The 56,533-nt window shown below is 62.7% G+C and carries 55 protein-coding genes (2 of these 55 cut by a window edge); 18 read left to right on the forward strand and 37 right to left on the reverse strand.

What is annotated here, in order from left to right; all coding sequences use genetic code 11:
* Both CVS48_RS06950 and clsB read left to right on the forward strand, forming a co-directional pair.
* A protein-coding gene (locus tag CVS48_RS06950) for an endonuclease/exonuclease/phosphatase family protein (RefSeq protein ID WP_100853806.1) crosses the window boundary here: on the forward strand, positions 1-254 show its 3' portion. 613 nt of this gene lie to the left of the window's left edge; 254 of the gene's 867 nt are visible here — the last part of the coding sequence; the start codon falls outside the window, past its left edge; its stop codon occupies positions 252-254.
* Positions 251-1,462: a cardiolipin synthase ClsB gene (gene clsB, locus CVS48_RS06955; RefSeq protein WP_100853807.1), complete on the forward strand. Its 1,212-nt coding sequence runs from the start codon at positions 251-253 to the stop codon at positions 1,460-1,462. Before CVS48_RS06950 ends, clsB begins: the two co-directional genes overlap by 4 nt.
* 9 nt (positions 1,463-1,471) lie before the next feature.
* Here clsB and CVS48_RS06960 read toward each other — a convergent pair whose 3' ends face one another.
* The 3 genes from CVS48_RS06960 to CVS48_RS06970 form a co-directional block, all read right to left on the reverse strand.
* Complete coding sequence (locus CVS48_RS06960; protein ID WP_100853808.1) at positions 1,472-2,341, reverse strand: DMT family transporter; 870 nt, start codon at positions 2,339-2,341, stop codon at positions 1,472-1,474.
* Between the two features lie 18 nt (positions 2,342-2,359).
* Complete coding sequence (locus CVS48_RS06965) at positions 2,360-3,712, reverse strand: MFS transporter (protein WP_167400957.1); 1,353 nt, start codon at positions 3,710-3,712, stop codon at positions 2,360-2,362.
* Positions 3,713-3,811: 99 nt separating this feature from the next.
* Positions 3,812-4,381: an SRPBCC family protein gene (locus CVS48_RS06970; protein ID WP_100853810.1), complete on the reverse strand. Its 570-nt coding sequence runs from the start codon at positions 4,379-4,381 to the stop codon at positions 3,812-3,814.
* A 179-nt stretch (positions 4,382-4,560) separates the two neighbouring features.
* On the opposite strand from CVS48_RS06970, the gene rfbB reads away from it, so the two are divergent.
* From rfbB to rfbC, 4 genes are read left to right on the forward strand one after another with little or no spacing between them, the layout of a single operon-like run.
* A complete protein-coding gene (gene rfbB, locus CVS48_RS06975; protein WP_100853811.1) occupies positions 4,561-5,622 on the forward strand; it encodes a dTDP-glucose 4,6-dehydratase in 1,062 nt (353 codons plus the stop codon).
* Positions 5,619-6,515, forward strand: coding sequence for a dTDP-4-dehydrorhamnose reductase (gene rfbD, locus CVS48_RS06980; protein WP_100853812.1), 897 nt, complete (start codon positions 5,619-5,621; stop codon positions 6,513-6,515). The genes rfbB and rfbD overlap by 4 nt, the downstream gene beginning before the upstream one ends.
* Positions 6,512-7,393 (forward strand): glucose-1-phosphate thymidylyltransferase RfbA, encoded by an 882-nt coding sequence (gene rfbA, locus CVS48_RS06985; protein ID WP_100853813.1) that lies wholly within the window; start codon positions 6,512-6,514, stop codon positions 7,391-7,393. Before rfbD ends, rfbA begins: the two co-directional genes overlap by 4 nt.
* Positions 7,393-7,938 carry a dTDP-4-dehydrorhamnose 3,5-epimerase gene (gene rfbC / locus CVS48_RS06990; protein ID WP_100853814.1) on the forward strand — a complete coding sequence of 182 codons (546 nt, stop codon included), beginning with the start codon at positions 7,393-7,395 and terminating at the stop codon, positions 7,936-7,938. Before rfbA ends, rfbC begins: the two co-directional genes overlap by 1 nt.
* Here rfbC and CVS48_RS06995 read toward each other — a convergent pair.
* From CVS48_RS06995 to CVS48_RS07140, 30 genes are all read right to left on the reverse strand, one after another.
* Positions 7,923-8,987, reverse strand: coding sequence for an MraY family glycosyltransferase (locus CVS48_RS06995; RefSeq protein WP_100853815.1), 1,065 nt, complete (start codon positions 8,985-8,987; stop codon positions 7,923-7,925). The genes rfbC and CVS48_RS06995 overlap by 16 nt on opposite strands.
* A complete protein-coding gene (locus CVS48_RS07000; RefSeq protein WP_208636255.1) occupies positions 8,984-9,871 on the reverse strand; it encodes an NAD-dependent epimerase/dehydratase family protein in 888 nt (295 codons plus the stop codon). Before CVS48_RS07000 ends, CVS48_RS06995 begins: the two co-directional genes overlap by 4 nt.
* Entirely contained in the window at positions 9,852-10,751 is a 900-nt protein-coding gene (locus tag CVS48_RS07005; protein WP_100853817.1) for a glycosyltransferase family 2 protein, read from the reverse strand. Before CVS48_RS07005 ends, CVS48_RS07000 begins: the two co-directional genes overlap by 20 nt.
* A gap of 23 nt (positions 10,752-10,774) precedes the next feature.
* Positions 10,775-11,776 carry a glycosyltransferase family 2 protein gene (locus CVS48_RS07010; protein ID WP_197723162.1) on the reverse strand — a complete coding sequence of 334 codons (1,002 nt, stop codon included), beginning with the start codon at positions 11,774-11,776 and terminating at the stop codon, positions 10,775-10,777.
* Positions 11,773-13,026: a glycosyltransferase family protein gene (locus tag CVS48_RS07015; protein WP_100853818.1), complete on the reverse strand. Its 1,254-nt coding sequence runs from the start codon at positions 13,024-13,026 to the stop codon at positions 11,773-11,775. The genes CVS48_RS07010 and CVS48_RS07015 overlap by 4 nt, the downstream gene beginning before the upstream one ends.
* A complete protein-coding gene (locus tag CVS48_RS07020) occupies positions 13,023-14,936 on the reverse strand; it encodes a hypothetical protein (protein WP_100853819.1) in 1,914 nt (637 codons plus the stop codon). The genes CVS48_RS07015 and CVS48_RS07020 overlap by 4 nt, the downstream gene beginning before the upstream one ends.
* A 17-nt stretch (positions 14,937-14,953) precedes the next feature.
* Complete coding sequence (locus tag CVS48_RS07025; RefSeq protein ID WP_126376227.1) at positions 14,954-16,915, reverse strand: hypothetical protein; 1,962 nt, start codon at positions 16,913-16,915, stop codon at positions 14,954-14,956.
* Positions 16,915-18,714, reverse strand: coding sequence for an ABC transporter ATP-binding protein (locus tag CVS48_RS07030; protein WP_100853821.1), 1,800 nt, complete (start codon positions 18,712-18,714; stop codon positions 16,915-16,917). Before CVS48_RS07030 ends, CVS48_RS07025 begins: the two co-directional genes overlap by 1 nt.
* A 15-nt stretch (positions 18,715-18,729) precedes the next feature.
* Entirely contained in the window at positions 18,730-19,608 is an 879-nt protein-coding gene (locus CVS48_RS07035) for an ABC transporter permease (RefSeq protein WP_100853822.1), read from the reverse strand.
* Between the two features lie 53 nt (positions 19,609-19,661).
* Positions 19,662-20,450 (reverse strand): SDR family oxidoreductase, encoded by a 789-nt coding sequence (locus CVS48_RS07040; RefSeq protein ID WP_279629473.1) that lies wholly within the window; start codon positions 20,448-20,450, stop codon positions 19,662-19,664.
* 225 nt (positions 20,451-20,675) lie between these two features.
* The gene (locus CVS48_RS07045; protein WP_100853823.1) at positions 20,676-21,986 is read right to left on the reverse strand and encodes a glutamate-1-semialdehyde 2,1-aminomutase; all 1,311 of its coding nucleotides are present in this window, start codon (positions 21,984-21,986) and stop codon (positions 20,676-20,678) included.
* Positions 21,987-22,006: 20 nt separating this feature from the next.
* Positions 22,007-23,011, reverse strand: a complete 1,005-nt coding sequence (locus CVS48_RS07050; protein WP_100853824.1) for a Gfo/Idh/MocA family protein — start codon at positions 23,009-23,011, stop codon at positions 22,007-22,009.
* A 15-nt stretch (positions 23,012-23,026) separates the two neighbouring features.
* Entirely contained in the window at positions 23,027-23,782 is a 756-nt protein-coding gene (locus CVS48_RS07055) for a cytidylyltransferase domain-containing protein (protein WP_100853825.1), read from the reverse strand.
* Positions 23,779-24,816, reverse strand: a complete 1,038-nt coding sequence (locus CVS48_RS07060) for an N-acetylneuraminate synthase family protein (protein ID WP_100853826.1) — start codon at positions 24,814-24,816, stop codon at positions 23,779-23,781. The genes CVS48_RS07055 and CVS48_RS07060 overlap by 4 nt, the downstream gene beginning before the upstream one ends.
* Before the next feature lie 60 nt (positions 24,817-24,876).
* Entirely contained in the window at positions 24,877-25,926 is a 1,050-nt protein-coding gene (locus CVS48_RS07065; RefSeq protein ID WP_100853827.1) for a nucleotidyltransferase family protein, read from the reverse strand.
* Entirely contained in the window at positions 25,923-26,567 is a 645-nt protein-coding gene (locus CVS48_RS07070) for an acetyltransferase (protein ID WP_100853828.1), read from the reverse strand. The genes CVS48_RS07065 and CVS48_RS07070 overlap by 4 nt, the downstream gene beginning before the upstream one ends.
* Positions 26,560-27,627: an N-acetylneuraminate synthase gene (gene neuB / locus CVS48_RS07075; protein WP_100853829.1), complete on the reverse strand. Its 1,068-nt coding sequence runs from the start codon at positions 27,625-27,627 to the stop codon at positions 26,560-26,562. Before neuB ends, CVS48_RS07070 begins: the two co-directional genes overlap by 8 nt.
* A gap of 1 nt (position 27,628) precedes the next feature.
* Positions 27,629-28,798, reverse strand: coding sequence for a UDP-N-acetylglucosamine 2-epimerase (neuC, locus tag CVS48_RS07080; RefSeq protein ID WP_100853830.1), 1,170 nt, complete (start codon positions 28,796-28,798; stop codon positions 27,629-27,631).
* Complete coding sequence (locus tag CVS48_RS07085; RefSeq protein ID WP_100853831.1) at positions 28,795-29,982, reverse strand: LegC family aminotransferase; 1,188 nt, start codon at positions 29,980-29,982, stop codon at positions 28,795-28,797. Before CVS48_RS07085 ends, neuC begins: the two co-directional genes overlap by 4 nt.
* Before the next feature lie 10 nt (positions 29,983-29,992).
* Positions 29,993-30,988 (reverse strand): NAD-dependent 4,6-dehydratase LegB, encoded by a 996-nt coding sequence (locus tag CVS48_RS07090; protein ID WP_167400958.1) that lies wholly within the window; start codon positions 30,986-30,988, stop codon positions 29,993-29,995.
* A 352-nt stretch (positions 30,989-31,340) separates the two neighbouring features.
* Positions 31,341-33,215 (reverse strand): polysaccharide biosynthesis protein, encoded by a 1,875-nt coding sequence (locus CVS48_RS07095; protein WP_100853833.1) that lies wholly within the window; start codon positions 33,213-33,215, stop codon positions 31,341-31,343.
* 60 nt (positions 33,216-33,275) lie between these two features.
* Positions 33,276-34,754 carry a hypothetical protein gene (locus tag CVS48_RS29465; protein ID WP_175121078.1) on the reverse strand — a complete coding sequence of 493 codons (1,479 nt, stop codon included), beginning with the start codon at positions 34,752-34,754 and terminating at the stop codon, positions 33,276-33,278.
* Entirely contained in the window at positions 34,741-35,442 is a 702-nt protein-coding gene (locus tag CVS48_RS07105) for a lipid II flippase family protein (protein ID WP_100853834.1), read from the reverse strand. The genes CVS48_RS29465 and CVS48_RS07105 overlap by 14 nt, the downstream gene beginning before the upstream one ends.
* Positions 35,439-36,554: a glycosyltransferase family 4 protein gene (locus CVS48_RS07110; RefSeq protein WP_100853835.1), complete on the reverse strand. Its 1,116-nt coding sequence runs from the start codon at positions 36,552-36,554 to the stop codon at positions 35,439-35,441. Before CVS48_RS07110 ends, CVS48_RS07105 begins: the two co-directional genes overlap by 4 nt.
* 22 nt (positions 36,555-36,576) lie before the next feature.
* Positions 36,577-37,170, reverse strand: coding sequence for a sugar transferase (locus CVS48_RS07115; RefSeq protein ID WP_100853836.1), 594 nt, complete (start codon positions 37,168-37,170; stop codon positions 36,577-36,579).
* Between the two features lie 8 nt (positions 37,171-37,178).
* Complete coding sequence (locus CVS48_RS07120; protein WP_100853837.1) at positions 37,179-38,351, reverse strand: DegT/DnrJ/EryC1/StrS family aminotransferase; 1,173 nt, start codon at positions 38,349-38,351, stop codon at positions 37,179-37,181.
* 170 nt (positions 38,352-38,521) lie between these two features.
* A complete protein-coding gene (locus CVS48_RS07125) occupies positions 38,522-39,763 on the reverse strand; it encodes a glycosyltransferase family 4 protein (protein WP_100853838.1) in 1,242 nt (413 codons plus the stop codon).
* Positions 39,764-39,838: 75 nt separating this feature from the next.
* Positions 39,839-40,930, reverse strand: a complete 1,092-nt coding sequence (locus CVS48_RS07130) for a DegT/DnrJ/EryC1/StrS family aminotransferase (protein ID WP_100853839.1) — start codon at positions 40,928-40,930, stop codon at positions 39,839-39,841.
* A gap of 5 nt (positions 40,931-40,935) precedes the next feature.
* Complete coding sequence (locus tag CVS48_RS07135) at positions 40,936-41,505, reverse strand: acyltransferase (protein WP_100853840.1); 570 nt, start codon at positions 41,503-41,505, stop codon at positions 40,936-40,938.
* A gap of 5 nt (positions 41,506-41,510) precedes the next feature.
* Positions 41,511-42,563 (reverse strand): Gfo/Idh/MocA family protein, encoded by a 1,053-nt coding sequence (locus CVS48_RS07140; protein ID WP_100853841.1) that lies wholly within the window; start codon positions 42,561-42,563, stop codon positions 41,511-41,513.
* A gap of 126 nt (positions 42,564-42,689) precedes the next feature.
* Here CVS48_RS07140 and waaC point away from each other — a divergent pair, with 126 nt between their 5' ends.
* Together waaC and CVS48_RS07150 are read left to right on the forward strand one after the other, a co-directional pair.
* A complete protein-coding gene (gene waaC, locus CVS48_RS07145; RefSeq protein ID WP_100853842.1) occupies positions 42,690-43,733 on the forward strand; it encodes a lipopolysaccharide heptosyltransferase I in 1,044 nt (347 codons plus the stop codon).
* A 1-nt stretch (position 43,734) separates the two neighbouring features.
* Complete coding sequence (locus tag CVS48_RS07150) at positions 43,735-45,105, forward strand: 3-deoxy-D-manno-octulosonic acid transferase (RefSeq protein ID WP_100853843.1); 1,371 nt, start codon at positions 43,735-43,737, stop codon at positions 45,103-45,105.
* A gap of 31 nt (positions 45,106-45,136) precedes the next feature.
* Here CVS48_RS07150 and CVS48_RS07155 read toward each other — a convergent pair whose 3' ends face one another.
* The 3 genes from CVS48_RS07155 to CVS48_RS07165 are packed head-to-tail and all read right to left on the reverse strand — an operon-like array spanning position 45,137 to position 47,007.
* Complete coding sequence (locus tag CVS48_RS07155; protein ID WP_100853844.1) at positions 45,137-45,337, reverse strand: hypothetical protein; 201 nt, start codon at positions 45,335-45,337, stop codon at positions 45,137-45,139.
* 15 nt (positions 45,338-45,352) lie between these two features.
* Positions 45,353-46,159, reverse strand: coding sequence for a type III pantothenate kinase (locus CVS48_RS07160; RefSeq protein WP_100853845.1), 807 nt, complete (start codon positions 46,157-46,159; stop codon positions 45,353-45,355).
* Positions 46,156-47,007 carry a biotin--[acetyl-CoA-carboxylase] ligase gene (locus CVS48_RS07165; protein WP_100853846.1) on the reverse strand — a complete coding sequence of 284 codons (852 nt, stop codon included), beginning with the start codon at positions 47,005-47,007 and terminating at the stop codon, positions 46,156-46,158. The genes CVS48_RS07160 and CVS48_RS07165 overlap by 4 nt, the downstream gene beginning before the upstream one ends.
* 95 nt (positions 47,008-47,102) lie before the next feature.
* Here CVS48_RS07165 and CVS48_RS07170 point away from each other — a divergent pair, with 95 nt between their 5' ends.
* From CVS48_RS07170 to CVS48_RS07215, 10 genes are all read left to right on the forward strand, one after another.
* A complete protein-coding gene (locus tag CVS48_RS07170) occupies positions 47,103-48,233 on the forward strand; it encodes an MlaE family ABC transporter permease (protein ID WP_100853847.1) in 1,131 nt (376 codons plus the stop codon).
* Positions 48,233-49,072, forward strand: a complete 840-nt coding sequence (locus tag CVS48_RS07175; RefSeq protein WP_100853848.1) for an ABC transporter ATP-binding protein — start codon at positions 48,233-48,235, stop codon at positions 49,070-49,072. Before CVS48_RS07170 ends, CVS48_RS07175 begins: the two co-directional genes overlap by 1 nt.
* Positions 49,059-50,015 carry an MlaD family protein gene (locus CVS48_RS07180; protein ID WP_172616206.1) on the forward strand — a complete coding sequence of 319 codons (957 nt, stop codon included), beginning with the start codon at positions 49,059-49,061 and terminating at the stop codon, positions 50,013-50,015. The genes CVS48_RS07175 and CVS48_RS07180 overlap by 14 nt, the downstream gene beginning before the upstream one ends.
* Positions 50,016-50,017: 2 nt before the next feature.
* On the forward strand, positions 50,018-50,674 hold the full coding sequence (locus tag CVS48_RS07185) for an ABC-type transport auxiliary lipoprotein family protein (protein WP_100857543.1): 657 nt from the start codon (positions 50,018-50,020) through the stop codon (positions 50,672-50,674).
* 55 nt (positions 50,675-50,729) lie between these two features.
* On the forward strand, positions 50,730-51,383 hold the full coding sequence (locus CVS48_RS07190) for an alpha/beta hydrolase (protein WP_100853850.1): 654 nt from the start codon (positions 50,730-50,732) through the stop codon (positions 51,381-51,383).
* A 145-nt stretch (positions 51,384-51,528) separates the two neighbouring features.
* Complete coding sequence (locus CVS48_RS07195; protein WP_100853851.1) at positions 51,529-52,791, forward strand: D-alanyl-D-alanine carboxypeptidase family protein; 1,263 nt, start codon at positions 51,529-51,531, stop codon at positions 52,789-52,791.
* A gap of 128 nt (positions 52,792-52,919) precedes the next feature.
* A complete protein-coding gene (locus CVS48_RS07200) occupies positions 52,920-53,786 on the forward strand; it encodes a D-amino acid aminotransferase (RefSeq protein WP_167400959.1) in 867 nt (288 codons plus the stop codon).
* Between the two features lie 113 nt (positions 53,787-53,899).
* Entirely contained in the window at positions 53,900-54,172 is a 273-nt protein-coding gene (locus CVS48_RS07205) for a YbeD family protein (RefSeq protein WP_006216435.1), read from the forward strand.
* A 12-nt stretch (positions 54,173-54,184) separates the two neighbouring features.
* On the forward strand, positions 54,185-54,835 hold the full coding sequence (lipB, locus tag CVS48_RS07210) for a lipoyl(octanoyl) transferase LipB (RefSeq protein ID WP_100853853.1): 651 nt from the start codon (positions 54,185-54,187) through the stop codon (positions 54,833-54,835).
* 20 nt (positions 54,836-54,855) lie between these two features.
* A complete protein-coding gene (locus CVS48_RS07215) occupies positions 54,856-55,578 on the forward strand; it encodes a tetratricopeptide repeat protein (protein WP_100857544.1) in 723 nt (240 codons plus the stop codon).
* Between the two features lie 284 nt (positions 55,579-55,862).
* Here CVS48_RS07215 and CVS48_RS07220 read toward each other — a convergent pair whose 3' ends face one another.
* A protein-coding gene (locus tag CVS48_RS07220) for a substrate-binding domain-containing protein (protein ID WP_100853854.1) crosses the window boundary here: on the reverse strand, positions 55,863-56,533 show its 3' portion. It continues 142 nt past the right edge of the window; the window shows 671 of its 813 coding nt (coding positions 143-813); its start codon lies off the right edge, out of view — the gene reads right to left on this strand; the stop codon is at positions 55,863-55,865.

The following is a 56,533-nucleotide window of genomic DNA, read 5'->3' on the forward strand; positions in this document are numbered from 1 at the left end:
TGAGCAACGCGCTGCGCGGGTTGCCCAATGGCGGCTTATCCGTCATGGAACGCACCAACCAACTTGGCATGGACGGCAGCGCGCGCATGCTGCAGCCGCCGCCCCGCACGTTTCCCGCCGTGTTCCCGTGGTTTCGCCTGGACCGCATTTACCAGCGCGGGTTTGCCGTGCGCAGCGCGCGCGTGTTGCGCGGCCGGGAGTGGGCGCGGCTGTCGGATCACTCCCCCTTGCTGGCGGAGCTGGAACTTCCGTGAAGACCGAGCAGGTCAAGCTGGAATGGACGGACGGCAACAACATCCGCTTGTTGCAGAACGGCGCCGACTTCTTCCCCGCGCTGTGTTCGGCTATCGACGCCGCGCAGGTCAGCGTGCATCTGGAAACCTATATTTTCATGGTGGATCGCACCGGCTCGCAGGTGCTGGAGTGCCTGACGGCGGCGGCGCGGCGCGGCGTCAAAGTGCGGGTGGTGCTGGACGGCTTCGGCAGCGCCATGAACGTCGAGCACGTGCGCGCGATGCTGCTGGACGCAGGCGCCCAATGCCGCATCTTCCGGCCTGAACCGCGCTGGTTCGCTCGCTTTATTCCGTCGCGCAGCCGGCTGCGACGGCTGCATCGCAAGGTCACCATTGTGGATGGACGCATTGCGTTCATCGGCGGCATCAACGTCATCGATGATTACGATGATTTGGATCCTACGGACGGCATCTCCGCGCCGCGCTTTGATTTCGCGGTGCAGGTAGAAGGCCCGCTCGTCACCGAAGCGGCCTACGCGCAGGACTTGCTGTGGGTGCGCTTGAATTGGGCGCGGTTGCGGCGCCATCCGCGCGACTGGAGCCGCATGCGGCTCACCAAGCCGCACCATGCGCCGGTTGAACCTTGCGGCACCTTGCGCGCGGCGCTGGTGCTGCGTGACAACCTGCGGTATCGCCAGACGTTCGAACGCGCGTATCTGTATGGCATCACTCAGGCGCGTCGCGACATTCTTATCGCCAACGCGTATTTCTTTCCCGGGCGCCAGTTCCGACGCGCACTGGCCAAAGCCGCCGCGCGTGGTGTGCGGGTACGGTTGCTGCTGCAAGGCAAGGTCGAATACCGCATGCAGTACCACGCCACCCGTTCCCTATACGACCAGTTGCTGCGCGACGGCATCGAGATCTTCGAGTACATGCCGGGATACCTGCATGCCAAGGTCGCCGTCATTGATAACGTGGCCACGGTGGGTTCGTCCAATCTGGATCCGTTCAGCCTGCTGCTGGCGCGCGAGGCCAACGTCGTCGTCGACAGCCAGCCCTTTGCGTGGGACCTGCAAGAACGCCTGGAAGCGGCCATACGCGAAGGCGGCCGCTTCATCCGGCCGTTGGATTACCAGCGCCGGGGATGGTTGCGGCGCTGGGTGGACGCGGTGTCCTATACGCTGCTGCGCATCGGCGTGGCGTTGACGGGGTCGTCGGATAAATACTGAAGCGCCGACTCAGGTACGGCGCTTGATCAGCCCCAAGGCCAGCGCGGTGCCAACCAGGATGATGGCGGCGCCCAGCGCGATGGACGGCGTGATGCTTTCGTCCAACAACCACGCGCCCCACACCACGCCGAAAATCGGCACCAGGAAGGTGACGCTGACGGCGGCGGTCGGCCCCACATTGGCGATCAGCCGGAAGAAAATGATGTAGGCCGCGCCGGTGCAGACGACAGCCAGCAAGATCGTGGAGATCCAGGCGGTCATCGACGCGGGCGTCTCCGGCCAAGCCGACACGGCCAGCGGCAGCAGCACGAGCGAGGCCGCGATCATGCTGCCCGTGGCGCTGGCCAAGGCGTCCACGCCGGTCAGGAAACGCTTGGTCCAGTTGGCGGCGATGCCGTAGAACACGGGCGCCGACACGGCGGCCAGCACGGCGGGCCCGGTGCCCCCGGCCTGGAAATTCAGCTTGTCCCACACCAGCACGATGATGCCCACGAACCCGATCAACAGGCCCAGCGACCGCATCCACGGCAACCTGTCTTTCAGCCACAGCCACCCGACGACCGCGCCCCATACCGGCGTCACCGCGTTGGCCACCGACAGGAACCCAGCGCCCAGCGATTGCGCCGCGTAGGCATACAGCAGGAAGGGCACGGCGGCGTTCAAGGTGCCCACCACCAGCAGCGCCTTCCAGTGCCGCGCAATCAAGGGCAGCTTGCCGCGCCAGATGGCCGCCGGCAGCAGGAACAGCGCCGCCAGGCCGACACGCAATTCGATCAGGGCGATGGGCCCGAAGTCCTGCACGGCAAGGCGCATGAACAGAAAAGAGCCGCCCCAGACCGCCGCCAGCAGCAGCAGGTCCAACAGATTGCGTTGACGCATGATGTGTCTCGGTTTGCCTTATTTCCGGCCAGTGACCAGATTCTTCATCTTGACTCGATGCGCAAGCAGCGCGCAGGCCAGGGACAGGACAATACACAAGACCAGGCCGGCCCGCACTCCGTTTAGTACCGTGCCGTGTGAAATCATGATGCCCACCAGCGCGGTACCCAAGGCGCTGCCGATCGCGCGCGTGGTCTGGACCAGCGCCGACGCCACGCCCACGTCGCGGCGTTCGCTCAGCATCTGCATGAAGAGCGTCAGATTGGGAAGTAGAAAGCCCAGCGCGCAGCCGTTGACGAAGAAAGCGGCAAGAATCCACCAGGCCGAGGTCCCGGGCGAGATCAACAGCACCATCAGCGTACCGCCCGCCAGGAGGAGGCCGCCGAACACCATCAGGCGTTGCGGTTCAGTCTGCTTGGGAAACATCCGGCCATTGATGATGCTGCCGACTGAAATCGCCGCGACCAGCGGGGTCAGCAGCAAACCCGCTTCGCTGGGCGAGTAGCCCAACACCTGCTGCAACAACAGCGGGCTATAGAAGATCAGCACAAACATGACCGCGCCCACCATCATGGCGGACAGGTTCAGCAGGCGGGATTCCTGCCCGGCCAGCACGCGTAGCGGAAAAATGGGGGACTTTACGCGGCGTTCGGTGGGGATAAGGATGGCGATGGCGGCCACGCCAATCACCGCCAACATGGCACCCAGCAAGGGATGGGCATGTTCGCCCCGGGCGAAGGCCAGTTCCAGCGCCGCCAGCGGGGCGCCCACGGCCAAGACCAGCAAGATGGCGCCTACCCAGTCGATCTTGCGGCTGCCATCGTGCATGGGGCGGATGCGCGGGAAGTAGCGCGCCAACAGAAAAAACGCGCCGGCGGCCGCGATAGGCGAAATGAAGAACGCCGCACGCCATCCCAGCGCCTGGGTCGCCGCGCCGCCCAGCACCGGGCCGATCCCGCTGGCCATGGCAAACGCGGCGGACACCAAGGCCATCCAGCGCACCCGCTGCTTGGCATCGGGAAACAGGTCGGCCGGCGCCGCGAACGCGGTGGCGATCATCATGCCGCCGCCGACCCCTTGAAGGGTGCGGAACACGATCAGTTGCGTCATGGACTGCGCCAGTCCACAGGCGATGGAGCCCAGCGCGATGATAAGCACGGACACCAGCATCAAGGGCTTGCGGCCGAACATGTCGCCCAGCCGGCCAAAGATCAGGATGGACGCCGCGGTGGCCAGCAGATAGCCGGTGCCCACCCAGGCGTAAAGCGCCATGCCGTTCAGGGCCTCGGCCACGCGAGGCAGGGTGGTGCTGATAATGGTGGAATCCAGCGCGGCCAGCACCACCGTCGCCGACACGCCCGCCATGGCCATCAGCAAGTCTCGTCGAGAGCGAGGGGATTCGGCGGCTGGCTGTGTCGGTGGCGGCGGCGGAGTCATGCTGCCTAGGATATCACCGGCCCACTAGGGTTTTCACTTGTAAAACGAGTGATACCCCCAGAAAACCGCGATAACCAGCACGACCAACAACCATGACCATCGGGAATTGGACAGGCCGCGGGGTTCGGGCTCGGGAGGAGGGGGCGGCGGCGCGACGCGCGGCTGGGCCGCCATGTGGTCGATGAAGGCGGCAAAGAACTTCTGGATGATCTTGTCGCCCGCTTTCAGCAGCAGGCCTTCCCCGCACTCGGCCAACTTGCCCCCGGCCATGCCCGCCACGGTGTAGGCGACGCGGGTGCCTTGGTCCTTGGTGCTGAGGTTGACCTGCGCGGTACCGATGGCCAGGCAGGCTGCGCGGCCCTTGCCTTCGAAGACCAGCGTGCAACTGTCAGGGGCGTTGACGTCCGAGAGCAGGATCTCGCCCTCGTAGTCGGTGTCGATCCCCGCGATGTTGGCCCGCAAGGTGACGGCGTATTCGGTAGGGGACCGTTGCGTCACGTTCACGCATCCCGGTATGCATCGCTGCAACACCGCCGGATCCGTGAGGGAATCCCAGGTTTGGTGCTGGGTGGAGGGAATCCATTGGGCATCGGCAATGCGCATGGCTGTCTCCTTGCTTGGCGTTGTTGTAAGTTCATTTTGGACTTAATCCACGGAAATGCCAACCATACGTCGGCAGGCGCTGAGTGGGGCCCGAGTATGCGCATGGCGTGGAGGTAAAATACCGAGTTCCGCTGGCCATACCCGAGGGGTGGCGGCAATCTACTCTGGCGCGCATTTCCATGAGCATTCTTGTTAGCGGTGGGGCCGGTTTCATTGGCTCGAATTTCGTGCTCGATTGGTTGGGCGATTCTGGCGAACCGGTGGTCACGCTGGATAAGCTGACCTATGCGGGCAATCCCGCCAATCTGGCGTCGTTGCATGGCGATCCGCGGCATGAGCTGGTGGTGGGCGACATCGGCGACACCAAGTTGGTTGAGTCCCTGCTTGCACAGCATCGTCCGAGGGCAGTGGTCAATTTCGCTGCGGAATCACATGTTGATCGATCCATTCTCGGGCCGGGTGAGTTCATTCAGACCAACATCGTCGGCACCTTCAATCTGCTAGAAGTGGTGCGGAACTACTGGGCCGCGCTACCGCCTCCGGAACGTGCGGCCTTTCGCTTCCTGCACATCTCCACCGACGAGGTGTATGGCTCGCTCGCACCCGGAGACGCAGCCTTCAGCGAGACGCACCGGTACGAACCCAACAGTCCGTATTCGGCCAGCAAGGCGGCAAGTGATCACCTGGTACGCGCTTACCACCATACCTACGGGCTACCGGTACTGACGACGAATTGCTCGAACAACTATGGCCCCTATCATTTCCCCGAGAAGCTGATTCCGCTGGTGATCCACAACGCGCTGGGCGATCGGCCGCTGCCGATCTACGGCGACGGTCAACAGATTCGCGACTGGCTGTACGTCAAGGATCATTGCAGCGCTATCCGCGCCGTGCTGGCGGGCGGCCGGACAGGGGAAACCTATAACGTGGGCGGCTGGAACGAAATGTCCAACCTTGACGTCGTCAAGACCATCTGCCGCCTGCTCGACGAGTTCAAGCCGCGTACTGACGGCCAGCCGTACGAGGCGCAGATCACCTTCGTCAAGGATCGCCCTGGCCACGACCGACGTTACGCCATTGACGCGCGTAAGCTGGAACGAGAGCTGGGATGGAAGCCGGCCGAGACCTTCGCGTCCGGAATCCGTAAGACAGTGCGGTGGTATCTGGATAATCCGCAGTGGGTGGCGGACGTGACCAGCGGTGCGTACCGCAACTGGATGAAGGTACAGTACGACGTATGAAGATTCTGCTGATCGGTGCCAATGGCCAAGTGGGGCAGGAATTGCGGCGGACGTTATTGCCGCTGGCGGAGGTGACGGCCTGGGGGCGGGAAGACGCCGACCTGGCCAGCCCCGACACCTTGCCGTCGATGCTGGCCGCCTGTGCGCCCGACCTGATTGTCAACGCGGCTGCCTATACGGCGGTGGACCAAGCCGAAAGCCAGCCGGATGCCGCCGACGCGGTCAATGCTGTCGCCGTCGCGGCGTTGGCGGCCTACGCCAGGCAGGCTGGCATTCTGCTGGTGCACTACTCCACGGACTATGTGTTCGATGGAACGCTGGATCGGCCATATCGCGAGACCGACACGCCCGCTCCCTTGAACGCGTATGGGCGTTCGAAACTGGCAGGCGAACGGGCTATCGCTCAGAGCGGCTGTCGGGCGCTGGTCTTTCGCATCAGCTGGGTGGTGTCAGCCACCGGGGCGAATTTCGTGAAGACGGTGCTGCGGCTCGCTGGCAGCCGTGATGCCCTGCGCATTGTGGATGACCAGTTCGGCGCCCCGACGGCCGCCGAGCTGGTGGCGGACACGACCGCGCTGGCGATCGCCGCCCACCAACGTGGCGCGCTGTCAGCCGGCGTGTACCATCTGACCGCATCCGGCATGACTTCCTGGTGCGGCCTGGCCCGGCACGTCGTGGCCCGCGCTCGCCACAACGGCGCGGTGTTGAAGGTCGACGAGCGCGGCATCACGGCCATCAGCACGGAGGATTATCCACTGCCCGCCGTCCGGCCGCGGAATTCCCTGATGGACTGCGGCCTCTTGTCCGAGGCGCTGGGGCTGCAATTGCCCCATTGGACGATTCACGTCGACCGCGTCGTGGATCAACTCACCAAACAGGAAAAACGATCATGAAGCGCAAGGGCATCATCCTGGCGGGCGGTTCAGGTACCCGACTGCATCCAGCGACGTTGGCGCTTAGCAAGCAGTTGCTGCCGGTCTACGACAAACCGATGATCTACTATCCCCTGACCACGCTGATGCTGGCTGGCATCAGGGAAATCCTGGTTATTTCCACGCCACAGGATATTCCCAGGTTTCAGCAGTTGCTGGGCACCGGAGAGCGCTGGGGGTTGGACCTCCAGTATGCGGTGCAGCCGTCTCCCGATGGCCTGGCGCAGGCATTCCTGATCGGCGAGTCGTTCATCGGCGACGACTTGTGCGCGTTGGTGCTGGGCGACAACATCTTCTATGGCCACGACTTTCCACAGCTACTGGGCAGCGCAATGCGGCGTGAGCAGGGCGCCAGCGTGTTTGCCTACCATGTGCTGGATCCGGAGCGCTATGGCGTGGCCGAGTTCAATCAAGCAGGAAAGGTGCTGTCTATCGAGGAAAAACCGGCGCAGCCGAAATCGAACTACGCGGTCACGGGCCTGTATTTTTATGATCGCCAGGTGGTCGAGCTGGCCAAGCGTATTCGTCCATCGGCGCGGGGCGAACTCGAGATCACGGATCTGAACCGTTTGTATCTGGAACAGAATCAACTCAACGTCGAGATCATGGGCCGCGGCTACGCCTGGCTGGATACGGGTACGCATGATTCCCTGCTGGACGCGAGCCAGTTTATCGCTACGCTGGAGAATCGCCAGGGCTTGAAAGTCGCCTGTCCCGAAGAAGTTGCCTACCGCAAGAAGTGGATCGACGGGCCGCAGCTCGAAGCGCTGGCGCAGCCTTTGGCCAAGAATGGTTATGGTCAGTACCTGTTGCGTATTCTGAACGAATCGGTGTTTTGATGAAGACCACTCCGCTTGCCATTCGTGACGTGCTGTTGATCGAACCCAGGGTGTTTGGCGACGCGCGCGGCTATTTCTACGAAAGTTTCAACCAGGCTGCGTTTGAGGCGGCGGTGGGTCGTAGGGTCGAGTTCGTGCAGGATAACCATTCGCGGTCGGCCCGCCACGTGTTGCGCGGGCTGCACTATCAAATCCAGTGCACGCAAGGCAAGCTGGTACGGGTGGTGGAAGGCGAAGTGTTTGACGTGGCCGTCGACCTGCGTAAGTCGTCGCCTACGTTCGGGAAATGGGTCGGCGCGGTCCTGTCCCAGGAAAACCGGCAGCAGCTATGGGTGCCGGAAGGCTTTGCGCACGGTTTTGTGGTGTTATCGGATTACGCCAGTTTTCTGTACAAGACCACGGACTATTACGCACCGGAGCACGAGCGCAGCCTCAAGTGGGATGACCCGTCGATTGGCATCGACTGGCCATTCGAGGGTGTGCCGGTTCTTTCGGCCAAGGATCAGGCCGGGGTGGGCTTGGCCGAAGCTCAGGTGTTCGACTGACTGTCCGCGGTCTCTGGACGTCCGGCGCCGAGGCGCACGGCCGCAGCCAGCAGCGGCAAATAGGCAAGCACCGCGAACGCCCACTGCCATTTAGGCCAGGCGACGCTGGCCGCTGCCAGGGGTGCCAACCACAATACATTCACGGCCAGCACAAGGCAGGTGACTCGGCGGTGGCCACGCTTGCGCGGCCCATGCCAACGGCGTGCAAGGTGCTGATAGGCATGGCTGCGATGGGCCTGCAACCATCGCTCGCCTGCCATCATCCGGCGCAATAGCGTCGACGTGGCATCCGATACGAATACGGCGGCAAGAATCAACCACGTCGTCAGCGGTAGCCAGCCTGCCGAGGCCGACAGCAGGGCAAGTGCGAACAAAGAGAAGGCCAGGAATGTGCTGCCCACGTCACCCATGAATATCTTTGCCGGCGGCCAATTGAATGGCAGAAAACCGGCGATCGCACCCACTAACGCCAAATTCCAGAGCCAGATGGGATGGCTGTCGGGAACGGCAGGCGCGACGACTGCGGTCAGTACGGCACCCCCCACTGCCATGAACAGCGCCTGGACACTGGCCAGGCCATCCACGCCGTCCATGAAGTTGAACAGGTTGACCCACCAGATACCGATAAACAGCAGCGGGGCCAGCAGCATAGCGCCACTCAGTGACCAACCGCCCGGCAGGACCAATGGTGGCAACGGGGGCAACACGATCAGGAGCGTGGCGCATACCCCAATCTGTACCAAGAAGCGCACACGTGCTGAAACAGGCGCGACATCATCGCGGAAGCCGACCAGGGCCAGGATGCCGCCGGCGCCAGCGAGCGCTAACCACGCTTGCGGCTGCGCGCTTTGCGTCGCGACCCACAATCCGGAGACGACACCGGCCACCGCCATACCCGCGCCGCCGCCGCCTGGTGTGGGCACCTCGTGCGACGAGCGCTGATTGGGTGCCTGGATCAGGCCCAGCCGGGCTGCGAAACGCAGCGTCAGCACGGTGACGAGACCGGAGAGCAGCAGCGCGGCGCTCAGGAGGATAAGGCCTGGATTCATGCCGGGATGTCGTTTGGTGAAAGATGGAAGGGGCGAGGGCGGAAACCAAGGTCCTGGCGGGCGGCGGTATGGTCGAACACCATATCGCGGTTCATCCGTTCCGCCATGGCGGGCGACCATTTCCGGAAGCGAGGTAGCACGCGCGCAAGGCCTACCGCGATTCGAAACATGAACAGCGGGATGGCGATCATTCGTACCGGTCGGCCCAGGGCCTCGAAGATTCGTGCCACCATCTGGCGGTAGGGCAAGGTCTCGCCACCGGACAGGTTGTAGGCTTGATCGGCGGCCGCAGGCGCGGTCAATGCCGCGACGCAGGCGCTGGCAATATCCAGAGCGTGGACGGGTTGGCGCAGCCCCTGAGCGTGTCCCAAGAGGGGAAACAGCGTAGTGCGCTGTATGAGGCGGGCAATCTCGGAGACGTTTTTGTCTTGGCCGAATCCGTAGATCAGCGTTGGTCGCAAGATCACCCATTCGATATTGCGGCGTTCAGCCCATTGCCGCACTTGTTCTTCCGCTTGCGTGAGCCGCTGTGCTACAGCGTTTTCCTCGTCGTCGCTGGAATCGATCTTGGTGAATCGGCTGGTCGAGGACAACGCCACGACCCGGCGCGCGCCACAGGCTTCCAGCGCCGCGAAATACTGAGGTAGTGTCCAGATGGGCGCCAGGCACAGCCACCAATGAATCGGCGCTTCGTCCGAGGCGAGCACGGGTGGCATCAGGCGCCACGAAATGCCTGTCACGTCCAGGCTCGACGGGCGTGGACGGCGGGAATACGCACACGCATGCCATCCGGACGCCGCCAGTAGCGGTAGCACGGCTTGCCCGACCAGGCTCGATCCGCCCAGAACGGCGACGCGGCGGCCATCAGCCATTCTTGCGTCCATGGATACCGAACCATCGGCACAGCGTGTGGTACAGCGAGACCAGCGAGAAACGTAGCCAGACCCCGGCGGTGACGAGCCACATCAGGGCGCCTGGATACTGGTGACCGAAGAATTTACGGTAGAACCGCATCATGCCGCGGTGCTTGTGCCATTCCACGAACACGGGTCGTGACCGGCTGCAGACTCCCTTATAGTGCAGTACCTTCGCGTCCGGCACGAATAGAATCTTCCAGTGCGCCCGCCAGAACCGCATGCACCAGTCCAGATCTTCGCAGTGCATGAAGTACTCCTCGTCCAGTAGGCCGACTTCGTCGAGTGCTTCACGACGGGTGAACATGCACGCACCTGAGATGGCCTCGACTTCGATCGGGGCGGGTGGCAATGGCTGCTTGTGCAGGTGGAAATCGGTGAAGAGTTTCGGCCAGCGCTTGGCAAGTCGCGCCAGGCCAAATGCCCGCACGAAGGAGCGCCACGGTGTGGGCACGGCCCGCCGGCCACCGGCCTGCTCGGTGCCGTCCGGATTGAGCAGCAGGCCGCCGACCATGCCCGCCCGGGGATTGGCTTCGCACACTGCCTGCAGGCGCGCGAGCGCGCCAGGCTGCAGTTCGCAATCCGGATTCAGGAAAAGCAGATACTTGCACTTGGCTGAGTGGGCTCCGCGATTGCACGCTTTGGCGAAGCCCTGGTTGTCGGGGTTGCGTAGGATGACTAGATTGTCGCGACCGGCGCAGCGTTGTTCGAGGATGGCCAGACTGTCATCCGCGGATGCGTTGTCGACCACGATGATTTCCTGCACGTCATCGATAGCTGACAAGACACAGGCCGCCAATCCTGGGCCGGCGTTGTAGTTCACGATGATGATCGAAGTAGGGCTTTTCATTTGTAGTGCGCGCTGTCTGCGCGCTAGTCTTTATACGGTTTCTTATTCAGTACGCGGAGCAGTTGCCAGGGCGCGATCGAGCGGTTGCGCTGCAGGACCCGGCGCTTGCGCCAGATTTTTGGTAAGCCGCGAATGGCATCCCATTTGGCGCGCATGACACCCCGAAAGTTGCCACGCCGGACATACCGCGCGATTCCAAGCATGTTGAGCGCGATATGCAGTGGCAGGAAGAGCCAGAACAGGTACCCCGGCATATTCTTGGCAAACGTCCAGACCAGATTGCGCTGTCCATGATAAATATAGAACTCGCTTTGTTTTCCGGTCACGGCCGAGCCAGCATGCAATACGGTCGAACCGGGTACGCCCAGGCAGCGATGGCCCGCTAGGCGCAGCCTGAAACCGAGGTCAACATCTTCCATATAGCAAAAAAAATCTTCGTCAAACCCGCCGGCGGCAAGAATAATATCTCGCCGGTATAGTGCGGCCGCCGCGCAGGGTGCAAATATCTCACCGTTATCCGTGGAATAGGCGGTGGCCGGCTGATTGATACCGCTACGCCACGCATAGCCGCTGACGTGATAGCAATCGCCATTGCCATCGAGCAAGGCCGGATTATCTGCTCGCAGCAGGCGTGAGCCAAAAAAGGCAAACTGCGGATAGTCGAGGGTAGCCTGCGCCAGCCGCGCCAACCACTCAGGATGCGGCACGGTGTCCGGATTCAGCAGTGCAATCCATTCGCAATCGCCCACGTGGGCGAATCCCAGGTTATTGCCAGCGGCAAAACCCAGGTTGCCAGCCGCTTTGACGTAGACCAGATTGGTGTGATGCGCCAGTCGCGCGACGTCGTCGGGAGATTCGTTGCCATTGTCGACGACAACGATGCGCATGGGCGGCATAGTCTGTGTCATCAGGGCTTCCAGACAAGGGTGCAGCAGGTCCCAGCAGTTGAAGGCGACGATTACGACGGAGCAGCGCGGCGCCCCGGGCATTCCGGTGGCGGCCCCGGCAAGAGCGAAGGTGTTCATGGCCGAGAAGATCCCGGGGCTGCTGGCGACGCCGTGCCAGCGGCGAGCAAGTCGATCAGCTCGGCAAGGCGTGCGGGCGCCAGGGCGTCCGGACGAAAGTCGAAATACATCCGGATCTCCTGTCGTTCGGTATCTAACATCGCATGGTACTGGGCTGGGTTTGCCAGTGTGTCCAGAAGCGTATCGAATTCTTCCCAAGTGGTGAATTTGGTGCCGGGCAGCGAGGAGAACAGACGCTGGTCATATGGCGAACGTACCGAAATTCCCGACATCAGGCAGATACGCCCACGTGCGATGTTCTCCACGGCGGCGGACGAAATATTGGTGACGCAAAGCCACACACGTTCGACCAGCGCGCTTAACTCGATGTCGACATGTAATTGCAGCCCAGGTACATCTTGCAGCCTTTTGTAGGCTGCCACGTCATCGGCGGGGTGCAATTTGATGTGCAGGATGGCTCCCTTGGGCAAGCGCCGGTCGAGCACACCGCGTAGCTGCAGGAGTTCCTCAATCTGCCTCTCATGGGCATGAGCATCTCCCATCCCACTTAGGAAGTTGGTGCAGAAATACAGCACGTCGCGTGTGTCGAACACGCCTGGTTCGGTATGGGAGATATCCAGGCTGGGATGACCGGTGATATGTACCGTGGTGCCCGGACTCGGCTGCCTGTCGGACAGAATTTTGGCCCATCTTTCGCCATGTGCGGCGATATGGTCGCATCCACCCATGCCATACGGAACACGGCCCAGTTGTGCTCCACCCAGAGCTAGCCATGCCTTGGTGCGTAGCAAATGCAGGCGGCCTCGCCAATCGAGCGAGAATTGGTCGGAGACGAAACCGTCCTGGACGAGTAGAGTCGGAATGCGCAAGGATTGCGCTGCGGCGATCGCGGCGCGTTCGAGATGGCCTGTATCGTTGCCCAGCACCAGGAGTCTTGCTTGGTTGCGAACCAGCATCTGCCTGAAATCTCGCATACCATCACGTCGCGCGGCCAAAGCGCGCTTCATCGTGCGGACCAGACGCGACCCATCGTCGGCACGAATGGTGGAGATCGGCTCCATCGGCAGATCCAGACGCTGGGCCGCGACGGCCGAGGCGACGTTTCCGTGAATGCCGCGATAGAAACTGTCCAGCGACACCATGACCGGCTGCAATTTTCCCTGTTCCAGCAAGGTGCGCAAGGTCGGCGTGAACAGTTTGACGTGCAGCGCACTGCTACAGGCAAAGAGGATATGGGGAAGCGGTTTCATAGCGGCCGCGCTTTCATTTGCTGCACAAGATAACGTGCCGCAGATGGGCCGTCGCCGGCGCACCATTGATTCGAAAACTCACGGCTTGCGGAGTGAAATTGATCAGGGGGGGCGTCTAGCAGGGCCTGTAATGCTCGCTCTATCTGATCGGGGCGGGTCACGTAAGGCAATGGCGGCGTGGCGATCGAGAAACCAGTGAACTCTGGGGTGCCCGCCAGATTGATGAGCAGGACAGGCCGGTTGGCGTTAGCCGCTTCCAGAAGTACGGTGCTGGCCTTGCCCACAATCACGGCGGCCTGGGCCAGCTCAGTAGCCAGTTCCGTTTGCGTGCCCGAAACCACGCGGACGTTCGGTAAGCCCTCGAGCATGCGCTCGTAGTCTTCGGGAACATGGCGCGGGTGGGTTCGCACCACCAGATCAGCCCCCCGTGGTAGATGTCGGGCGAGGGCGCGAAGTGTGAAGGCTTCCTCCTCCACGGTCATCAGGTACGGACAGACCAGCGCATTGGCGCCGGTCAAATACAGAATGCGCGGGGGGGAGGCTCTGTCCGTCTGCGGCAGGTCGGCCGACCGGTTAAATCCCATGATGTCCAAGCGTTGTGCGGGCAGCGCGTAGCGCAACAGCGTATCGCGGTACCCGGGGCCCCACACAAAGAAGCGATCCGGGATCAAGCGTGTATCGGATTCCAGGGCGGGCAGGTAAAAGCCGGCATTGGTGACGCGTTGCGGGGTAATGATGCCGCCTTGTACGCCCCAGAGCTCTCCGCCGGCCTGGTGTACCGCCAACGCCAGCGAACGGCCCAGGTTGGAAAAGGATTCCACGGCGAGGACGCGGCCGATGCGCTCGCGCGCAACGAAGCGCTGTGCGATCGCGGAATGCAGCGCACCCGCGGCCAGCAATGACGGCATCAGTTCGGCCAGCGCTGCGCGTACCAGGGGATAGAACTCCATGCCGTCGGTCGAGAACAACGCCTGGAACGCGGGCTCGGTGTCCCAGGTGGCAAAGCGGGCCTGGAAGTCGCGCCGGGCTCGCCAGATGGCTCGCATGTCGGCGAAGCGGGCGTACGTATACCAGGGACGGTATTGGCCTGTCAGGATGGCGCGCCAGGCATGCAACTGCTGAGCCAGCGCACCGCCGCCAGCGCGCGCCGGGTGCAGGCCCGTCTTTACGTAGTCGGGAAACTCGGCACGGATCTCCGCTTCGATATGATCGTAATAGACATCGCTGATGAACTGCTTTCCGTCCTTGCCAATGAACGTCTTGGTCATGTCACCAAGCGAGCAGAATAGCGCTAGCCGTCTTTTGTTCGGGCGGCGGCCTTCGATTATTCGGCGCAATGTCATCAGGCCTTTGGCGATGACTAGGGTGTCCAAGCGGCGCCAGATCCCTGCCAACTTGCCGGGTGGCCGCAATGGTTGCGGCGCAGCCTCGTGCGAGGTCCAGACCGGATTGAGCCGGACGCCGGGTAGCTGCGCGAGTGCGGCGGCGATCGCATGCCCCTGTGGCGCGAGAATATTGATCGTGGCGCCGGGATGATTCCGGCTTATCTGCCGCACCAGGAACAGGTGCAGAATTGACTCGAAAATGCCGCCGCGAATTTCAAACAGCGAGTCGTGGCACAGGTTCCAGAGGGATGGCGTGTCTGCGTCAAACAGCGTGGTGAATCCGCTGGCGCTGGCGCGTGCACGCTCAGGCAGTGTGGCCAGCCACGACAGCGCGGCGGTGGCTGCGCTGTCAAAGATGACGTCGCAATCGCGATATAGATACCGGGACGTCACGCCGGCCTGGGCCAGCGCCGCCTCTGTCTCGATGGAATCCGTGTAGAAGCACGACGTGTCAGCGAAGCCGTCGCGGGCGTCTCGCCACGGCGCAGGACCGAGGACGAAGGTAATAGAAGGGGTGGTCATCATGCGTCAGATCTTGCGGACTATAGATCCGCGCTGGCCGTACCCTGGCGGACGCCCGCTTCCTGCAGGATGAGTGCGGTGATCCGCGATGCCGCTTGTCCGTCGCAGGGGCCGAAAATACGCTGCGCGAGATTGCGCGCCGCCTCGACCGACTCACGCCGCACCGCCTCGTGCTCGAGCAAAGGCCGAAGGGCGGCCTCTAAATCCTGTGGCTGGTCGACAAAGGGCATCATGCCGCGATAGTTCTCGACATGGGGAAGGTCGAAGTAATAGCGGGACTCGGGGTAATTCAGAAGCACGCACGCATTGCCGGCTACCGTGGCCTCGCCAAGGATCGACGAGAAGGTACCGACAATCCAGTCGGTCACCGCCAACAGGTCGGCATTGCCCAACACTACATCCTGGGGTGCGATCCAGATGCGGTCGCGGTTCAGTGTGGCAATTTTCTCGATCAGCGGCATATCATCGCTGGTCCAGGGCTTCATAATGATGCGGAAGTTAAATTCCTGGCCGAGGCGGCACAGGGTCGAGATCGTGTCGATGAAGTGGTCATCGCGTAGCAGCAAGGTATCGAGCACCTTCGACTGGCCGGTGAACATCAGATAGCGGCAATCGGTTGGGAGCTTGAGTCGCTTGAGCCTCGCGTTACGGCTTTCCTCGCTGTGCGCGCGCAGTCGTGCGTGCTTGTCGACGCGAGCGTACCCGGTTACGACCAATTGGTCTTCGCGGTAGCCGAAATCCAGGAACTGTTCCTTATGCATGTCACCCCACAGTGCAATCTTGTGCGGGGTGGCGAAGCCTAGGGGGTTGGTGACGCTGTAGTAGCCGAAGCGCTTGTGATCCAGCGCATGCAGGTAGGGCCCAAGCGCCTGCTGCACGCCCACGACGCGGCATCCTGAGAGCAAGGCGGCGGTGGTCAAGGGGCGGAACACACCTTCCCAGTTATACATGAACAAGGCCTTCGGCTTTATCTTGCGCAGCACGCGCAGATAGGCGTCGAACTCCGCCAGGCGCACGGTCAGAATTTCCACCAGCACGGGCAGCGTCAGATAGCCGCCGATTACAGGCCGGCTGATCTCGAATACTTCGTGCAGCGCCCGCAGGAAGGGGGGCGGCAGCGACTTGAGAGTGAGCGGAGGCAGCGCTGAGCGTAGGAAGTCCCAGCCCTCGGTCGGTACGTCGACATCCCGCTTAGCATGCACTGAATAGCGGTCACCCAGAGCCTCGTGAGTCTGTTCGATGACGTCTTCTGCATACGGCAGCACCGCGGTAACGCCGTCGTCACCTATATCCACATGGCGCCGCAGGTTTTCGAGCTCTATGACGCTGAGTACATCGGCGCGCCGTTGCTGCGCCAACCAGAGGCCACGGTAGAGGTCACGCGCCGTGCGCTGCATCCAGTCTCGGAAATCCTTCAACGACTGCCGATTCGCGATCGAGCGGGCCGTCTTGATGTCGAAACGTAGGCGGGCGCGTTCGGATTTATTCAGGCCCTTGATGGGCGCCGCCATGACCGGTAGCCGGCTGTACAGGCTGCCACCCAGGGACACCCAGCCTTGGTCGCCGTGGGCGGCTGCGGCCTTGCGCAATGCTTCCTGGCGGCGTATGGCAAGGTAGGCTGGTTCCTGGAAGGCGATCTCCAGGAACCACCATGCGCTGATGCCTTGGTACGTGAAAGATTGATATATCGGCTTGCCGGTGGTCTTCAACACCGTTGCGGACAACTCTGCTACCCAGTCGCGCGCCTTAGCCCGTGCTGAATCGGCGGGATCGGTCGGACCGAACTCGGAGATGTGCCGGACGTCGGGATCGCCATGAAACCCCCCCATCGACCTTGCCTCGACGCAGATTGGCGCGTTTACGAAACCCTCGCAGGCTTCGCGGATCTGCGTGGCGGAAAGTACGCCCTGTACAAAAACCAATGGCTTGGGGCCGCTGCCAGGGGACAGGGGCGATTCTGGCTGGACCGTCGGTGCGTTCATTAGTGGCGCGCCGTGTCTGCAAACCCGCTGGTCTGCATTTGTTGCTGGATGGCCATGTCCAGGGGATTGAAATCCGTACCGGGGCTGGCATCGCCCATGTGCAACACATTGAGGTAATGCGAGATGACTTCCTGGGGGTCCCCGTAAGCCTTCATCTTGCCACCCGAGATCAGCACCGCCTTGTTGCAGCGCTGGGCAACGAACGGCATGCTGTGGGTGACGATGATCACGGCCTTGGCGCGGTCGATCAACTGACTCATGCGGTCGGCGGCCTTTTTCTGAAACTTGATGTCGCCCGCGCTGAGCAATTCATCCAGCATCAGCAAGTCTGGCGACACGCTGGTCGCCAGGGAGAACACCAGACGCCCCTTCATGCCGTCCGAGTAGTACTTGAAGGGCTTGTCGATGGCAGGACCCAGCTCGGAGAATTCCCAGATTTCATCGAACAGCTTGTCCAACTGCGCCTTGGACAAGCCCATGAAGGTGCCGGCCAGATAGATGTTCTCGCGGCCGGTGAGTTCGTTGCGCGCACCCAGTCCTGCGCTCAACAGCAGGTGGTGGGCACGCAGGATGATCTCGCCTTTGTGGATAGGCAGCAGGCCTGCCACCGCTTTCAGCAGGGTACTTTTGCCGGCGCCGTTGGCACCAACGATACCGACGATGTCGCCGGGAAAGACGTCGAAATTGACGTCATCAAGCACCAGGAACCGCTCCCTTCCCGATCGCTTGATCAGCGAACTCAGTGCAAAGCGCTTGTTCGGCGTCAGCATGAACTGTGCCGTGAGGTGATTGACGGAAAGAATGGGCGTGGGCAGCGAGCCTTCGTGTTCCTTGGTCCATTGCGCCGCCCGGTCGGGCGACACCCAGTTCAGCAGCGTGTCATAAATCCATTCCTGTACGCCGTGCTTGGTCAGCTGCGTTTCGAGCAGCGCCAGGATCTTGTCTTCGATGCCGGACAGCCACTTCTCATCCACACCTTTGAGCAGGTGATACACCTTGCTGGTATCGCCACTGTCAATCAGTTCGACGGCGCGGGTGGCGAACAGGGGTCGGTCTTCGCCGAACGGCTGCAGGACCGCGGAGGGCGTATGCTGGATCTCGATGCCATGGATATAGCCACCCAGATCGGGACCCGGGTCGCCCAGCAGCCGTATGGCCAAGCGGTCGAAATCGCGGTGTCCCGCGCGTTGCTTGCTCTTTTCGAGCACGCCATTGACGTACAGACGCGCCGAGGTGTCGTTAACTACCAGGGAGTACAGCTTTAGTACCCGCGCATTGCAGGCAAACACCACGCCATCGTGGATGAGGGAGACGTTGGAGTTACTGAAGCGGATGCTCTCGCTCCCATTGGCACCTTCCAGCGCGAGGTAGAAATTGTCGCCGATGTTGCTCGGGAAGCTGGCCAGGAAGTGAACAGCATAGCTGCCGCCGGCCGGCAGGTTCGAATACTCGAGCGAAATCCTCTGTGCGCCGAGCGTGACGAGTTCGACCCCCGGCCCTGGCCGCGCCGTGCCGTTACCTTCCTGGGTGAAATGCTCCAGCCATTCCTGCCCGCGAGACATCGCCCAAGTTCTGAAGATGCGGCTGGCGCCAGTCTGTGTAGCTTGCGCCTCCAGATAGGCGTCCAGCAGGGCAGGCGAAGTGTCGAAATCGCCAAGCGCGCGGAACAGGTCGGCGGGCAGCGCCTCGCCGTGCGCCACATTCGCGCAGGCTTGTGCGGCGGTTGTGAAAAAGCCGTTGTCCGCCGTTTCCAAGATGGCGTGCAGCGACGCAGGAAGAATTTTCGATTCGAGACTCATGATTCGCCTAGCGCCTTACAGGAACGCGAAGAAATAGTAGCGCGCCCAGTTAAAAACGCGGATTGCCAGCACACAGAGCACCGAGGACACGCCGAGGATCAACCACAGTGGGCCGGTGGCCGGCGCAATACCGTCTATTAAGATGTCGCGATAGGCGGGCAGGATGTGGGCGAACGGATTGAGCATGTAGATCCAGAGATACTGCTCGGGAATCTTGGATACCGGATAGATACCGGGAGACAGGTACCACCAGATGCCGGTCACGGCGTACAGCACACCGCTCAGGTCCTTGATGAAGGTGCCAATCACGGCGAATACGACCGTCAGGAAGAGCATTAGCGAGAATTGCGCCGCGACCACCAATGGCAGGTAGATATACGCAGTAGTCGGGAATGCTCCATGCCATCCGAGGAACACCGCCAGCACGATGAAGGACATCAGGAAGAAGAATGTCTCGGTGGCCATAAAGCCCAGCACCACCATGATGACCGGGAAGCGTGTCTGCTTGAGCACCGCGCCATAGCCGATGATACTGAGCGGCGCGCCGTCAATGGTGCGCGAGAACCACCGCCAGAACACCACTGAAGTCAGGATAAAAAGGAACTGACGCTGTTCTCCGCTGTACGTGAAGATAACCGTGGTGATGAAGAAGTAAAGCACGGCCATGACAATGGGCTCGAGCAGCAACCAAGCCTGGCCCAACGCCTTGTCGAAGATACGGGTGCGAGCTTCGGAACCCACGATGAAGCGGATCCGTTGCAGATCGATGCCGAGTTGGTGAAGGCGTTCCTTCCATGCGGGCTTGCGCTCGACGATACCTTGCGGCGTTACCTTGAGTACGAAACTGTCAGGTGCGGGCTGGGGACTCAGCGCGCGCCATTGCTTATTGATCATTGCTGTAAATCCTGTTGATGCTCATAGTGGAAGCAGGCTAAGCAGAGCTGCGTCTACCAGGCCGTCCAGCCACCGTCGACGACTAGGTTCTGTCCGTTGACGTAACTGGAGGCGTCGGCGGCCAGGTACATGACGGCACCGATCATTTCGTTAGCCTGTGCCATACGGCCCATCGGGACACGGGCGGAATAGCGCGTGTCGAATTCCTCGTTCTGGCCCGACGACACGCCGCCGGGAGTGATGCAGTTCACACGTACGCCCTTTGGTCCCCAGTATGTCGCCAGGTATTTCGTCATCGAGACGATGGCGCCCTTGGTGGCCGAGTAGATCATCGGGGTATTGATGGCGCCGCCCAGGTCGGCATACCAAGAACCTTCGTAGATGCGCTGGTCGGGGCCGACGAGCCCATAGATGGAAGAGACATTGATAATGCTGCCCGAACCCCGTGCGGCCATCGACGGTCCCAGTTCGCGAACTGTCAGGAACAGTGCATTGACGTTCACCGCCATTACCGCGTTCCAGGTCTCCAGCGAATAGGACTCCAGAGGTGCGAAGAAGCCTTCGGCCTTGGCCGCCGCATTATTCATCAGCACGTCGACATGGCCAAAAGTATCCAGGATACGCTTGGCCCAATCCTTGATCGAGGCTTCTGAGCTCAGGTCCACGGCCATGCCGACGACCCGCGAGCCAGTTTCGGCGGCAAGCGTCGTTGCCAGCTTGTCGCAGTCTTCCTGGCTGCGGTCGGCGATGATGACCGTAGCACCCAGTTCGGCCATGGCGCGGCAATAGCCACGGCCGAGAAGCCGACGCCGCCGGTAATCACGGCGATCTTGTCGTTCAATTTGAACAGTTCAGTGGCGGTAGTCATGTCGAAAGTTCGATCTGGCAAAGGAAAAGACGGCAGGGTCCGAGCTGGGCCACTGCCGGGGTGTCAATACGGATGCGTCGGACGACGGCCCGGGCGCCTTGTGGGCGCGGATTCGCGGTCTTGGGCCGGCGGTTCGTGTTCGCCAACCCCTATTTGGAGTTGGCGGGCACGTAGGGATGCCGTTCGATGGCTTGCGGTACTAGTTGTACTTGCGGAAGACCGGCTTGACTACGGGGCCGGTCAGCAGGCCTTCGACGCTGCCTTTGTCGATGGCGTTGGCGACGACCTTCAATGCTGCATCCATCGCTTCCAGCGTGCGGTCCACTTCTGCCTGGCGATGCGAGGCCGAGATGGCGATGTAAGGGATCAGCACACCCTGACGGATGGTCTCCTGCAGGAACAGCGTACGCAGGGCCATGTCCACCTTACCTGACGCATCGTAGAACGCGTACCAGGGGCTGATTTCCACTCCGGCCATCTTGGCGCGTTCGCCAATGCCATATTGCTGGGCCGAACGGTTGAAGCCAGCAGTCAGCTGTTTGCCGACATTCCAGTTCTCTTCGATGATCGACGTGTCACGCAGCAGCTTGATGGTGGTCAATGATGCGGCCAGCGAATGCGTTTCCGCACCGTTGGTGGTCGACAACAGGAATACGCGGGGATGTGGGTGATCCAGGCCGCCGCGTTCCATGATGTCGCGCCGTCCCACCAAGGCCGACAGCGAGAAGCCGTTGGCCATGGCCTTGCCGAAGGTGGCAAGGTCGGGCGTCACGCCATAGAAATGCTGGGCGCCACGCACATTCCAGCGGAAGCCGCTGATGATTTCGTCGAACACCAGCACTGCGCCATGCTGGGTAGCCAGCTCGCGCACGCGCTCCAAGAAACCCGGCACCGGCGCGGACGTGGCTGCTGCCTCCAGAATGATGCACGCGACCTTGCCATTGTTCTCTTCAAGCAAGCGCTCCAAAGCCTTGGCGTCATTGAACGGGAAATGGCGCGTCAGATCCTTCGAACTCTGGGGGATGCCGGCGTCCATGGCGGTATCGCCGATGAACCAGTCATCCACGCTGAAGAACGGGTGGTCGAGGCAGCGAATGATCATGTCGCGGCCGGTGAAGGCGCGCGCCAGGCGGACTGCGGCGGTGGTGACGTCGGAGCCGTTCTTGGCGAACTTGACCATCTCGGCGCAAGGAACCAAATCCACCAGCAGCTGGGCGAGTTCGGCTTCAAGCGGCGCGGGCCGCGTAAAATTGACTCCGTTCTCGAGTTGCTTGCGCACACTGTCGAGCACCGGCTCGTAAGCGTGGCCCAGGCAGACCGAGCGTAGGCCCATGCCCCAGTCGAGGAACTGGTTGCCATCCAGGTCCCACGCTTGAGATCCCTTGCCGCGCGTGATGAAGCCGGGCGACAGTTCAGGGAACTGGTCGTCGCCCTTGCTGTAGGTATGACCGCCGCCGGGAATCAGCTGGTTCGCGATCTTCCCATAAGCTTTGCTCTTTTCGAATTGCATGGCGTTTTCCTCGCTGGAGCCTAGGCGGCGACTCGCCGGCCTGTCTTTGCCGATTCCTCGGCGCGATACAGCAAATCCAGAATCTTGATGTCGTCCCGGAGGGTGTACGTCGGTGCTGTCTTGGACTGGATACAAGACAGATAGGTACGGATTTCCTCAATGTACGGTTCTTCGGGATTGATGTACTTCGATTCCACGGTGCCCAGTCCCACCGATTCTTCCGTCCATTGGCCAGTGGCGGCGCTGTAGACGCGGATGCGCTTAGCGCTGTCGTCCCACTCCAGCGTGCCTTCTGAGCCAGTGATGCGCAGGTGGCGTACCGCCGAGCGGCTGAGCACATCGACGATCAACTGGCCCAGCGCGCCGGACTCATGCCGAGTCTGCAGCATGTAGATGTCGTCAATGGCGGCTGGCATGTCCGAACGCTTGGCGTGGCGCCCGTCGATGTCGGTCACGGCGCCGAACAGGGGTTCCAGCCAGACCATCTCGAACGGGACGATTTCGCGGCAACCGCCAGTTTCCGGGTTCGAGACGTAGAAGTCGGTGATTGGCTCCCAAGGGTGCCAATCAGGCAGATACTGGCCGCTCTGGTACTGCCAGGCGAGCACCTTGCCGATGGCGTCGGACTGTACCAACTCACGTACGCGACGCGGGCCGGCGAAAAAGCGCATGGTGCACGATGGAAATGCGACCAGCTTCTTGCTGTCGACTTCCTGCGCCAGCTCTTCCAGGCCCTCGGCCAGCACGCTGGCTTCGATGAACATGTGCTTGCCCTGCGCGGCAGCCTTCTGCGCATAGGGCAGATGGTGGTCAGGCGGCGTCGAGATCACGAAGGCATTGGCGGCGTCGACGTCTTCATCCCGCAGCGTCGTGTGGGCCGTGATGCCGTATTTGGTGCGCGCCTCTTCAGCGCGATCCTCGCGCTTGTCTACGCCAACGATGTCGCTGGGCGAAATGCCATTGGCGAGCAAGTTGCGCACCCGGCGCTTGCCCATGGATCCAAGACCTACAACTAGAAGCTTCATTGATCTATCTCGCGATTACTTGAACTTTACGGGAGCTGCCTTTTGCAGGTGGTTCTCGTACTTCACTTGGGCACTGGCGTTGAGAGTGGCGAGGTCGGGCCTGCGGTTGACCAGTAGGTCCATCAACTCGAAGCTGGAGAAGTCCGTGCGGTTGTCGAAGGCTTTGACGACTTCGCACACCAGCGCATAGTCTTCCTCGTAGTCGAGCGTCAGTCGGATGCCGGGATGATTCAGCGCGGCGTCCTTGACGGCTATTTCCTTGGCGCGGAACTTGCCCGAGCCGATGAAATAGCCGCCCCAGACTTCCGTGTCCAGTTCATCTTTGAGTTCCAGCACGCGTGCCAGCGCGGTGGTGGTCAGGCCAGTCGAAGCGGCGCCTAGCGGCAGGCCGGACAGGTAGACGCAGTCTGCGTCGCCCTGACGCAGCGCTTCGGCGACCATCGTGATGGCCTCGGGGAAGCAGAAAGGATCGTCACCATCCACCACCACCACCGCGTCCAGACCGTATTGCTTGGCGGTCTGGTAGTAGCGGTCGAGCTTGTCTTCTTCGCTGCCACGGAAGGCCGCAAAGCCTTCCTTCTTGGCCAAGTCCGCCAGCACGGCATCGTCTTTGTGTGTCGACGTTGACAGGATGACGGCGTCAATTCCCTTGGCCATCGCCAACCGCTCCAGCAGGCGCGCCGTCAGCGGCTTGCCAGCCACGTCCAGCAAGACCTTCTTGGGCAGGCGGGTAGCCTTTTCCCGTACGGAAAGTAGGCAGCCGATCTTCACACCAAATCCTCCAGCGCGATGCCGTCATTCTCGACCAGGCTAGACTTGGTAGTGCGGCCGATGACGGCATTTAATTGGGCCGGGCTCATGCCGACGTCGCCGCGCTTGAAGGTGATGTCGGCGCGGGTCAGCACCGTGCCCGAGGCGATCGGACGCGCTGCTACCATGCGCTTGCGCGATACCGAGCGGTAGCGCTCGGCGGCAGGCGACAGGGCCGTCCAGTTTTCCTGGCCCAGGGCGATTTCACCGGCGCGCACGTAGGCGACGAATTCCTTGAAATCACTCGGGTTCAGGGCAGCCTCGAAATCCTCGCCCTTTTCCGCACGATCCCAGGTGATGTGCTTTTCCAGGCAGCTTGCGCCCAGCGCCAACGCCAGCATGGGGATGGCCTTGGCGATGGGGTCTGCGCCGTCGATGTGGTCGGCCAGACCGACCTTCACGCCGAACAGCTTGCCCATCGTCTGCATTTGCTGGACGTTGGTGTCCTCGAGCTTGGTCGGATAGTTCTGGAAGCCGTGCAGCACTGTCACTTCGCCGCCGCCATTGGCCTTGAAGATGTTGAGCGCGTTTTCGACTTCGCCAATGGTGGCGCCACCGGCGCGGAACAGCGTAGGGCGACCGGTCTTGGCCAGCGCGTGGATGAACTCCTCTTCCACAAAGGCGGCGGCCGTCAGCACGTAATACTCGGGCTGCAGTTGAGCTTCACAGAATGCCAGGCTGGCCTGGTCATTCGCCATGACGCACAGCGCGATGCCCGCGGCGCGCGCTTCCTTGGCGAAGCGGACCCAATCGTCGTTCGACGGATTGATGTCCTGCAGGTACTTGTAGACCTGCATGTGTTCCTTGCCAGCCGACACACGGCCCTCGCCGCTGCCATAGTGCGGAACCATGTACGTGGGCAGGTCGGTGATGTGGATGCCGATAGCGTCCGCGCCCGCGTCCTTGGCGGCCTTCATGATGCCGATGGCCTTATCGATCGAGCCGTCGTGAGCCCAGGCCATTTCCGCAACGATGAGAGTGTGTTGGTTTGCCATGATTCAATATCCAGGGGGAAAAGTGCTTCCGATGTCTAGTCGGGAAAATAAAGCTCGGTGTTACTGAAAAACCCGGCTGATATCCGAGTTCGCCTTTTGGTAGTCAGGCAGCCGCCCGATATCAAGCCAATAACCATGGACTTGATATACGCGCGACCGCATCTTGTGGTCGATCATTTGTTCGAACAGCGTGGGCATGTCGAAGAACTGGTCTTTCGGCACCAATTCGAGTGCGGCCGGCGACAGGACGTAGATGCCAGCGCTGATCAGCGACTTGTGGGCCGGCTTTTCCTCGATATGCGAAATATCACCACCCTGCTCGTGCACTACGCCATAGGGAATCTGGAATTCATATTCGCTGACGCCCATGGTCGCTACCGCTTCGGTGTCCACATGCATATCGAGCATGTGCGAATAATCGATATCGGCCAACAGGTCACCGTTGGCCACGATCAGCGGTTCGGTGGGCATCTCGGGGATCAGGCTGAGCGCGCCGGCGGTACCCAGGCGCTTGTTCTCGCGCAGGTAGCGAATCTGCGCACCGAACTTCTCGCCATCGCCGAAGTGGTCTTCAATGACTTCGGCCATGTAATTTACCGCGAAATAGAAGTTCTTGAAGCCCTGGTCCAGAAAGTTGCGGACGATGGTTTCCAGTAACGGCTTATCGCCCACCTTCAGCATCGGCTTGGGGGTGGATTTGGTCAGTTCGCCCAATCGCGTTCCCAGGCCGCCGGCCATCAATACCACCCAGTTCTCGCGGCAGGCAGGCAGCAGATAGTCGTCCAGCACCTCCAGGCCGACAACACGTTGGGCGTTGTCGACGATGGGCATCTGGTGCAGCTTCAGTCGGCGCATGAGCGCCACGCTGACGTCCCGGCTGTCAGCTGCGCTGACAGCGTGGGGTGTGCGGTTCATGCACTTGTCGACCGTGTCGGGCAGGGACAGACCCTTGAGAAAACCGCGGCGGATGTCGCCGTCCGAAAGGGTGCCCAGCAACTTGCCGTCGTCGTCCACGACAATGGCAAGTTGGGCGCCAGCCGCGTCGATCTTTAACATTGCTTCGCGGATCGGGGTGCTGGGTTGCACCAGCAGGGTCTTCCAGTTTTTCATGTCTTTTCCATTGGTCTTGCGGGCACGCCAGCTAGCCGGGACCGCGTAGCGGCATCGCGCACAACCACGGCGCCCGCGGCGACCAGGCAATGATCGCCCAGGGACACACCTTGAATGATGGTGGCACCAGCGCCGATATGGCAGTTTTCGCCGACTGTAACGCCGCCCGAGAGAGTCGCGCCGGTCGCCAGGTGGCTATGTACGCCGATCGTGCAGTCATGCTCGACAATCGTGCCCGTATTGATAATCGTATTGGCGGCGACGGTCGCGCCCACCTGGACCACCGCGCGTGCCATGACCTGGCAGCCTTCACCGATCGAGGCGTGTTCGGAGACGGTGGCGCTGGGGTGCACGATAGTGGCGAAGCGATAGCCTTGCGCCTTGAATTTCAGGAATACGTCGCGCCGCAGCGTCGAGACGCGGGTCGTGCCCAGGCCGTTTGCCAGCAGCACGGATTGCGGTTCATGCCTTTTCAGCACGTCATCATTGCCTAGAACCGGAGCTCCGCAGCGCGTCGTGCCCCAGGCGGCAGGATCGTTATCGGTGAAGCCGAGCACCGGTCGTCCCGCAGCCTGCAGCGCGTCCGCGACCACGCGGCCGTGTCCACCTGCGCCAACAATGATGATGGGCAACTCACGCATCCAGGATTTCGTCCGCGGCATATTGGCGGTTAGCAGGAGTACCGGACAACTGCCAGTAGAGATACGGCGACACCCCGTTGCCGGGGCGCTTGCAGGCCAGCGCCAGCGGTTCTCCAACTGCCACGTCCCGGGCCAGTACCAAGCTCTTGCGTGCAACGATCTTATTGCGGGATTCGGAAGCCGTAGGACGCTTGATGCCGTCGCCCAGACAGACTTCGATATCCCGGATGGCCGAAACCATCGCGGTCAGCTCAGTCGGTTCTAGCGACGCCTTGTGGTCGGGGCCCGGTAACTCGCGATTGAGTGTGAAGTGTTTTTCTATGATGGTCGACCCACGCGCCACGGCGGCGATCGGGATGTGGATGCCGACGGTGTGGTCGGAATAGCCGGTCTCCAGGCCGAATGCAGCCGTGAGTGTTTCGACGGCGCGCAGATTCACTTCGGCAATGGGCGCGGGATATTCGGTGGTGCAATGCAGGACCGCGACGCGTGCCTTCAGGGCGGCTTGGCCGGCGTCGGAGGCGTATGCCGCGTCGAAAGCCGCCGGTCCGGGCGGGGCATCGGCTGCCGCGACGAAGCCGAACGCCAGCACGCCCAACGCGGCTTCGACCTCGGACAAGGCGCACATACCCGTCGAGAGGATGACGCGTTGCGAGGCGCGGGCGATTTCCAGAAGGAAGGGCGCGTTGGTGATATCGCCGGACGAAACCTTAATGGTGGTCAGGCCTAAGCGACCGGTCAGGAGATCAAGGGTGGTGCTGTCGAACGGCGTCGAGAGGAACTCGATGCCGCGGGTCTTGGCGTGGGCAATCAGTTTCAGGTGTGCGGCTTCGTCAAGTTCGAGCTTCTTAAGCATGTCGAACTGGCTTTCCGCGCTGGATGTGGTGCGTGTCTGATAGTGCGCCTTGGGAGCCACCTTCGAGGCCAGTTGCGCGGCGCGGAAGGTCTGGAACTTGACTGCGTCGGCGCCGGCCGACGCGGCGGCGTCGATTAGCTGTATTGCCATATCGAGCGAACCATTGTGGTTCACTCCCGCTTCGGCAATGATAAATGTCTTCATGTCAGTTTCCGTGCGTAATATCGAAAAAACGCTTCCGGATGTCGGGCAGCGATTGTTTGAGTTGAGCCACAATCGCCGCCGCAGCATTGCCGGAGCCATACAGCGACTCGGTGGTGCGCAAGGTTTCCTGGAAGTCTGGTGATAACGCTTGTCGGATGGCGGCGACGATATCGCCCCGGCTTTCGGGCACGTCAATCACGGAGGCCGCCTTAAGGCGGCCATTTTGCCGATCACCGATGTTTACCGTCGGCCTGCGCAGGGCGGGGGCTTCGGTCAATCCGCTTGAGGAATTGCCAAGTACCAGATCCGCCTGCCGCATCAGGTTCAAGTAGCGTTTTTGTCCCAGGGACACGAATGCCTTGGCGCGTTCAGCGTGCCTGGCAACGAAGTCGTCGATGCACTGGATCAAGGCGCGGCCACCGGTATCAGCATTCGGATAAGTGAAGATCAGCGTGGCCTGGGGAAATTCCTCCAGTGCCCCCAGCAGTTCCTGCATGGGACCCACGGGGGATTTGCCGGACAGCGTCACCGGATGGTAGGTAATGAGGAATAACGGCGACCTCAGGGGGAACTCGAGCGATTCGGCCAGCTCTGGAGGCGACATCCACGTCTGCTGCGACAAATAGTCCAGCCCAGGCGCCCCCACATTGAAGACGCGTTCGGGTGCTTCACCGAGCTGTACCACACGTTTGCGATACGGTTCGGCAGCCACGAAATGCCATTGCGCCATTTTGGTGATCGCATGCCGAATCGCCTCGTCGAAGGCGCCTTCGGAGATTTCCCCGCCATGTATATGGGCCAGCGGAATCCGTGCCAACAGAGCGGCCTGCGCTGCGGCCAAGATCTCGAAACGGTCTCCAAGTACGAGCACGATGTCCGGCACCAACCGCTCGTACGCATCGGCAAAGCCAATTACGCCAAGGCCGAGCGATTTCGTGACCGCGACTTCCGTATCGGCCGAGATCAGCATGTCGACTCTCGCATCCACGGTGAAACCGTCCGCTTCGATTTGCCGGACGGTTTGCCCGAATTCGGGCGACAGGTGCATGCCGGTGGCGATGATCTGCAATGCCAGGGCGGGATCAGCGTCAATCGCCCGCAGGGTGCTGCTGAGCAGACCGTACTCGGCCCGCGAGCCGGTGACAACGCAGACCGTGCGTGCGTGCGTCATGCGCGCTTTCCGGAGAGCTTGGGGCTGCTGGGAATATTGATCAGGCTGGCTTCGAGCGCCAGCGCAACCGGCAGTTCGGCACGTGGGCATTCGGTGTACATGGGCAGCTTGTGCAGAAGCGTCCAGGCGGGGCGGCACTGGAAACCGGCTTCATTCGAAACGTCCAGCAAGCGATTGCGGGCTTCGATATCCGGCGTTCTCAAGCGCACTACGTTCAGCCAGTAATTACTGTGGCAATCCGCCTGCTCGGAGACGAATGCGATGTCAGGTGTGGTTTCGAAGCTTTGACGATAGTTGTCAGCCAGGACACGCTTGCGTTGCAGGAATTCGGGCAGCAATTCCAGTTGGGCGCAGCCCAACGCGGCGTTCAAGTTGGGGAGGCGGTAATTGTAGGCGACCTCGTCATGGAAGAATTCCCAGCGATGCGGACGTTTGGCGGTCGTGGTCAGGTACTTGGCGCGCCGTGCCAGTTCGGAATCATTGGTAATGATGGCGCCGCCGCCGCCCGTGGTGATCACCTTGTTGCCATTGAAGCTCAGGATGCCCAGGTCGCCAAAGGTGCCCGTATGACGGCCCTTGTAGGTCGTCCCGAGCGATTCGGCCGCGTCTTCCACGATGGGCACGCCGAAGCGGCGTGCCACGGCCATCAGCCGGTCCAGATCGACGGCGAAGCCGAAAGCGTGCATCGGCACAATCGCTGCGATGCGGCGGCCCGTCAGCCGATTGAGCAGGCCGCCGGGTGTGCGTTCGCCGATGCGTTCAAAATGCTCCTCCAGTAGCTCGGGATCAAGCCCGAGACTGTCCATGTTGCTGTCGACGAAATGCGGGACGGCCTGGCAGTGCGAGACCGAATTGGCGGTGCCGACGAAAGACAGCGCCGGGATGATCACTTCGTCGCCTGGTTTGACGCCAGCCAGGTTCAGGGCGATTTGCAGCGCGGCCGTGCCGTTGACAATGGCTACGGCGTGCTTGGCGCCTGTGACCTCCGCCAAGCGGCGTTCGAATTCATCAACGTATTTGCCGACCGAAGACACCCAGCCGGTATCGATGCACTCTTTGACGTACGACCACTCATTGCCGCGGAATTCGGGCTCGTGCAACGCGACAAGGGATTCGGGCTTGCCGAGAACCTGGTGCAGGCCGGCAAGCAGTTGCTGTTCAAGCGAATAGTGTTTTTCGGACATGGCGTGCTGCTTAGATGTTGTAGCGGTCAGCTTTGTATGCAGCCAGGTTGGCCGGGTTTCGGAACCATTCGGCGGTTTCTTCCAGGCCGCGCTTGAAGCCGTCGCGGCCGCCATAGGATGGCTCCCAGCCGAACGTGTCCTTGGCTTTCTGGTTGGCGGCCCAGAGTCGCTCCACCTCGGAGTTCTCGGGGCGCAGGCGCGCTTCGTCGGTGATGATCTCGATTTCCTTGCCCATGACTTCGGCGATCAGCTTCGCGGTATCACCGATGGAGATTTCGAAATTGCTGCCGAAGTTGACAACCTCGCCCAGCCCGCCGGTGCCTTCCAGCGCGGCGATGAAGCCGGAAACCGTATCCTTCACAAAGTTGAAATCCCGGGTCGGCGATACCGCGCCAAGTTTGATCTGGCGTTGCCCGTTGGCAATCTGGGTAATGATCGTCGGGATGACGGCGCGGGCAGACTGGCGCGGACCGTAGGTGTTGAACGGCCGGGCGATCACGACCGGAAGGTCGAACGAGGCATGGAAGGAGTAGGCCAGTTGGTCCGCGCCGATCTTCGAGGCCGAATAGGGTGACTGACCTTGCAGAGGATGCTCTTCGGTAATAGGAACGAAACGTGCCGTGCCATACACTTCGCTGGTCGAAGTGTGGATAACCCGCTTGATACCCAGTTCGCGCGCGGCCTGCAGCACGTTCAGCGTGCCCTTGACGTTGGTATCGACGTAGGTGTCCGGCGAGTGGTACGAAAACGGAATGGCGATCAGGGCCGCCAGGTGCAACACGGCATCACAGCCTTGCATCGCTGCCTTCACGCCGTGAGGGTCGCGGATATCGCCCGAAAAAACGTCGAGCTTTTCGCGAATATGTTTCGGACTCTGATCCAACCAACCCCAGGAATTGAATGAGTTATATAGCGTGAAAGCACGGACGTCGTAGCCCTGAGCGATGAGGGTTTCAGTAAGGTGAGAGCCGATAAAACCGTCTGCGCCCGTGACGAGTACTTTCAAGATAACTCCCTGATGTCTTTATTCAGACTAAGAAATAATTAACGGGATTCCGCAAGTTGAACCAACCGGAATCCGAACAATGGTTTCTCGATTCACGCATCGTTAATAATTCTCATTAATGCGATGCAGCTTCCCGAGAAATCAATAGCAATACACTATTTGCGAAAAATTCCCATAGCGTAAGACTTCGGACGCAGTTAAGCGATACGAAATCTCTACCAATTTTCAATGGCGTTAGTTTACCGGCTTTGCCTTCGGCGGGCACGGAGGAAGGTGCTGAGTTCTGTTGCCAGTAGAGTCAAAACATCGCTTGACAAGCAATTTGGCAATACCTGGATGCGGTCGAAGACCTTTAGTGTTGCGCCGGTGAATACTCTTTGACGATTTGGCGCAAAAGCGGAAGCACCGCGGCGTGGTCGCTCGCCTCCAGAGCGGCGTCGAGGGCGGTCAGTTGCGCCATGAGTTCGGCATGGGCAAAACAGGACTCGGTGGCCCTCATGATGCGAGGATGGGGTGTTTCCTGAACATTGTCCCCAATAAGCAATTCTTCGTAGAGCTTTTCGCCCGGACGCAGGCCCGTGATGCGGATTTCGATGTCTCCGTCGGGTTGTTCCGGACTCTTTACAGTGAGGCCATAGAGACGGATCATCCGCTCCGCCAGTTCCTGGATGCGTACGGGAGCACCCATATCCAACACCATGACCGTGCCCGACGCCCCCATGGCGCCCGCTTGCAGCACCAATTGGGCCGCTTCCGGAATAGTCATGAAATAACGGGTGATGTCGGGATGGGTGAGGGTGATGGGACCGCCAGCCAGGATCTGCTTGCGGAACAGGGGCACCACGCTGCCCGAGCTGCCCAGCACATTGCCGAACCGGACCATTGAAAACCGCGTCGCGTCCTGGATCTGCGCCTGGGCTTGCAGGACCAGTTCGGCCATGCGTTTCGAGGCACCCATGACATTGGTCGGCCGGACGGCCTTGTCGGTGGAAATCAGCACGAAATCCTTCACCCCTGCTTCAATCGCCGCCTGGGTAAGCATCAGTGTGCCGAACGTGTTGGTGCGCAATCCTTCGACGATATTAGTTTCGACGATGGGAACATGTTTGTATGCGGCGGCATGGTAAATGGTTTCGACCGAATGGCACCGCATTAAGTCAAGGCAGTATGCCCTGTCACGTACTGATCCCAGTGTTGCGATTATTTCGCATTCATCTTCTTTGACCAGACGCGAAATATCCTGCTCGATGTTATATAGCGCGGCTTCGGAAACTTCGAAAAGAATCAGTTTGCGGGGCTGCAGCGCGACGATCTGGCGGCACAGTTCCGAACCGATGGAACCGCCTGCTCCGGTGACCATGACCACACGGCCGGTGACGCATCGTCCCAGCAATTGCTCGATCGGCGCCACGGGGTCGCGGCCAAGCAGATCTTCCACCTGGACGTCGCGCAGGCGCACGCCATTGGATGGTTCGATCAGTTCCTTCATGGTGGGGACGAGGCGGATGCGCAGATGGTAGGCTTCGGCCATCTCGACAATTGAGCGGATCCGGGGCCGCGAGGCCGATGGCATCGCGATCAGCAACTGCCTGACGTTGTGCTTGGTGATGAGGCGGCCCAATTGCGATGGCGCGTGTACTCGCAGGCCGGCCACCATCATGCGATGTTTTTTGGGGTTGTCGTCCAGCATTGCGACCGGATAGTAATGCGGGCCTGCGCGCAATGTGACCGCCAGTTGCGATCCCGCGCCACCAGCGCCGTAAATCAGCACGGGCTCGCGTTCCGCGCTGACCCGGGCGTCATTCGGAAAAAGTGCTCGGCGCGCGGCATAACGAGTGGACAGCAAGCCGGCCAGGGCTAGCGAGGCGTAGATGACGAGTACGCCGCGCGACAGGCCTGTGGAAATATGCAGGAAGGTGTTTGCCGCCGTGACCACCATCACCGATACGAGTACGCCGCCGACAATGGACAGAATCACGCGCTCGCTCATGTAGCGCAGGATGTAGTAGTAGACGCTCAGCGCCGCCATTGCCACGATGCCGCCGACACACGCGACGACCGACAGCAGCAGATATTGCGGCGTGAGGAAGAACAATTCGAAGCGCAACAACAGCGCCAGGTGGAACGCGGCCAACAGGATGGCGGCGTCAACCGCCACGGACAGCAATTGTTTCGCCGGCCGTGGCAGGTTCACGAAGATCCGCCTGAACGCGTAGGGAAGCACCATGGTATGCAGTGTTGCTGAAAAGAGGTCTCGGTTCGGCCTATGGCGATTACGCGCGCTTGTTCAAGCCACCGAACGTTTGGGCAGAGTGGCGAGCACTACGCCCAGAAGGAACCAGAAGGGCTGGAAATATACCAGTGAACTCGGCGCGATGCCGGCCACGCACACCACGATCAGCGCCAGGCGACCGTAGCGGTCGGCACGCCATAACAGCCAGCCGATGAAGATGATCCATGGCAGGCCGAAGAAAAAGAACATTTCCAGCCAGAAGAAATGGGGCGATGCCCACGCGTGGTTATCGAGTGGCCAGGTTACATTCAGTTGCCCCACGCCCAGGCCGGTTAACCATTGCCACCAGGGCATGTGTCGCGCCGTCTCATACATCTCATACAGGATCTTGCTGCGGATGGCGGACGACACATCACCGCCATGCGCTACGACATCCGTTAACGTGGACGGCGCCGCGGGCGGCAGCGGAAGGGCGGTCGTCGGTGCATCCGCTACCGTCGCGCCCGCGGTGGGCGGGGTCGGCGCGGCAGGAGCGAGGGGCGCGGTGGCAGTCGCGGCGGGCCCGGAGCCAACGGCGGCTGGCCCGGCGGGCGCGCTCGGCACTGCAGCCGTGGCGGCCGTGTCCGGCGTCGGCGGCGCGTGGGGCACCGGTGGCGGCCAATGGGCCGAGCCGGCCCCAGGGGGCGGGCGCACGCATTGTGCGGCGATCATGCCCAAGGGAACCGCATCCGCCGTCACGGTGGCGCATTGATGGATGGGCTGTTCCTGGACCAGGGAGGGCAGCGCCCCGATATAGAAGCTGCCGCCGTGCAGCGCCATGCCAGCCGCGCTGGCCACTACCCAGGCGAGCGCGAAGCGCAGCCGAGGCATGCTGTTCTTCAGCCCCATCAGCAAGTAGCCCAGTCCCAGAATGCCCAGTGCCAGCACATCGGCGCGTCGATTCAGGCCGAGCGAGTAGACCCAGGCCGCCGCAAACAGGAACCAGGGCAGGCGGCGCCGGCTCAACAGCCAGATCACACAGGCAAATACCAGCGCCGTCGCCATGTCGTTGATGTTGTACCAGACGCCACCGGTAATGGGCAGGCTATCGCGGAACAGCGTGGCGTTGGTCCAGGTGTCGAAAATCGGGAAGAGCGCGGTCACGAACCAGTAGATCGTGAGCGGCACAAACCAGCGTTCGAAAGGGATGCCACGCCGTACCATGGTCTCTCCCAGCACCATATAGAGTGCGCCGATGGCGAAGAAGACAGCGTAATTGACATAGCGGGCCGAATCGATCATCCAGAGGGATGACGCCAGGATCAAGCTGCCTCCCACGGCAACCAGCATGCGCGAGCGGGTCTGCGCCAGGGTGCGCCTCCAGTCGGGACTGAGCGCGAACAGCACCACGATCAGCCCGACTCCCCAGTGGAATGGGCGCAGCGGCTCGGCCAGGTAGATGGACGAGCCGGCGAAGCCCAGCAGGAAGGCAAATGTGGCGATGGCGGCCGGATGCCGGAAAACGCGCATGTGCTCAGTGTCAGGCGAAGCCATAGCTGATTCCCAGGAAAAGCACCGGGGCTATCAGCCCGATTGCGATCAGCCGGCCCGTCAGCATCGCCTGGACGGCGTGGTAAACATCCGCGGTGGCATGGTCGTCGACAATGCGCGCCACCCGTGGTTCCAGGATGAAGGTCAGCAGCACCGTGGCGGCGCCATTGATGATGCCGGACAGTTGTGAAATGGTGCTCCGGTAATCGTGGAACACCAGCGCGAAAAAGTACGAAAGCAGCACGCCCAGGCTGTAGCAAAGGAACACCGCGGCGGCGAGCACAACGATCTTGCGCAGTTTCAGGTGTGAAGGGACGTCCAGGTGCGCGCGGATCTGCGCGGCGCTCAGGAGAGGCTGGCCGGCGCGGCGCAGCACGAAATTGGCGAGCAGGCGAATCCATGCATAACGCATGGAACGCGCCGCCAAGGACAGCAGGGAGGCGCAGATCAGCGCGCCCAGGCACATCTTGATGTATAGCGATATGGGCACCTGACGGTCCACCATGAACCCCAGCAGGGGCAGGAGTGCCAGATAAAAGAAGCGGGTAACGGTGGTGGTCGCGTTCTGGATGGCATAGCCCGTCACGGGTTTGCCGGCCACTCGCCCAGCCACGCGGGCGTAGTAACTGAGATATTCCAGCAGATGGATGATGGCGTAGCTGGCAATGACCAGATAAGGGAGGAAAGTCATGGCGTGCCTGCTTGGGTGTCGCGGTATTGCCGCAACGTGTTTTGATAGGCGCCGAGCATGCTGTCGAGACTGGCTCGCCAAGAATAGTGCATCTGGACATGCGCGCGCCCGGCCTCGCCCAACCGCCGACGTAGCTCGGGATCCGCCACCAGTTGCCGCAGCCGCGCCGCGGCGGCAGTGGCATCCAGCCGGGGTACGACATACCCGGTCACGCCGTCGACCACGATCTCGGCCGGGCCATCCGCATCCGAGACCAGCACCGGGATGCTACAGGCGCATGCCTCGAGAATCGCCACGCCAAAGCTGTCCATCCGGCTCAGTGCCACGTAGACGTCCAGCTCCCGCAGGGCGGCTGGGACTTCGCTGTGGGGGATATGGCCGAGGAAATGGGTGCGATCGGCGATGCCGAGCTCGGTGGCCATGGCCTGCAATGCCTGCGCCTGGGAGCCAGAACCGTAGATCTTGAGTGTCAGCCGGTCGGCGGTCGCGCAAGCCTCGGCTGCCAGAGTTGAGACAAGACGAGAGAACGCCTGAAGCAGGATGTCGATGCCGTACGTGGTTTCCAGCCCCTTCACCGTACCGATGACGATGGGGCGGGTGTCGTCGGTTTTGGTCGTTGCCGGCGCTGGCGAGAAGCGTTCGGTATCGATCCCGAACGGGGTGATATGGACGGGGCGGTCGGTGAATTGACGCACCTGTCGGGCCATTGCCTGTCCGGTGACTGCTACCGCGGTGGCCCGGTCCAGGTTGCCGCGCAACACACGGCGATGCAGGCCGCTCTTGTACGGGAAGGCGTAGATATCGCTGCCCCATGCGGACAGCAGCGAGGGCGTGAAACCGGCCAGGCGCGCAAGCGTGCCGTATCCGGTGGCATAGTGGGTATTCAGCAGGTCCGGGCCAATCTTGCGCAGCGCGCGACGCAACGCTGGGGTTGCCAGCAGGTAGCCCTGTGGCGAGCCCCAGGGCAGCCGGTGCAGCGACACGCGCGGGTCGTAGGCATCATCCTGGCTTGTGAGCGACAGGACGTGCGTGTCCACGCCTCGGTCCGCCAGACCGTTGGCCCATCGAATCGTGTGGATGCTGTGCGCGGGTCCCAGGAGCGCGATTTTCATGTAGCGATGCTCGCGGTTAGGCTCAATGGAAGATGGCGAAGGCGGTCTTGAAGAGAATTCCAAGATCGCCCGTGAAGCTGCGGGTGCGAACGTACTGCTGCTGCAATCGAAGTTTTTCCGGAAGGATGACTTCCTGGTAGGCGCGCTCAGGATCCGTCGACTGGGCGAGGATCGTGCTTTCGTTGCGAAAGTGGATCGAGGCCAGGTCGGTGATGCCCGGCCTGACCGACAGGATCTCATCGCGCGCGTCGTCGGGATACATCGCGACATAGCGCGGCACTTCCGGCCGGGGCCCGACCAGGCTCATGTCGCCTTTGAGGACATCGATCAGTTGCACCAGTTCATCGAGCTTCCATTGGCGGATCAGCCTGCCGACACGGGTGATGCGGGCGTCGGCACCCACGGTGATCTGGCGGTCGATGGCGGAATGCCGTACCTGCATGCTGCGCAGCTTGTGAATCCGGAACGGAACCCCACTGCGTCCGACGCGTTCCTGGCGGAAAAAGACGGGACCGGGGCTGTCCAACTTGATTGCGATGGCGATCAGGGCCAGGAAGGGCAACAGCACGAGCAGGCCCAACGCCGAACAGCAGATGTCGAAAAGACGCTTTAGCATCCAGCGTCCTAGGACAATAGGGCTTTCACCGATTCAATGACCCGCGCCACATCAGCGTCGCTCATCTTTGAGTAGATCGGCAGGCTGACCATGGAATTGAACGCCGCTTGCGATTGCGGGTACATCTCGGGGGTCAGGCCATAGCGGTCGCGCCAATATGGCTGCAGGTGCAAGGGCACGTAATGGACGCTGCACCCAATGCCTTTCTCGGCCATGCTGGCGATGAACTGGTCGCGGCGGGCAGAGTCCTGGCCGTGCAGGCGCACGACATACAGGTGCCAGGCATGCAGGTCGGTGGCGGCATGTGGCATGTCCGCATTGCCCGGGCGCGGGGGCAGCGTCAGCGGCAGATTGGCGAATGCCGTGTTGTAGGCCTCGGCGATCTTCATGCGTCGGGCCTGCATCTCGTGCAGCCTGCGCAGTTGCACCCGTCCCATGGCCGCCGCGGTGTCCGGCAGGTTGTACTTGAAGCCGGGCGCAACGATTTCGTAGTACCAGCTGGGCTGGTTGGACGTATAGCGATCAAAGGCGTCGCGGTCGATACCATGCAACCGCATGACGCGGCAGCGCTTGGCCAAAGCCGGGTCGCGCGTGATAACCATGCCACCTTCGCCGGTGGCCAGCGTCTTGGTGGCGTAGAAACTGTAGACAGTCAGGTCGCTGGCGAGCGTACCGATCTTGTCGCCTTGCCAAGTGGTGGGCAGGGCGTGCGCGGCGTCTTCGATGACGCGAAGATTATGCTTGCGCGCGATTGCCAGGATGCTGTCCATGTCACAGGACAGGCCGCCGTAGTGGACCGGAATGATTGCCCGGGTTTTGGGCGTGATCGCGCGTTCGATGGCCGCGGGCGAAATGCACAACGTTTCGGGGTCGATATCGACCAACACGGGCTCGGCGCCCAGATAGCGCGCGACCTCGGCCGTCGCGGTGAAGGTATGTGACGGCGTGATGACTTCATGCCCTTCGCCGACACCGATGGCTTCCAGAGCGAGATGCAGGCCCGCTGTTGCGGAGTTGACGGCCACTGCTTCCACGTCGCCACCGAGATAGCGCACGAATTCGATTTCGAATTCACGCGCGTTCGGGCCGGTGGTCAACCAGCCGGATTGCATGGCTTTGGTGACGGCTTCGATTTCTTCGTCCCCGATATCGGGCAGGGCGAAAGGGATAAATGGATTCATGGCTGGCCAGACACAATACTGCGATGTGATGCCGGCGCGTATTCACGAACGCAAGCCAGCTTATTGATTTTTGATGAGTCACGCATCTGTCTTGGGAACAGGGGCGAAAAACCAAGGAATTTTTTCATGTGCATCTCAGCCCAGGGGCAGATAGTACGCGGTTTAAGAATTCAGACCTCTTTCTGCTGACGCGGCGCGGGCTCCAGCGCTTGCAAGAATCTGGCAGCCAGTGTCGGGTAGGCGTGGTGCGATTGGACGAAGCCACGGCCATTTTCACCTAGCTGGCGTCGTTGACTCGCAGTCATGCCTGCGAGCTGGCCAAGCGCGTTGGCGATTCCGTCCACGTCTTCGGCCGGGACACTGATACCGCAGCCTGCGTCCTGCACGATATCGTAGGGTGAGCTGGTGGAGTGAACCACCGGCAATCCCGCCATCATGTAATCGAACAACTTGTTGGGACTCATCCCATGGGCGTACAGCGGACTGTCACGCCAGCCAATGTACGCCATGTCTCCCAGAGCCAGCAGGGACGGCACTGCCGTCTTCGGGATGGAATCCAGGAATTGCACATTGGCCAATCCCAGCTGGCGCGCTTTGCGTTGCAGTCTATCCTTTTCGGCCCCATTTCCCACTAGTACCAGTCCTATATTTTGCGCACTAGGGCGGCCGGCCGCTTCAATAAAGGGATCCAGCGCGTTTGAGACCGCATGTCCGCCAGCGTAGATGCAAAGAGTTTCAAATTTCTCGCGGAACTGTGCAATTTGCGCGCGGATTGCATCGGGTACTGGCGTGGGAGCAGCGCCTGGGTCAATGCCATTGGGGATGTAGACGAACTTGTCGCCGCGCAAGCCATGGTCGCGCATATGGGCTTCGGTGCCCGGCAGTAACGAGACCGCTTTGTCTGCATGGGCGTAGGCGTAGTTCTCAGCGCATTGCATCGAGAAAATCATCGGATGCCATTTCGAGAAGCCGCCGAGCATCTGCGGCGTCAGCGGCCAGACATCGTGCAATTCGTACACGAGCTTGGCGCCGGCGCGCCGGGCGATATGACGAGCGGGCCAGATGTCGTAGGGATAGGTCGAAGAGGCGATCACGACGTCCGGCCGCTTGGCCGCCAAGGCCTTGGCGTGTCGGTAGAGCAAGCCGGTGAACTGCAGCATGTTCAGCAGGCGAGCAGCGCCATTGCCCCGATAGGGACGTGTGCGCAGCCAGAGATAGTCCACGCCGTCGAGGGTCTCGGCATGCGTTGGACCGTTGAACTCCGGGCTACGCTGTCTGATATGGGACACGCTGCTTGCCACGATCGTGACACGGTGACCTTGCGCGATCCATTCCCGAGCCAGGTAGTAGGGCCGGAATTCCATGCCGTGGCGCGGCGACCCGGCATAGTGATTGATCAGGAGAATATTCATTGGGTGGCGTGTGGCGCCGCCGCTCCGCTGTCTCCTGCCATAGGGCAAACCGGGGAGTACGAAGGCGCCATGGTGTCAGCGAGCGGCCTGCATGACCGTTTGGACGATATGGTTCTGCGTCTCCGCGTCCAGGTCGGGATGCATGGGCAGGCTGAGCACCTGGCTCGCCAGCATTTCAGAGACCGGTGTGGACCCATCCGCGTACCGGCTGTAAGCCGGCTGTGTATGGATCGGACGCGGATAGTGGATGGCGGTAGGGATGTCCGCGGCCTTCAGCGCGGCAATGATGCCATCGCGATCCTGCACCATGATCGTGAACTGGGCCCAGACGCTGTCGCGGTCGGGCCGGACGGTCACGGTCCGCACATTGGCCACATCAGCGAACAGGGCCTGATAGCGCGCGCCGATCCGGATCCGTTGTTCCACTTCCCAGCCAAAGCGCTCCAGCTTGGCGAGCACGACCGCGCACTGCAGGGTATCCATGCGGCCGCCCACCCCGACCCGGGTATGGTAGTAGCGGGCTGATTGCCCGTGGACGCGAATCTCCCGGCATGCCTGCGCCAGCGCGTCGTCATTGGTGAAAATCGCGCCGCCGTCGCCATAGCAGCCTAGCGGCTTGCTGGGAAAGAAGCTGGTGCAGCCAATCGTCGACAGGTTGCCGCTTTTCCTGCCCTTGTACGTGGCGCCGAAGCTCTGGGCGGCGTCCTCGATTACGGCAATGCCGTGCCGGGCCGCGATGGCGTTGACCTCGTCCATGTCACCGCATTGCCCATATAGGGACACCGGGATGATCGCCTTGGTGCGCGAGCTGATCCTGGCTTCGATATCGGCGACCTTGATGTTGCAAGTGTCGGGTTCGACGTCGACAAAAACGGGGGTGGCGCCCAGCAGCACGATGACTTCGGCCGTGGCGACGAAGGTGAACGAAGTGGTGATCACCTCATCGCCTGCCCCGATGCCCAGCGCCATCAACGACATCAGCAGGGCTTCCGTGCCGGAGGCGACCGTGATGCAGTGCTTGGTGTCCGTGTAGGCCTGCAACGCGGCCTCGAGTTCCTTGACCTCCGGCCCCATGATGTACTGGCCGTGGTCCAGCACCTGCTGGATGCGGGCGTTGATGGGATCGCGCAGGACTTGATACTGCTTCTTGAGATCGATGAATTGCATGGGGCTCACGCTAGTTCGCAAACGCCGTTGTTCAACACGTACCGTTCACCGGTCGCGGCGCAGATGGCCTGAGCGTTTCCGCCAAGGGGCAGGTCCAATTGCTCGCCGTGACGGCTCATCCAGCCGATCTGGCGAGCGGGCACGCCGACCACCAAGGCGAAATCCGGAACGGATTTGTTCACCACCGCGCCGGCGCCCACGAAGGCGTGACGACCGACCGTCACGCCGCAGACGATGGTGCAGTTGGCGCCCAGCGTGGCCCCCTGGCGGACCAGCGTATCGCGGTATTCGTTCTTGCGTTCGATGGCCGCGCGGGGGTTGTACACATTGGTGAAGACCATGCTCGGCCCGCAGAAGACATCGTCTTCAAGCGTGACGTTGTCGTAGACCGACACGTTGTTCTGAATCTTGACGCGGTCACCGATACGAACGTGGTTGCCGACGTAGACGTTCTGGCCCAGCGAACAGCCGGCGCCGATCACGGCGCCAGCGCTGACATGGACCCAATGCCAGATGCGCGTTCCGGCGCCGATGGAGGCGCCCTCGTCGACGATAGCGGTGGGATGGATGCTCATTCGGTTCAATCCAGTGGCAGGGGGACACGAATACCGTCGCGGGCTGAACGGTAGATGGCTGTCAGCAGGGCCAGCGATTGCAGGCCTTCGCGGCCGTCGGTCTCAGGCTCACATTCTCCGCGCAAGGTCTTGATGACGTTGTCGTAATAGAGAGGATGGCCGAAGCCATATACCGAGGTGGTTTCATAATTGGCTTCACGGATCTTGGCGTCATCGGCCTGCTCGTCGGCGAATTTCCACTCGTCGATCCGATTGACCGCCACGCCGCCGACGCGCACCGTGCCCTTTTCGCCCAGGATGGTTATTGAACCTTCCAGGTTTTGCGGATAGGTCAGCATGGTGACATTGATGGAGCCCATGGCGCCGTGTCGCCAGCGCACTGCTGCGACACCCGTATCTTCCGCCTCGATACGGCGGGCAAGCGTGGCGGTGTAGGCGTAGACACTTTCCACCGGGCCGATCAACCAATCCAGCAGGTCGACATAATGGCTGGCTTGGTTCATGAAGGCGCCGCCGTCCCATTCCCATTTTCCGCGCCAGCGAGCCGCATCGTAATACTCTTGCGGGCGTGTCCAGAAAACGTTGACCGTCACCATGAAAATGCGACCGAAACGGCCGCTATCGATCGCTTTCTTGACCAACTGCAGTGTCGCGTTGCGGCGATTCTGCTTGACGATGAACAGACGCACCCCGGCCTCATCGCACGCCTTGACCATGCGCTTGCCGTCTTCCCAGCGGGTAGCCATGGGCTTTTCGCTCACCACGTGGCGTCCGGCTTGCGCGGCTTCCACCGCCTGCCATGGATGCAGTCCGGAGGGGGTGGCCAGCACCACCGCGTCGGCATTGCCCTGCTGCAGCAGTTCCGTCAGCGAGGCAAAGCCCCTGGCGCCTGTCGCCTGTACCGCATTGCGCAACGACTCAGGATTCGTGTCGCAGACCTCAACCAGTTCTGCTCGGTCGGAATGCTGGTCAAGGGCGGCAATGTGATTCTTGGAAATGCGTCCGCAGCCGACCAGGGCAAAACGGATCTTTCGATCGCTAATCGGAGGAAGATTCATTGTGATGAGTTTGTTGTAAATTGCCGGGATTCTTCGAATGTGCGTCCCGGCACAGTCGGGAATGATACCGTGAACGTCCCTGGCGTCCGCCAGGACTTCGCTGGGAAACTTCTAGACTAAGACTTGATGCCAACTCGCATTCTCATTGTCCGCACGTCGTCACTCGGCGATCTGGTGCATATGCTGCCCGCCATTTCCGACATCGCCCGCCATGTGCCGGACGCCGAAATCGACTGGATCGCCGAAGAGGCTTTCGCCGAAATCCCTAGCTGGCATCCCGCCGTGAACGAGGTCATCAAGGTGGCCCATCGCCGCTGGCGCAAGGCCTGGTGGTCGGCGCAGGTACGGGCGGAACGCCGGGCGCTCAAGGAGCGCCTGCGGTCCGAACAGTACGACATCGTGCTGGATATGCAAGCCCTGCTGAAGTCCGCGTGGCTGGTGCGCCAGACGCGCGGCGTGCGTCACGGGCTGGACTGGCGTTCGGCGCGCGAGCCGCTCGCATCGTTGTTCTATAACGTACGTCATCGGGTGGAATTCTGGCAGCCGGCCGTCATTCGCCAACGAAAGCTGGCGTCGCTGACATTTGGTTACCAGTACGGTGGGCAGCCGGATTTCGGCCTGCAGGCGTTTGCGCGCCAAGCCACCCCAGGCGACGTTGCCAACCCTGTCCACGCGGTATCCGCTGACGGGCTGAACGCTACCGAGCTGCCGCGCCTGCATCACCTGGATACCGACCGGGGTTACGCCGTGATCATGCCTTCGGCCAGCCGCGACGACAAACTCTGGCCCGAGGACGACTGGCGCGCGGTGTTCCGCCGCCTGCGCGATGCGGGCTGCTCGCTCAAGCTGCTGGCGGGCAACGACCAGGAGGCCGAGCGCGCCGGGATGCTGGTAGCTGGCATGGAGGACGTCGAGGTGATGCCCCGCATGGATCTGACGTCGGTGGCGCAATTGCTGGCCGGCTCGCGTTTGATGGTCGGCCTGGATAGCGGCCTGACGCACCTGTCAGCCGCGTTGGGCCGGCCAACCATCGGCATTTACCGCGCCTCCACCCCGGTTCGCACCCCGCTGGTCGGATCCAACTACACCGCCAGCCTGGGCGACCGGGGCGCGTCGCCATCGCGAGAAGCGGTGATGGCCTCGGTGGAACAGGCACTGGCCGCGCAGTGACATGAACCGCTGCGTCTACACGCTGGCACTGCGGGCGTTGGCCCCGCTGCTCTGGTTGTGGATGGCCCGACGCGCCAAACGCGCTGGCGGCCAGTGGCAGGTGTTTTCGCGTGAACGCTTTGGCCATGCGATCGAGCCGGCGTCATCCCCCCCCGATTTCAGTTGGACGGCGCCGGTATGGATGCATGCCGTCAGCCTGGGCGAAACCCGTGCCGCGCAACCGTTGGTGCAGGCCTTGCTGGACCGTGGCCTGCCGGTGCTGTTGACGCACATGACGGCGACCGGTCGCGCCGAGGGCCAGCGGCTGTTTGCCGACGCCATTTCCCGGGGGCAGTTGCGACAAGCTTGGCTGCCTTACGACTTTCCCGGCGCGACCCGGCGCTTCATGCGGGGCTATCAGCCTCGCTGCGGCCTGCTGATTGAACGCGAGATCTGGCCCAACCTGCTGGCGGCCGCGCGGCAAGCAGGGGTGCCGATGGCCCTGGTCAGTGCGCGGTACTCGGCATCGTCGCTGCGCCAGGCGACACGGATGGGTAGCGTGATGCGCGAAGCCTTGGGTGGCTTGGACCTGGTGCTGGCGCAGACGGCTGAAGACGCCGGTCGGTTGACGCAAGCGGGCGCGCCCACGCCCCTCGTGACCGGCAATCTGAAATTCGACTTGGTGCTGCCGGCGGCGCAGGTCCAGGCCGGCCGGGAATGGCGCGCGCGTATCGGTCGCCCGGTCATCGCCATTGCAAGCACCCGCGAAGGCGAGGACGCGCCATTCATCGACGCCATCAAGCGTTCCGGCAAAGGTTCCGGCCACCCCGCCGGCAATCCTGCCAGCGACTCCGCTAGCAGCCCCGCCAACAATTCCGTCAACAACGCCGCAGGCATCCTCATCGACGCGCCGCTGTTTCTGCTGATCCCGCGCCACCCGCAACGCTTTGACGATGCTGCGCGCCTGCTGAGCGAGGCGGGCTTGCCGTATGTCCGGCGCAGCGCTGACGTCGATCCGGCACCGGAAACCCGGGTGCTGCTTGGCGATAGCCTGGGTGAAATGGCCTTCTATTACGCCGCCTCGGACGTGGCCGTTGTGGCGGGCAGCTTTGCGCCGTTGGGCGGTCAGAACCTGATCGAGGCGTGTGCAGCGGGTGTGCCGGTCATCGTGGGACCGCACACGTTCAATTTTCAGCAGGCGGCGGAAGATGCGATTGCCGCGGGGGCGGCAACGCGCAAGGCTGATCCCGCACAGGCGACCGATGCGGCGTTGGCCATGCTGAAGGATGAGGCACAGCGCCAAGAAGCAAGCCGTGCCGCCCGCGCCTGGTTCGAGTTGCATGCGGGGGCAACGCGGCGGACGATGGATGCGCTGGCGCCCTGGCTGGGGTGACCGTCATTGCATCATTTGGACCCAAGAATGCTTAGCGTGTTGTCTGGTTGGGGGGAGCCGTGGGGGGCGTGGCTATCGCCCGCCCCACCAGCTTCACCGCGTCCACGTTCAATTCCTGGCTGAACTTTCGCGTATCCCGCCCTTCATCTTCCGGGCGCACGCCGATCCATCCCTGGCCCAGCGCCAGCACCCATAAATTCGCCAGCAATATCAGGATGAAGAGCACTCGCATGGCGGAAGACCTTGCTCAGGCGTGGGTGTCCAGGGTGGCGCGCGCGACCGCGGCCAGGCCATCCAGGACGGGGTGATCCAGGTACACCGGCACGTGGGCCGCGCCGAATGCGCCGCCGGCGTCGGCCAGCAAGCGTTCAATCTCTTGATGCACTTCAGGCCAGCCGCCGCCCGCCGCGTAGATCTGCGGAGTCTGTCCATAGCGCTGGCGGCCCGCCAGCCATTGGCGCACCACCGCGCCGGCTTGGGCCGCGGCGATGCCCGAGGCGATGGCTTCGTGCGTATCGACGGGGTAGGCCACGACCTGGCCATTGGCTATCGGCAGGTTGGCGGTGCCGTGGGCCAGCGCGCTGCGCATCATGGCGGGGCCGGGCAGGATCAGGCCGCCCGCGAAAACGTTGTCAGGGCCGACGGTGTCGATGGTGGTGGCGGTGCCGAAGCTGGCCAGCACGAAGGGCGGATGCGCGCCCGGCAGGCGCGACAGCACGCCCAGCAGTGAGGCCCAGCGGTCAGCGCCCAATTGCGTCGGTACGCGGTAACTGTTGACCAGCCCCAGCGTGGTCGCCTGCGACAGCGACCAGGTCACCGCGCAGCCATGTTTTTGCAGGATCGCGGCGATGGCCGTGCCGCGCGCCTCGCCCGCCACGTTCACGCCCAGCGCGCGCAGGGGACGGCGCGGCAGGGCGGCCAGCCAGCCGTCCAGCGCATCCAGATCCAGGCCGTCGAAGGCGACAGCCGCCGGTTCGCGGGGCATGTCGGGGTTGCTGGCGTCCAGCCAACCCACCTTGAGACGGCTGTTGCCGGAGTCGATGAGAATAATCATGCTTGGCGTCGAATCGAAATTTCACCGATCGAAATCGGTGTGGCGCCCTCGGGCGTTTGCACCAGCAGGCGCCCGTGTTCGTCTACGCCACAGGCGGTGCCGCTAAGTAGGATATCGCCTTTCTCCAGCACGTTCACCGGCCTGCCCGCCAAGGCGTCGACCTGGTTGAAACGCTGGCGGAACGCGGCGAAGCCTTCGCGTTCCAGGGTCTGGACGGCTTCCAGCCAGGCGGTGGCGCTGGCGCAGACCAGGTCGGCGGCGCTGGCCACGCGGCCTGATTCGGCTTGCACCTGGGTCCAGTCGGCCACCTCGCGGCCCAGCGCGCGAGACAATTCGCCCGCGTCGGTCAGATTGACGCCCATGCCGATGACGACGGTGTAGCCGGCTTCGCGGCCGCCCGGGTTGCGGGTGGTTTCCACCAGCACGCCCGCCAGCTTGGCGTCGTGCCATTGCACATCGTTCGGCCACTTCATGCACAAGCCGTGCGCACGCGGGCCGGCCACCGCGCGCAGTGCCTCGCAGGCGGCCACGCCGGCCAAGGGAGACAGCGCGGGCAATTGCGCGGCAGGCAGATGGACGTCGTAAGCGCAGGAAAACATCAACGTGGCGCCAGACTGGTTTTGCCAGGGACGCCCCGCGCGGCCACGGCCGGCGTTTTGTAGGTGGGAACCCAGCAGCCACGGTTTACCGGCCCCCGTGCCCGAGCGGGCGCGCGCCAGCAGGTCGGCGTTGGTCGACCCGGTGTCGCCGGTCCAGGCGATGTCTTGGAATACGGGCAGGCGCGAGCCTAGCTCCCGGGCCAGGGCTTCCGGCGCGGGCAGGTCGATAGGGCAGACGTGATCGGGCATGGCGGCGATTGTAGGGCACGCGGCGCGCCCTCGCGGTCTTTCAGCCCTCTAGCGTTTATCATTGGCGATACATTTTGCATCGGTGCCTCGCCTACATGCCGCATTCCGCTTCGTCCGCGTCCGCCGCCGTGCCTTTCCGTCAGGACGGCAAAGTTTGCCATGTGGCGGGCGACTGGAGCGTCCTGGCCCTGGCCCAGGCCGGCGAAGTCGAACGCCGGCGCACCGCAATGGCGCGGGCGGCTGAAGAGGGCGTGCGTTGGGACTTGCATGGCATCAGCCGGCTGGACACCATCGGCGCCTTGCTCATCTGGCAAGCGTGGGGCGAAAAGCTGCCCGAGCGCGTGCGCTGGTCGGCCGGCCAACAGGATGTGTTCAATGCGCTGGCCCTGAACAAGGGCGAGGTCCAGGCGGCGCCGTCCAAGCCCGAATCCTGGGCTTGGGTTCGCGCCCTGGGTGGCGCCATCTTCCAAGCCGCCGAGAACGGTCGGGCCCTGCTCATCATGCTGGGTCAATTGATGCTGGACCTGGGCAGCATGCTGCGCCGTCCGCGCCTGGGGCCATGGCGCGAGATCTCGGCGCAGGTGTATCGAACCGGGGCGCAGGCGCTGGGCATCACGGCGCTGGTGGGGTTTCTGATCGGCGTCGTGTTGTCGTATCTGTCGGCGCAGCAGTTGCAGATGATCGGTGCCGACCGCTTTATCGTGCGGCTGCTGGGCGTGTCCATCGTGCGTGAGCTTGGGCCCGTGCTGGCCGCCATTCTGGTGGCGGGCCGGTCGGGCTCGGCCATCACCGCGCAGATTGGCGTGATGCGGGTCACCCAGGAACTGGACGCCATGCGTGTCATGGGCATCTCGCATGGGCAACGGCTGATTCTGCCGCGCGTGCTGGCCTTGGCGGTAACCATGCCGCTGCTGGTCCTGTGGACGGACGCAATGGCGATCCTGGGCGGCATGCTGGCCGCGCAAGTGCAGCTGGGCGTGTCGGCGCAGTGGTTTTTGGCGTCACTGCCCGACGCCATCTCATTGACCAATTACTGGATCGGCATCCTGAAGGGCGTGACCTTCGGCATTCTGATTGCGCTGATCGCCTGCCACTTCGGCCTGCGCATCCAGCCCAATACCGAAAGCCTGGGGCGCGGCACGACAACGTCAGTGGTGACGTCGATTACCGGCGTGATACTGCTGGATGCGCTGTACGCCATTATTTTCAGCTCGGTGGGCATCTGATGAACAGCGCCCTGCAACATCGATTGTTCACCGATGACAGCATCACGGTCGAACCCGTCATCACGGTGCGCGGCCTGCGTACCGCCTTTGGCGACCATGTGGTGCACGACAACCTTGACCTGACTGTCTTCCCGGGCGAAATCCTGGTGCTGGTGGGCGGCTCGGGCACGGGCAAGACGGTGTTGCTGCGGCAGATCATCGGCCTGGACCAGCCCGCCGCCGGTAGCGTGAAAGTGCTGGGGCATTCCTTGTTTGACCTGACGCCCGGCGAACGCCGGCGCCTGTCGTACCGGTGGGGCATGCTGTTTCAGGCGGGGGCGCTGTTCTCGGCCTTGTCCGTGTTCGACAATGTGGCCTTGCCGCTGCGCGAACTGCGCACGGTGCCGGAAGACCTGGTGCGCGACGTCGTCATGTGCCGGCTGGCCATGGTGGGGCTGACGGCCAATGATGCCGACAAGCGGCCGTCGGACCTGTCCGGCGGCATGGTCAAGCGGGTGGCGCTGGCACGCGCCTTGTCGCTGGACCCGGAATTGCTGTTCCTGGACGAGCCCACGGCGGGCCTGGACCCGCTGCGCTCGGACGAATTCGTGGACCTGGTGCGCAGCCTGCATCGGCAGTTGGGATTTACCGTCGTCATGGTGACGCACGATCTGGACACGCTGCTGGCGCTGGCCACCCGTGTGGCCGTGCTGGCGGACAAGCGGGTGATCGTGTGCGACACGGTGCCGGAAGTACTGAAGGTCGATCACCCGTTCATTCACACGTTCTTCCTGGGCGAACGCGGCTTGCGCGCGCTTGGGGATCTGGCGCCGAAGGGATTGCATCATGGAAAACCGTAGTCATGCGCTCATGGCCGGCATCTTCACGCTGGTCCTGCTGGCCGCCGCCGTGCTGGTGGCCGTCTGGATCGGCCGGGACCGGACCCAGCTGCAAACGTACGAAATCATCTCGGCCACGGCCGTCAGCGGCCTGAACCCGCAATCGGCCGTGCGTTACCAGGGCGTGCCGGTGGGCAAAGTGCAGTCGCTGGCGCTGAACCCCAACAAGCCGGGGCAGGTGCGCATCCGCATCGGCGTGGCCCCGAACACGCCGATTACCGAGTCGACCTGGGCCGAACTGGGCGTGCAGGGCGTGACGGGCATGGCCAACGTCGAGCTGCGCGACGACGGCACCTCGCTCAAGCGCCTGGCGTCCACGGCGGAACATCCCGCCGCCATTCCGCTGCGCCCGGGCTTTCTTGACCGCATCGAGCAACGCGGCGGCAAGCTGATTTCCAACGTGGAAGAAGCCACCGAGCAACTGCGCCGCGTGCTGAGCGAACAAAACGTGCAAGCGCTGACCGCCAGCCTGCAGAACGCCACCGACATCACGCAGTCATTGCGGCAAGCCACCCGCGACCTGGCACCCACGATGGCCAAGCTGGGCCCGCTGCTGGATTCGCTGAACACCACCTCGCGCCAGGCGGATCGCGCGGCGCGCGAGATTGCCGATCTGGCGCAGCAGGCTCGCCAGGCGGTGGCACGCCTGAACGCGCCCGATGGCCCCTTGTCAGTGGCCACGCGCAGCCTGAACGACATCGCGCTAGCCGCCGCGCGGCTGGATGGCGAGACCTTGCCCGCCGTGACCACCATGGCCGGCAACGTCAGCGCGGCCGCGCGCGGGGCGGCCGTGACCCTGCGCCGTGTCGACAGCACGCCGCAATCGTTCTTGTTCGGCCCGGCGCCTGTTGCGCCTGGGCCCGGCGAAGCCGGGTTCGCCGGTTTCGGGAGACAGCCCAAATGAAGATGCTGAAGATGCGTAGCGCCGTTTCGATGGTGACCCGGACGTTGACCCTGACGTTGGCCCTGGCGCTTGCGGGTTGCGGCATTGGCCGCGTGCCCGCGCCGCCGTCCGTCTTCGACCTGGGGCTGGACGCCCGGCCAGCCCTTACCTTGCCGGCACGCGCTCCCATCGCGCTGACTTTCCAGGCGTCGCCCGCGTTGTCGGATACCGGCCTGATCTGGCGGGTGGGCGACAGCGCCGCGCCCAAGGCCTATGCCACCTACCGTTGGGCGTCGGCGCCGTCCGAGCTGGTGCGCCAGCGCATTACCGACCGCCTGTCGCGTCAGGGTCCCGTTCTGGCTGACCGCGTCAATCTTCAGACGCCGCAATTGCAGGTTTCCCTGTCGCAGTTCGAGCAGGTGTTTTCGGAAGACGGCCAGACCAGCCAGGGGCGCATCTTGCTGCAAGCGGTATTGGTCAATGGCCGGTCGGTAGTCGATCAAACCCGCATCCTGGTGCAGGCGCCCGCGCCCACGCAGGATGCCGAGGGCGGCGTGGCCGCGTTGCGACAAGCCACCGACGAGGCGGCCGACCAGTTGGCGCAATGGCTGGCCACCACGATGACGCCCGCCACGAGGACGCCGGCCGCGATGACGCCCGCCGCCAAAGCGGGCGATTAACATCGTTTCCGCGTTTTCCGCTTTTCCTTTTTCTTTACGCACGTTGAGTTGATCCATGTCCGCACGCACTGATACCCACGCCTTCACCGGCGCCGCCGGCCGCATCGATTGCGCCGTCGACTGGCCTGCCGGCACGCCGCGAGGCTGGGCCCTGGTTCTGCACCCGCATCCCCTGCAAGGCGGTGCGCGCGAAAACAAGGTCGTCACGACCGTGTCGCGCGCCTGCGTGCAGCATGGCCTGGTGGCGGTGCGCCCCAACTTCCGTGGGGTGGGGCAGTCGGAAGGCGCGTTCGACAAGTCGGTGGGCGAAACGCAGGACATGCTGGCGGTGGTGGCGCAAATGCGCGAACTGCATCCTGAACTGGCCGATGCGCCCTGGGTGCTGGCCGGCTTTTCGTTCGGCACCGCCGTCGCCGCGCAAACCTACGCCGCGCTGGCCGAAGCGGGCGATGCGGCGTTGCCGTCCGCGCTGATGCTGTTGGGGCCGGCGGTCAACCGCTTTCAGTCGCACGAAGTGCAGGTGCCGGACGACACGCTGATGGTTCACGGTGAAGAAGACGAAGTGGTGCCGTTGTCCGAAGCGATGGATTGGGCGCGGCCGCGCTCGATTCCCGTGGTGGTGGTGCCGGGCGCATCCCACTTCTTCCATGGCAAGCTGCTGGTGCTGCGCCAGTTGGTGCAGGCGCGCTTGAAAGTCGCGCTGGATTGAGCACAGCCGCGCAAGGTTGCATCAAGTTGCATGATTTAAATGCACCGGGAACCCCCTGCGAAGCGGACCGGTCCAATCGCCTGCCTATAATTGTCAGCCATCAGCCCCGCGCCGGCGGGCGTCTTTCCTTGGACCCACGTTGCCGATGAAGAAATTGCCTTATTCCGTTCACTCCCCCGTTGTCTTTACCCGTCGCCTGATCACAGGCGCTGTGTTGTCGGCGATGCTCGCGGCCTCGATGCCGGCCTGGTCGCAACAGGCGCCCGCCGCCACACCGGCCGCGGCCGGCACGGCGGCACCGGCGCCAACGGCCTCGGGCGCGGTGCCGGTGGGTGATGTGTCGGCGGTTCCGGCGCCTACCATCGCCGCCAAGGCATGGATCGTGATCGACGTGAACAGCGGCCAGACCTTGGCCGCGTCCAACCCCGACACGAAGGTCGAGCCGGCATCGCTGACCAAGATCATGACGGCCTACGTAGTGTTCAACGCGCTGGAAGATAAGCGCCTGACGCTGGAACAGACGGTGCCCGTGTCCGAGCACGCCTGGCGCACGGGCGGTTCGCGCATGTTCATCGAACCGCGCAAACCGGTGACTGTCGACGAGCTGAATCAAGGCATGATCGTGCAGTCCGGCAACGACGCCTCCGTGGCGCTGGCCGAAGCCGTGGGCGGCAGCGAATCGGCCTTCGCCGCGCTGATGAACCAGGAAGCCCAACGCCTGGGCATGAAGAACACCCACTTCATGAACTCGACCGGTCTGCCGGATCCGCAGCACGTGACCTCCACGCGCGACCTGGCCACGTTGTCGTCGCATCTGATCACCGATCATCCCGACTACTTCCACTACTACAAGCAGAAGAGCTACACGTACAACAAGATCACGCAGCCGAACCGCAACCGCCTGCTGTGGGCCGACCCGTCGGTGGACGGCATGAAGACCGGCCACACCGACTCGGCCGGCTACTGCCTGGTGTCGACCGCCGTGCGCGGCGACCGTCGCATCCTGGTGGTCGTGGTGGGCACGGATAGCGAAGCCACGCGCGCCGAAGAAAGCCTGAAGCTCTTGAACTGGAGCTTCCAGAACTTCGATACCGTGAAGCTGTTCGACAAGAGCCAACCCGGTATCGATGCGCGCGTCTGGGAAGGCACGGCCGACAACGTCAAGCTGGGTCCGCCGAACCCCGTGTCGATTGCGGTGCCGCGCGGCAAGGCCGGTGATTTGAAGCCGGTTGCGCAGCGCACTGATCCGCTGATCGCGCCGCTGGCCAAGGGCCAACAGGTGGGCACGCTGCAATTCACGCTGGATGGCAAGGTGCTGCGCACCGAACCGCTGGTCGTGCAGGATGCCGTTGAACGCGCGGGCTTCTTTGGCCGCATGGTCGACACCGTGAAGCGCTGGTTCCAATAAGCGCATCGCGCCGCGCCACGGGCGCGGGTGTAAGCTAGCAGCGGGCGTTTCGTGCGAAACGCCCGTTTTCCATTTTCAGGCAAGCCCATCGGGTTTGTCCGCGACGTTTGATCCTTCAGGAGTACCCCATGATTCCGGGCGTGCCGGGCGAAAGCCAGGTGTATCTCAACGGCGAGTTCCTGCGTGTCGACGAGGCGAAAGTCTCCGTCCTGGACCGCGGTTTTATTTTTGGCGACGGCATCTACGAAGTCGTTCCCGTGTACCAGGGCAAGGCATTCCGCATGGCGGAGCACCTTGACCGCCTGGATCGCAGCCTGGCCGCCTTGCGCATCACGCCGCCGATGGATCGCGCGGGCTGGGTCGACCTGATCGAGCAGTTGCTGGCGCGCACCACGCTGGACACCTGCATCGTGTACTTGCAGGTCACGCGCGGCGTTGCCAAGCGCGACCACCAGTTCCCGGCCACGCCGGTCACGCCCACCGTGTTTGGCATGATTTCGGCGTGGTCCCCACCGCCCGCCGCGCAACGCACGCAGGGCCTGACCGCCATCAGCATTCCCGACGAACGCTGGCTGCATTGCGAGATCAAGTCTGTGTCGCTGTTGGGTAACGTGCTGGCCAAGCAGCAGGCGGTGGATGCGAACGCCGATGAAGTCGTGCAGTTTCGCGACGGCTACCTGACCGAAGGCTCGTCCACCAACATCTGGGTGGTGTCAGGTGGCAAGCTGCTGGCGCCGCCCAAGAACAACCTGATCCTGGAAGGCATCCGCTACGGCCTGATGGGCGAGCTGGCCGAAGCGGCGGGCATCCCCTTCGAGTCGCGCCGCATCACCCAGCAAGAGGTGGAATCCGCCGACGAATTGATGCTGTCTTCCGCCACCAAGGAAGTGCTGGCGATTGTTTCCTTGGACGGAAAGCCGGTGGGTTCGGGCAAGCCCGGCCCTGTTTTTGAGCAGTTGCGAGCGGGTTATGATGCCCGCATCGCCGCGCTGTAAGCCGCTGTACCGGGCGGCTGCCACAGCCGCCCGACCTCCGGCCGGTCTTGCCTGTGCGCAGCTTGCCCCCATATAAGAACATTCAGGGGCAACCACCTCCCTAGGGTCCACTCATGCATATTCCGCCCGAAGAATCGCTTATCGAATATCCCAGCGACTTTCCCATCAAGGTCATGGGCAAGCAGCATCCCGAATTCGCCCAGACGCTGACTGACGTCGTGCTGCAATTCGACCCCGGCTTTGACGCCGCCACGGTCGAGATGCGGCCCAGCAAGGGCGGCAACTACATGGGCCTGACGTTCATCGTGCGCGCCACCTCGCGCGAGCAGTTGGACAACCTGTACAAGGCCTTGCACGGCCATCCAATGGTGTCCATCGTTCTGTAAACCGGAATTGCCGTGATCAAGTGGCTCGCGCGGCCGGCGGACTATCTGCCGGTCTGGCAGGACATGCAGGCGTATACCTCGCTGCGCGGCCCAGATACGCCTGACGAGATCTGGCTTTGCGAGCATGCGCCGGTCTACACGCTAGGCCAGGCCGGCCTGCCGCAACATGTGCTGAACCCCGGCAACATCCCAATCGTGCATTGCGACCGTGGCGGCCAGGTGACCTATCACGGCCCCGGGCAAGTCATGGCGTACGCGCTGTTCGACCTGCGCCGCGTGGATATGTACGTGAAGGAGTACGTCACGCTGCTGGAAGGCGCCGTCATCGACACGCTCACGCAGCATGGCGTGGACGGGGCCTGTCGCAAGCCCGGCGCGCCGGGCGTGTACGTGCCCGACCCCGATCTGGGTCCCGACAGTGGCGAACTCGCCAAGATCGCGGCGCTGGGCATCAAGATACGCAACGGGCGCGCCTATCATGGCGTGTCGCTGAACGTGGACATGGACCTGGCCCCTTTCCTGGGCATCAACCCCTGCGGCTACGAAGGGCTGCGAACCGTCGACATGGCCGCCTGCGGCGTGCACCGCCTGCCGACCGACGTGGGTGACGCGCTGGCGCGGAATCTGGCGGACGCCTGGCGCCGCGCAAGGAGCGCGCTTTGAAAACAGACTTGAAGACCGCTTTGAAGACCGCTTATACCGCCGCCGATGTTGCCGCGACCACGCCGGAACAACTGGCCCAATTGCGCGAAGGTCCGCCGGAACCCTACGCGGCATGGATTGGGGCTGCCGCCGAGTTGGGATTGGTCGAAGCACAGACCATTTACGGTCAGATGCTGCTGGACGGCGTGGGGGTGGCGCGCCAGCCCGACGCCGCGCTGGCCTGGTTCAAGCGCGCCGCCCATGCCGATCACCCGATGGCCATCAATATGGTGGGCCGCTGCTATGAAAATGGCTGGGGCGTCGCCGCCGACGATACCGTTGCGGCGTATTGGTTCAGGCTGGCCGCCGACCGTGGCCTGGATTGGGGCATGTACAACTACGCGCACATGCTGCGCGCCGGCCGCGGCGGCGTCACACAAAACAAGGCCGCTGCACTGGCGCTTTACCAGCAAGCGGCGCAGACCGGCCATGTGAAGTCCATCGGCGTGGTCGGGCGGTTTTATGAAGCGGGCGAGGTAGTCGAGCAAGACCTGGAACGCGCATTCGACTGCTACCAGCGTTGCGCCGAGGGCGGCGACTTTCGCGGCATGTTCCATCTGGGCCGACTATTGCTGCTGCGCGGCAAGAAAGAGGAAGCGGTGCAATGGCTGGTCCAGGTACCAGAAACCGCCACGCCAGCATTCTTGAAGGAAGCGAATACGCTCTTGCAAGACAGCGGCTTCCCCCCGCTCTACGAGGTATGAGTCGCGGGAAGCAGGACCGTACGACGTAGGATGGGTGAAGCGCGAGCAACCCGCTGAAAGAACCCCAAATTAGATCGCGCGCAACCCATCAAGCAGCGCCAGAGTCCTGGCAGATTCCGCCAAAACGCAATCAAGCAATCCAGAAGCGCTGCCAGGTTCGGCTGCGGCGGCATTGAGCAACGTCCCTGTTGTGGGACGTCCCGCTACAGCATCACGTTCGTCTGATGGGTTTCGCGCGATCTACGGGGGAGTTCTTTTGACCGCTCTCTCGCGCTGCACCCATCCTACGTGCTTAGGCGGGGTTCGAATGTTACGTCCAGGGTTTGATGCTGGCCGGCTGCCAGCTCGCCTTGTAAACGGTCCAGCAGCACCTGCGCGGCCCGACGGCCCAAGTCTTCGGCGTCTACCCCCAACGTAGTCAGCCCTTGCGCCCATTGCGCGGCGCTGCCGTCGTCCGTAAATCCCAAGACTGCCAGATCTTGCGGCACGTGCAGGTCACGGTTGTGGGCTTCCGACACCGCGGCGGCCGCCAGCAGGTCCGACGTGCAAAATACCGCGTCAAAGATCGTATTGGTGGCCAGCAAGCGCAAGAATGCCATGCGGCCGTCGTTCATCTGCAGCACTTCCGGTTGCACGATGTCCGCCACCCGATCCAGCCCCAACGCTGCCGCCGTGCTGATGAAGCCTTGGCGTCGTGCGCGTTCCCATGGGTTGTCGGCGCTGATGCAGGCCACCAGCGCATGGCGCTTTTCGGCCAGATGACGCGCCGCCGCCCGGCCGGCCTCTTCGTTGTCGATGACCACGGCGGTGTCCAGCGGATGCGCGGAGGCACTCCAGGTTTCCACCACCGGTATTTCCAGCGCCGCCAAGCCGGCCCGCAAGGCCGGTTCGTCCAGCGGTCCGATGACAAGCGCGGCGGCCGGTTGCAGGGCGGCCAGTTGCGGCAGCATGGCAG

Origin of the sequence: Achromobacter spanius, assembly GCF_002812705.1 — a bacterium.
GTDB lineage: Bacteria > Pseudomonadota > Gammaproteobacteria > Burkholderiales > Burkholderiaceae_B > Achromobacter > Achromobacter spanius.

What these genes read in the sequence shown, in the direction of transcription:
- CVS48_RS07020 (WP_100853819.1), bottom strand. Translation starts at nt 14,936, where the DNA reads ATGATGACCACCCCTTCTATTACCTTCGTCCTCGGTCCTGCGCCGTGG.
- CVS48_RS07035 (WP_100853822.1), bottom strand. Translation starts at nt 19,608, where the DNA reads ATGATCAATAAGCAATGGCGCGCGCTGAGTCCCCAGCCCGCACCTGAC.
- CVS48_RS07005 (WP_100853817.1), bottom strand. Translation starts at nt 10,751, where the DNA reads ATGAAAAGCCCTACTTCGATCATCATCGTGAACTACAACGCCGGCCCA.
- neuB (WP_100853829.1), bottom strand. Translation starts at nt 27,627, where the DNA reads ATGAAGACATTTATCATTGCCGAAGCGGGAGTGAACCACAATGGTTCG.
- neuC (WP_100853830.1), bottom strand. Translation starts at nt 28,798, where the DNA reads ATGACGCACGCACGCACGGTCTGCGTTGTCACCGGCTCGCGGGCCGAG.
- CVS48_RS07065 (WP_100853827.1), bottom strand. Translation starts at nt 25,926, where the DNA reads ATGAAAAACTGGAAGACCCTGCTGGTGCAACCCAGCACCCCGATCCGC.
- CVS48_RS07120 (WP_100853837.1), bottom strand. Translation starts at nt 38,351, where the DNA reads ATGAATCCATTTATCCCTTTCGCCCTGCCCGATATCGGGGACGAAGAA.
- CVS48_RS07170 (WP_100853847.1), top strand. Translation starts at nt 47,103, where the DNA reads ATGCCGCATTCCGCTTCGTCCGCGTCCGCCGCCGTGCCTTTCCGTCAG.
- CVS48_RS07180 (WP_172616206.1), top strand. Translation starts at nt 49,059, where the DNA reads ATGGAAAACCGTAGTCATGCGCTCATGGCCGGCATCTTCACGCTGGTC.
- CVS48_RS07165 (WP_100853846.1), bottom strand. Translation starts at nt 47,007, where the DNA reads ATGCCCGATCACGTCTGCCCTATCGACCTGCCCGCGCCGGAAGCCCTG.
- CVS48_RS07045 (WP_100853823.1), bottom strand. Translation starts at nt 21,986, where the DNA reads ATGCAATTCGAAAAGAGCAAAGCTTATGGGAAGATCGCGAACCAGCTG.
- CVS48_RS07185 (WP_100857543.1), top strand. Translation starts at nt 50,018, where the DNA reads ATGCTGAAGATGCGTAGCGCCGTTTCGATGGTGACCCGGACGTTGACC.
- rfbA (WP_100853813.1), top strand. Translation starts at nt 6,512, where the DNA reads ATGAAGCGCAAGGGCATCATCCTGGCGGGCGGTTCAGGTACCCGACTG.
- CVS48_RS07125 (WP_100853838.1), bottom strand. Translation starts at nt 39,763, where the DNA reads ATGAATATTCTCCTGATCAATCACTATGCCGGGTCGCCGCGCCACGGC.
- CVS48_RS06995 (WP_100853815.1), bottom strand. Translation starts at nt 8,987, where the DNA reads ATGAATCCAGGCCTTATCCTCCTGAGCGCCGCGCTGCTGCTCTCCGGT.
- CVS48_RS07000 (WP_208636255.1), bottom strand. Translation starts at nt 9,871, where the DNA reads ATGGACGCAAGAATGGCTGATGGCCGCCGCGTCGCCGTTCTGGGCGGA.
- CVS48_RS07155 (WP_100853844.1), bottom strand. Translation starts at nt 45,337, where the DNA reads ATGCGAGTGCTCTTCATCCTGATATTGCTGGCGAATTTATGGGTGCTG.
- CVS48_RS07030 (WP_100853821.1), bottom strand. Translation starts at nt 18,714, where the DNA reads ATGAGTCTCGAATCGAAAATTCTTCCTGCGTCGCTGCACGCCATCTTG.
- CVS48_RS07105 (WP_100853834.1), bottom strand. Translation starts at nt 35,442, where the DNA reads ATGACTTTCCTCCCTTATCTGGTCATTGCCAGCTACGCCATCATCCAT.
- CVS48_RS29465 (WP_175121078.1), bottom strand. Translation starts at nt 34,754, where the DNA reads ATGGCTTCGCCTGACACTGAGCACATGCGCGTTTTCCGGCATCCGGCC.
- CVS48_RS07115 (WP_100853836.1), bottom strand. Translation starts at nt 37,170, where the DNA reads ATGCTAAAGCGTCTTTTCGACATCTGCTGTTCGGCGTTGGGCCTGCTC.
- rfbD (WP_100853812.1), top strand. Translation starts at nt 5,619, where the DNA reads ATGAAGATTCTGCTGATCGGTGCCAATGGCCAAGTGGGGCAGGAATTG.
- CVS48_RS07160 (WP_100853845.1), bottom strand. Translation starts at nt 46,159, where the DNA reads ATGATTATTCTCATCGACTCCGGCAACAGCCGTCTCAAGGTGGGTTGG.
- CVS48_RS07195 (WP_100853851.1), top strand. Translation starts at nt 51,529, where the DNA reads ATGAAGAAATTGCCTTATTCCGTTCACTCCCCCGTTGTCTTTACCCGT.
- CVS48_RS06965 (WP_167400957.1), bottom strand. Translation starts at nt 3,712, where the DNA reads ATGGCCATGGCGGGCGTGTCGGCGACGGTGGTGCTGGCCGCGCTGGAT.
- CVS48_RS06960 (WP_100853808.1), bottom strand. Translation starts at nt 2,341, where the DNA reads ATGCGTCAACGCAATCTGTTGGACCTGCTGCTGCTGGCGGCGGTCTGG.
- CVS48_RS07095 (WP_100853833.1), bottom strand. Translation starts at nt 33,215, where the DNA reads ATGGTGCTTCCCTACGCGTTCAGGCGGATCTTCGTGAACCTGCCACGG.
- CVS48_RS06970 (WP_100853810.1), bottom strand. Translation starts at nt 4,381, where the DNA reads ATGCGCATTGCCGATGCCCAATGGATTCCCTCCACCCAGCACCAAACC.
- CVS48_RS07135 (WP_100853840.1), bottom strand. Translation starts at nt 41,505, where the DNA reads ATGAGCATCCATCCCACCGCTATCGTCGACGAGGGCGCCTCCATCGGC.
- CVS48_RS07110 (WP_100853835.1), bottom strand. Translation starts at nt 36,554, where the DNA reads ATGAAAATCGCGCTCCTGGGACCCGCGCACAGCATCCACACGATTCGA.
- CVS48_RS07010 (WP_197723162.1), bottom strand. Translation starts at nt 11,776, where the DNA reads ATGAACACCTTCGCTCTTGCCGGGGCCGCCACCGGAATGCCCGGGGCG.
- CVS48_RS07015 (WP_100853818.1), bottom strand. Translation starts at nt 13,026, where the DNA reads ATGAAACCGCTTCCCCATATCCTCTTTGCCTGTAGCAGTGCGCTGCAC.
- rfbB (WP_100853811.1), top strand. Translation starts at nt 4,561, where the DNA reads ATGAGCATTCTTGTTAGCGGTGGGGCCGGTTTCATTGGCTCGAATTTC.
- CVS48_RS07200 (WP_167400959.1), top strand. Translation starts at nt 52,920, where the DNA reads ATGATTCCGGGCGTGCCGGGCGAAAGCCAGGTGTATCTCAACGGCGAG.
- CVS48_RS07150 (WP_100853843.1), top strand. Translation starts at nt 43,735, where the DNA reads ATGAACCGCTGCGTCTACACGCTGGCACTGCGGGCGTTGGCCCCGCTG.
- CVS48_RS07205 (WP_006216435.1), top strand. Translation starts at nt 53,900, where the DNA reads ATGCATATTCCGCCCGAAGAATCGCTTATCGAATATCCCAGCGACTTT.
- CVS48_RS07130 (WP_100853839.1), bottom strand. Translation starts at nt 40,930, where the DNA reads ATGCAATTCATCGATCTCAAGAAGCAGTATCAAGTCCTGCGCGATCCC.
- rfbC (WP_100853814.1), top strand. Translation starts at nt 7,393, where the DNA reads ATGAAGACCACTCCGCTTGCCATTCGTGACGTGCTGTTGATCGAACCC.
- CVS48_RS07140 (WP_100853841.1), bottom strand. Translation starts at nt 42,563, where the DNA reads ATGAATCTTCCTCCGATTAGCGATCGAAAGATCCGTTTTGCCCTGGTC.
- waaC (WP_100853842.1), top strand. Translation starts at nt 42,690, where the DNA reads ATGCCAACTCGCATTCTCATTGTCCGCACGTCGTCACTCGGCGATCTG.
- CVS48_RS07025 (WP_126376227.1), bottom strand. Translation starts at nt 16,915, where the DNA reads ATGAACGCACCGACGGTCCAGCCAGAATCGCCCCTGTCCCCTGGCAGC.
- CVS48_RS07190 (WP_100853850.1), top strand. Translation starts at nt 50,730, where the DNA reads ATGTCCGCACGCACTGATACCCACGCCTTCACCGGCGCCGCCGGCCGC.
- CVS48_RS07085 (WP_100853831.1), bottom strand. Translation starts at nt 29,982, where the DNA reads ATGTCCGAAAAACACTATTCGCTTGAACAGCAACTGCTTGCCGGCCTG.
- CVS48_RS07070 (WP_100853828.1), bottom strand. Translation starts at nt 26,567, where the DNA reads ATGCGTGAGTTGCCCATCATCATTGTTGGCGCAGGTGGACACGGCCGC.
- CVS48_RS07175 (WP_100853848.1), top strand. Translation starts at nt 48,233, where the DNA reads ATGAACAGCGCCCTGCAACATCGATTGTTCACCGATGACAGCATCACG.
- CVS48_RS07060 (WP_100853826.1), bottom strand. Translation starts at nt 24,816, where the DNA reads ATGGCAAACCAACACACTCTCATCGTTGCGGAAATGGCCTGGGCTCAC.
- CVS48_RS07050 (WP_100853824.1), bottom strand. Translation starts at nt 23,011, where the DNA reads ATGAAGCTTCTAGTTGTAGGTCTTGGATCCATGGGCAAGCGCCGGGTG.